General features: G+C 70.0%; 53 protein-coding genes (1 of these 53 running past the window's edge). 25 read left to right on the forward strand and 28 right to left on the reverse strand.

Going from position 1 to position 56448, the window contains the following annotated elements:
* From AW274_RS22645 to sppA, 4 genes are all read left to right on the forward strand, one after another.
* Nucleotides 1-256, forward strand: the 3' portion of a protein-coding gene (locus AW274_RS22645) for a maltokinase N-terminal cap-like domain-containing protein (RefSeq protein ID WP_062435970.1). 1094 nt of this gene lie to the left of the window's left edge; the window shows 256 of its 1350 coding nt (coding positions 1095-1350); its start codon lies beyond the left edge, outside the window; the stop codon is at nt 254-256.
* 12 nt (nt 257-268) lie between these two features.
* Nucleotides 269-2413, forward strand: coding sequence for a 1,4-alpha-glucan branching protein GlgB (gene glgB, locus AW274_RS22650; protein ID WP_062435972.1), 2145 nt, complete (start codon nt 269-271; stop codon nt 2411-2413).
* Between the two features lie 147 nt (nt 2414-2560).
* A complete protein-coding gene (locus tag AW274_RS22655) occupies nt 2561-4165 on the forward strand; it encodes a glycosyl hydrolase family 18 protein (RefSeq protein WP_232320244.1) in 1605 nt (534 codons plus the stop codon).
* 68 nt (nt 4166-4233) lie between these two features.
* The gene (gene sppA / locus AW274_RS22660) at nt 4234-5922 is read left to right on the forward strand and encodes a signal peptide peptidase SppA (RefSeq protein WP_062435974.1); all 1689 of its coding nucleotides are present in this window, start codon (nt 4234-4236) and stop codon (nt 5920-5922) included.
* Here sppA and AW274_RS22665 read toward each other — a convergent pair.
* The 5 genes from AW274_RS22665 to AW274_RS22685 are packed head-to-tail and all read right to left on the reverse strand — an operon-like array spanning nt 5919 to nt 9640.
* Nucleotides 5919-6419, reverse strand: a complete 501-nt coding sequence (locus AW274_RS22665) for a flavin reductase family protein (protein WP_062435976.1) — start codon at nt 6417-6419, stop codon at nt 5919-5921. The genes sppA and AW274_RS22665 overlap by 4 nt on opposite strands.
* Nucleotides 6419-7333, reverse strand: coding sequence for an ABC transporter substrate-binding protein (locus AW274_RS22670; RefSeq protein WP_083974710.1), 915 nt, complete (start codon nt 7331-7333; stop codon nt 6419-6421). Before AW274_RS22670 ends, AW274_RS22665 begins: the two co-directional genes overlap by 1 nt.
* Nucleotides 7334-7369: 36 nt before the next feature.
* On the reverse strand, nt 7370-8032 hold the full coding sequence (locus AW274_RS22675) for an ABC transporter permease (RefSeq protein WP_083974711.1): 663 nt from the start codon (nt 8030-8032) through the stop codon (nt 7370-7372).
* Complete coding sequence (locus AW274_RS22680) at nt 8029-8694, reverse strand: ABC transporter permease (RefSeq protein ID WP_062435982.1); 666 nt, start codon at nt 8692-8694, stop codon at nt 8029-8031. Before AW274_RS22680 ends, AW274_RS22675 begins: the two co-directional genes overlap by 4 nt.
* Nucleotides 8687-9640, reverse strand: a complete 954-nt coding sequence (locus AW274_RS22685; protein WP_062435984.1) for an ABC transporter ATP-binding protein — start codon at nt 9638-9640, stop codon at nt 8687-8689. The genes AW274_RS22680 and AW274_RS22685 overlap by 8 nt, the downstream gene beginning before the upstream one ends.
* A gap of 189 nt (nt 9641-9829) precedes the next feature.
* Here AW274_RS22685 and AW274_RS22690 point away from each other — a divergent pair, with 189 nt between their 5' ends.
* Entirely contained in the window at nt 9830-11224 is a 1395-nt protein-coding gene (locus AW274_RS22690; protein WP_062435986.1) for an RNA polymerase sigma factor, read from the forward strand.
* A 4-nt stretch (nt 11225-11228) separates the two neighbouring features.
* Here AW274_RS22690 and AW274_RS22695 read toward each other — a convergent pair whose 3' ends face one another.
* The 3 genes from AW274_RS22695 to AW274_RS22705 form a co-directional block, all read right to left on the reverse strand.
* Nucleotides 11229-11564, reverse strand: a complete 336-nt coding sequence (locus tag AW274_RS22695; RefSeq protein ID WP_062435989.1) for a hotdog family protein — start codon at nt 11562-11564, stop codon at nt 11229-11231.
* A 401-nt stretch (nt 11565-11965) separates the two neighbouring features.
* Nucleotides 11966-13120: an acyl-CoA dehydrogenase family protein gene (locus tag AW274_RS22700; RefSeq protein ID WP_062435991.1), complete on the reverse strand. Its 1155-nt coding sequence runs from the start codon at nt 13118-13120 to the stop codon at nt 11966-11968.
* Complete coding sequence (locus AW274_RS22705; protein WP_062435993.1) at nt 13105-14124, reverse strand: acyl-CoA dehydrogenase family protein; 1020 nt, start codon at nt 14122-14124, stop codon at nt 13105-13107. The genes AW274_RS22700 and AW274_RS22705 overlap by 16 nt, the downstream gene beginning before the upstream one ends.
* Nucleotides 14125-14220: 96 nt before the next feature.
* Between AW274_RS22705 and AW274_RS22710 the strand changes: the two genes are divergently transcribed.
* From AW274_RS22710 to AW274_RS22725, 4 genes are all read left to right on the forward strand, one after another.
* Nucleotides 14221-14838 (forward strand): TetR family transcriptional regulator, encoded by a 618-nt coding sequence (locus tag AW274_RS22710; protein ID WP_062435995.1) that lies wholly within the window; start codon nt 14221-14223, stop codon nt 14836-14838.
* Between the two features lie 20 nt (nt 14839-14858).
* Nucleotides 14859-15974: a steroid 3-ketoacyl-CoA thiolase gene (locus AW274_RS22715; protein ID WP_062435997.1), complete on the forward strand. Its 1116-nt coding sequence runs from the start codon at nt 14859-14861 to the stop codon at nt 15972-15974.
* Between the two features lie 677 nt (nt 15975-16651).
* The gene (locus AW274_RS22720; RefSeq protein ID WP_062435999.1) at nt 16652-17683 is read left to right on the forward strand and encodes an MBL fold metallo-hydrolase; all 1032 of its coding nucleotides are present in this window, start codon (nt 16652-16654) and stop codon (nt 17681-17683) included.
* A gap of 30 nt (nt 17684-17713) precedes the next feature.
* On the forward strand, nt 17714-18385 hold the full coding sequence (locus tag AW274_RS22725) for a FadR/GntR family transcriptional regulator (RefSeq protein WP_030456514.1): 672 nt from the start codon (nt 17714-17716) through the stop codon (nt 18383-18385).
* Nucleotides 18386-18678: 293 nt separating this feature from the next.
* Here the strand turns inward: AW274_RS22725 and AW274_RS40490 are convergent, their stop codons facing one another.
* The 6 genes from AW274_RS40490 to AW274_RS22755 all read right to left on the reverse strand — a co-directional run bounded on the left by AW274_RS40490 (nt 18679) and on the right by AW274_RS22755 (nt 24990).
* The gene (locus AW274_RS40490) at nt 18679-19911 is read right to left on the reverse strand and encodes a C40 family peptidase (protein ID WP_157520664.1); all 1233 of its coding nucleotides are present in this window, start codon (nt 19909-19911) and stop codon (nt 18679-18681) included.
* A 94-nt stretch (nt 19912-20005) separates the two neighbouring features.
* The gene (locus AW274_RS22735; protein ID WP_062436003.1) at nt 20006-20839 is read right to left on the reverse strand and encodes an amidohydrolase family protein; all 834 of its coding nucleotides are present in this window, start codon (nt 20837-20839) and stop codon (nt 20006-20008) included.
* Nucleotides 20840-20841: 2 nt separating this feature from the next.
* Nucleotides 20842-22098 (reverse strand): aldo/keto reductase, encoded by a 1257-nt coding sequence (locus AW274_RS39410; RefSeq protein WP_232320246.1) that lies wholly within the window; start codon nt 22096-22098, stop codon nt 20842-20844.
* 2 nt (nt 22099-22100) lie between these two features.
* Nucleotides 22101-22847, reverse strand: coding sequence for an SDR family NAD(P)-dependent oxidoreductase (locus tag AW274_RS22745; protein ID WP_062436005.1), 747 nt, complete (start codon nt 22845-22847; stop codon nt 22101-22103).
* Nucleotides 22844-24139 carry an L-fuconate dehydratase gene (locus AW274_RS22750; protein ID WP_232320248.1) on the reverse strand — a complete coding sequence of 432 codons (1296 nt, stop codon included), beginning with the start codon at nt 24137-24139 and terminating at the stop codon, nt 22844-22846. The genes AW274_RS22745 and AW274_RS22750 overlap by 4 nt, the downstream gene beginning before the upstream one ends.
* Complete coding sequence (locus AW274_RS22755; RefSeq protein ID WP_062436007.1) at nt 24136-24990, reverse strand: fumarylacetoacetate hydrolase family protein; 855 nt, start codon at nt 24988-24990, stop codon at nt 24136-24138. Before AW274_RS22755 ends, AW274_RS22750 begins: the two co-directional genes overlap by 4 nt.
* 176 nt (nt 24991-25166) lie before the next feature.
* Between AW274_RS22755 and AW274_RS22760 the strand changes: the two genes are divergently transcribed.
* Nucleotides 25167-26369 carry a cytochrome P450 gene (locus tag AW274_RS22760; RefSeq protein ID WP_062436009.1) on the forward strand — a complete coding sequence of 401 codons (1203 nt, stop codon included), beginning with the start codon at nt 25167-25169 and terminating at the stop codon, nt 26367-26369.
* A 48-nt stretch (nt 26370-26417) separates the two neighbouring features.
* Here AW274_RS22760 and AW274_RS22765 read toward each other — a convergent pair whose 3' ends face one another.
* Nucleotides 26418-26870 carry a hypothetical protein gene (locus tag AW274_RS22765; RefSeq protein ID WP_062436011.1) on the reverse strand — a complete coding sequence of 151 codons (453 nt, stop codon included), beginning with the start codon at nt 26868-26870 and terminating at the stop codon, nt 26418-26420.
* A gap of 258 nt (nt 26871-27128) precedes the next feature.
* Nucleotides 27129-28121, reverse strand: a complete 993-nt coding sequence (locus AW274_RS22770) for a GDP-mannose 4,6-dehydratase (protein WP_062436013.1) — start codon at nt 28119-28121, stop codon at nt 27129-27131.
* Nucleotides 28122-28286: 165 nt separating this feature from the next.
* Here AW274_RS22770 and AW274_RS22775 point away from each other — a divergent pair, with 165 nt between their 5' ends.
* The 3 genes from AW274_RS22775 to AW274_RS22785 are packed head-to-tail and all read left to right on the forward strand — an operon-like array spanning nt 28287 to nt 31287.
* Nucleotides 28287-29504, forward strand: coding sequence for a glycosyltransferase family 4 protein (locus AW274_RS22775; protein ID WP_062436225.1), 1218 nt, complete (start codon nt 28287-28289; stop codon nt 29502-29504).
* Between the two features lie 20 nt (nt 29505-29524).
* The gene (locus AW274_RS22780; RefSeq protein WP_062436015.1) at nt 29525-30238 is read left to right on the forward strand and encodes a class I SAM-dependent methyltransferase; all 714 of its coding nucleotides are present in this window, start codon (nt 29525-29527) and stop codon (nt 30236-30238) included.
* Entirely contained in the window at nt 30235-31287 is a 1053-nt protein-coding gene (locus AW274_RS22785) for a glucosidase family protein (protein ID WP_062436017.1), read from the forward strand. The genes AW274_RS22780 and AW274_RS22785 overlap by 4 nt, the downstream gene beginning before the upstream one ends.
* Before the next feature lie 10 nt (nt 31288-31297).
* Here AW274_RS22785 and AW274_RS22790 read toward each other — a convergent pair whose 3' ends face one another.
* A complete protein-coding gene (locus AW274_RS22790; RefSeq protein WP_062436018.1) occupies nt 31298-31912 on the reverse strand; it encodes a class I SAM-dependent methyltransferase in 615 nt (204 codons plus the stop codon).
* A 67-nt stretch (nt 31913-31979) separates the two neighbouring features.
* Here AW274_RS22790 and AW274_RS22795 point away from each other — a divergent pair, with 67 nt between their 5' ends.
* From AW274_RS22795 to AW274_RS22805, 3 genes are read left to right on the forward strand one after another with little or no spacing between them, the layout of a single operon-like run.
* Nucleotides 31980-32432: a pyridoxamine 5'-phosphate oxidase family protein gene (locus tag AW274_RS22795; protein ID WP_062436020.1), complete on the forward strand. Its 453-nt coding sequence runs from the start codon at nt 31980-31982 to the stop codon at nt 32430-32432.
* Nucleotides 32432-32629: a ferredoxin gene (locus AW274_RS22800; protein ID WP_061297138.1), complete on the forward strand. Its 198-nt coding sequence runs from the start codon at nt 32432-32434 to the stop codon at nt 32627-32629. Before AW274_RS22795 ends, AW274_RS22800 begins: the two co-directional genes overlap by 1 nt.
* 18 nt (nt 32630-32647) lie before the next feature.
* Entirely contained in the window at nt 32648-33730 is a 1083-nt protein-coding gene (locus tag AW274_RS22805) for a Zn-dependent alcohol dehydrogenase (RefSeq protein WP_062436022.1), read from the forward strand.
* A gap of 42 nt (nt 33731-33772) precedes the next feature.
* Here AW274_RS22805 and AW274_RS22810 read toward each other — a convergent pair whose 3' ends face one another.
* Nucleotides 33773-34042 carry a hypothetical protein gene (locus AW274_RS22810; protein ID WP_157520665.1) on the reverse strand — a complete coding sequence of 90 codons (270 nt, stop codon included), beginning with the start codon at nt 34040-34042 and terminating at the stop codon, nt 33773-33775.
* Between the two features lie 45 nt (nt 34043-34087).
* On the opposite strand from AW274_RS22810, the gene AW274_RS22815 reads away from it, so the two are divergent.
* Both AW274_RS22815 and AW274_RS22820 read left to right on the forward strand, forming a co-directional pair.
* Complete coding sequence (locus AW274_RS22815) at nt 34088-34429, forward strand: ArsR/SmtB family transcription factor (RefSeq protein ID WP_062436027.1); 342 nt, start codon at nt 34088-34090, stop codon at nt 34427-34429.
* On the forward strand, nt 34426-35025 hold the full coding sequence (locus AW274_RS22820) for a cation efflux transmembrane domain-containing protein (protein ID WP_083974661.1): 600 nt from the start codon (nt 34426-34428) through the stop codon (nt 35023-35025). The genes AW274_RS22815 and AW274_RS22820 overlap by 4 nt, the downstream gene beginning before the upstream one ends.
* On the opposite strand, the gene AW274_RS22825 is transcribed toward AW274_RS22820, so the two are convergent.
* Nucleotides 35022-35480 (reverse strand): GNAT family N-acetyltransferase, encoded by a 459-nt coding sequence (locus AW274_RS22825; protein ID WP_232320250.1) that lies wholly within the window; start codon nt 35478-35480, stop codon nt 35022-35024. The genes AW274_RS22820 and AW274_RS22825 overlap by 4 nt on opposite strands.
* Nucleotides 35481-35594: 114 nt before the next feature.
* On the opposite strand from AW274_RS22825, the gene AW274_RS22830 reads away from it, so the two are divergent.
* Both AW274_RS22830 and AW274_RS22835 read left to right on the forward strand, forming a co-directional pair.
* Nucleotides 35595-35999: a hypothetical protein gene (locus AW274_RS22830; RefSeq protein WP_198169357.1), complete on the forward strand. Its 405-nt coding sequence runs from the start codon at nt 35595-35597 to the stop codon at nt 35997-35999.
* Nucleotides 36000-36057: 58 nt separating this feature from the next.
* Entirely contained in the window at nt 36058-36444 is a 387-nt protein-coding gene (locus tag AW274_RS22835; protein ID WP_062436033.1) for a nuclear transport factor 2 family protein, read from the forward strand.
* Here AW274_RS22835 and AW274_RS22840 read toward each other — a convergent pair.
* The 6 genes from AW274_RS22840 to AW274_RS22865 all read right to left on the reverse strand — a co-directional run bounded on the left by AW274_RS22840 (nt 36441) and on the right by AW274_RS22865 (nt 43625).
* Nucleotides 36441-37268 (reverse strand): aldo/keto reductase, encoded by an 828-nt coding sequence (locus AW274_RS22840; protein ID WP_062436035.1) that lies wholly within the window; start codon nt 37266-37268, stop codon nt 36441-36443. The two genes, AW274_RS22835 and AW274_RS22840, sit on opposite strands and share 4 nt — an antisense overlap.
* 231 nt (nt 37269-37499) lie before the next feature.
* A complete protein-coding gene (locus AW274_RS22845) occupies nt 37500-38504 on the reverse strand; it encodes a sugar phosphate isomerase/epimerase family protein (RefSeq protein WP_062436038.1) in 1005 nt (334 codons plus the stop codon).
* 176 nt (nt 38505-38680) lie between these two features.
* A complete protein-coding gene (locus AW274_RS22850) occupies nt 38681-39820 on the reverse strand; it encodes a Gfo/Idh/MocA family protein (protein WP_062436041.1) in 1140 nt (379 codons plus the stop codon).
* 20 nt (nt 39821-39840) lie between these two features.
* Nucleotides 39841-40908, reverse strand: coding sequence for a substrate-binding domain-containing protein (locus AW274_RS22855; protein ID WP_062436042.1), 1068 nt, complete (start codon nt 40906-40908; stop codon nt 39841-39843).
* Between the two features lie 91 nt (nt 40909-40999).
* Entirely contained in the window at nt 41000-42055 is a 1056-nt protein-coding gene (locus AW274_RS22860) for an ABC transporter permease (RefSeq protein WP_083974663.1), read from the reverse strand.
* Nucleotides 42056-42074: 19 nt separating this feature from the next.
* Entirely contained in the window at nt 42075-43625 is a 1551-nt protein-coding gene (locus tag AW274_RS22865) for a sugar ABC transporter ATP-binding protein (RefSeq protein WP_062436044.1), read from the reverse strand.
* Between the two features lie 102 nt (nt 43626-43727).
* On the opposite strand from AW274_RS22865, the gene AW274_RS22870 reads away from it, so the two are divergent.
* Nucleotides 43728-44912 carry an ROK family protein gene (locus tag AW274_RS22870; RefSeq protein WP_083974665.1) on the forward strand — a complete coding sequence of 395 codons (1185 nt, stop codon included), beginning with the start codon at nt 43728-43730 and terminating at the stop codon, nt 44910-44912.
* Between the two features lie 182 nt (nt 44913-45094).
* Nucleotides 45095-48970, forward strand: coding sequence for a ThuA domain-containing protein (locus AW274_RS22875; RefSeq protein WP_083974666.1), 3876 nt, complete (start codon nt 45095-45097; stop codon nt 48968-48970).
* Between the two features lie 65 nt (nt 48971-49035).
* Here AW274_RS22875 and AW274_RS22880 read toward each other — a convergent pair whose 3' ends face one another.
* The gene (locus AW274_RS22880; protein ID WP_062436048.1) at nt 49036-49947 is read right to left on the reverse strand and encodes an SDR family oxidoreductase; all 912 of its coding nucleotides are present in this window, start codon (nt 49945-49947) and stop codon (nt 49036-49038) included.
* 139 nt (nt 49948-50086) lie between these two features.
* Here AW274_RS22880 and AW274_RS22885 point away from each other — a divergent pair, with 139 nt between their 5' ends.
* Nucleotides 50087-51136: an NAD(P)H-dependent amine dehydrogenase family protein gene (locus tag AW274_RS22885; RefSeq protein WP_062436050.1), complete on the forward strand. Its 1050-nt coding sequence runs from the start codon at nt 50087-50089 to the stop codon at nt 51134-51136.
* Here AW274_RS22885 and AW274_RS22890 read toward each other — a convergent pair.
* Nucleotides 51133-51624: an NADPH-dependent FMN reductase gene (locus AW274_RS22890; RefSeq protein WP_062436052.1), complete on the reverse strand. Its 492-nt coding sequence runs from the start codon at nt 51622-51624 to the stop codon at nt 51133-51135. The genes AW274_RS22885 and AW274_RS22890 overlap by 4 nt on opposite strands.
* 104 nt (nt 51625-51728) lie before the next feature.
* Nucleotides 51729-52760 carry an MBL fold metallo-hydrolase gene (locus AW274_RS22895; protein WP_062436228.1) on the reverse strand — a complete coding sequence of 344 codons (1032 nt, stop codon included), beginning with the start codon at nt 52758-52760 and terminating at the stop codon, nt 51729-51731.
* A gap of 184 nt (nt 52761-52944) precedes the next feature.
* On the opposite strand from AW274_RS22895, the gene AW274_RS22900 reads away from it, so the two are divergent.
* Both AW274_RS22900 and AW274_RS22905 read left to right on the forward strand, forming a co-directional pair.
* The gene (locus tag AW274_RS22900; RefSeq protein WP_232320254.1) at nt 52945-55482 is read left to right on the forward strand and encodes a glycoside hydrolase family 9 protein; all 2538 of its coding nucleotides are present in this window, start codon (nt 52945-52947) and stop codon (nt 55480-55482) included.
* Nucleotides 55483-55599: 117 nt separating this feature from the next.
* Entirely contained in the window at nt 55600-56241 is a 642-nt protein-coding gene (locus AW274_RS22905) for a B3/B4 domain-containing protein (protein WP_062436056.1), read from the forward strand.
* Nucleotides 56242-56448: the final 207 nt, after the last annotated feature.

The raw sequence follows: 56448 nt of genomic DNA on the forward strand, positions 1-56448 counted from the left end.
GTACGCCGCCCGCCACCTGCTGGCCGACCACCCCGACGCCGAGACGCTGGAAGACCGGGCCGAGGAGTGGGCGGTGCGCAACCGGGCCGCCTTCCTGTCCGGCTACACGAAGTCGGGCGGCGACCTGCGCCCCTCCGACGTCGTGATGATGCGCGCGCTGGAACTCGCCAAGGCCGTCTACGAAGTGGTCTACGAGGCGCGCAACCGGCCGTCCTGGCTGCCGATCCCCCTGGCGGCGTTCACCACGAAACACTGAGAGTTGGCATAGATGAGGAACGACTTGGACCGTCTCGCCGGCGGCGCCCACCACGACCCCCACTCGATCCTGGGCGCCCATCTGACGGGCGAGGGCGTGGTCATCCGGGTGCTGCGGCCGTTCGCCGAGACGGTCGAGGCGCTGGTCGACGGGGAGGCCCACGCCCTGTCGCACGTCGAGTTCGGCGTCTTCGAAGTCCTCCTGCCGGGCCTGGACAAGATCCCCGCCTACCGGCTGCGGGTGAAGTACGAGGGCGGCGAGGCGACCGAGGCCGGCGACCCCTACCGCCACTGGCCGACGCTCGGCGAGGTCGACCTGCACCTGATCGGCGAGGGCCGCCACGAGCGCCTGTGGGAGGTGCTCGGCGCGCGGGTGCTGACCCATGAAGACGAGCCGGGCACCGCCTTCGCGGTGTGGGCGCCGAACGCGCTGGGCGTACGGGTGATCGGCGACTTCAACCACTGGAACGGCGGCGGCCACCCGATGCGGTCGCTGGGCTCGGCCGGGGTGTGGGAGCTGTTCATCCCGGGCGTGGGGGCCGGCACCCGCTACAAGTTCGAGATCCTCGGCGTCGACGGGGTGTGGCGGGGCAAGGCCGACCCGATGGCGCGGCGCACCGAGGTGCCGCCGCTGACCGCCTCGGTCGTCGACGAGTCCTCCTACGCCTGGAACGACGAGGAGTGGATGGCCGCCCGCGCCACCCGCGACGCCCTCAAGGAGCCGATGTCGACCTACGAGGTGCACCTGGGCTCCTGGCGTCCGGGGCTCTCCTACCTCGAACTGGCCGAGCAGCTGACCGCGTACGTGACCGAGATGGGGTTCACCCACGTCGAGTTCATGCCGGTCGCCGAGCACCCGTTCGGCGGGTCGTGGGGTTACCAGGTCACCTCCTACTACGCGCCGACCTCCCGGTTCGGCTCGCCCGACGAGTTCCGCGCCCTGGTCGACGCCCTCCACCGGGCCGGGATCGGGGTCATCGTCGACTGGGTGCCCGCCCACTTCCCGATGGACGAGTGGGCGCTGGCCCGCTTCGACGGCACTCCCCTGTACGAGCACGCCGACCCCCACCGCGGCGAGCACCCCGACTGGGGCACCTACGTGTTCGACTTCGGCCGCCGCGAGGTGAAGAACTTCCTGGTCGCCAACGCGGTCTACTGGCTGCGCGAGTTCCACGTCGACGGCCTGCGGGTCGACGCCGTGGCCTCGATGCTCTACCTCGACTACTCCCGCCGCGACGGCGAGTGGACCCCCAACCAGTTCGGCGGGCGCGAGAACCTCGACGCGATCGAGTTCCTCAAGGAGATGAACGCCGTCGCCTACCGCGAGGCCCCCGGCATCGTCACGATCGCCGAGGAGTCGACCGCCTGGCCCGGCGTCTCGCGGCCGGTCCACCTGGGCGGCCTGGGCTTCGGCTTCAAGTGGAACATGGGCTGGATGCACGACACGCTGGCCTACCTGGCCCACGAGCCGATCTTCCGCCAGTACCACCACCACCAGCTCACGTTCTCGCTGATGTACGCCTACACCGAGAACTTCGTGCTGCCGCTGTCCCACGACGAGGTCGTGCACCTGAAGGGCTCGCTGCTGGGCAAGATGCCCGGCGACGAGTGGCAGCGCTTCGCCAACCTGCGCGCCCTCTACGCCTTCATGTGGGCCCACCCGGGCAAGCAGCTGGTGTTCATGGGCGGGGAGTTCGGCCAGGGCGGCGAGTGGTCGGAGTCCAAGGGCCTCGACTGGTGGGTGCTCGACTTCGACTTCCACCAGGGCGTGCAGAAGCTGGTCCGCGACCTGAACGGCGTCTACAAGGACACCCCGGCGCTCTACACCCAGGACGACAGCCCCGACGGGTTCCGCTGGATCGACGCCGACGACTTCGCCGGCAACGTGTTCTCGTTCGTGCGCTACGGCACCGACGGCTCGGCGCTGGCGTGCGTGACGAACTTCTCCGGCGGCCCCCACGAGGACTACCGGCTGGGCCTGCCCGAGGGCGGCACCTGGACCGAGGTGCTCAACACCGACGCCTACGAGTACGCCGGCAGCGGGGTCGGCAACCTGGGCGGGGTGGTGGCGACCGAGACCGAGCACCACGGGCTGCCCTACTCGGTCAGGCTGCGGGTGCCTCCCCTCGGCACGATCTGGTTGCGCAGGGAAGCTTGACAGGGGCCCCTTCGGGGGCCCTTTCTTATGGGAACCTTAAGCGCAGATTAACCCCCTTACCGATGAGTTGACCGGCGTCAGATCATGGTCCTAATCTCGGGCTATTAATAGGAAACTTTCCTAAGAGTTACCCCCCGGGAGCGTTCCTTGCGACGTATCACCATCGGCTCGCTGATCGCCGCGGCGGCGCTGCTCGTGCCGTTCGGCTTCGGCCAGGCCGCCGCCGCCACTCCGGCCACCGCCACGTACGCCGTCGACCAGGACTGGGGCAGCGGCTTCCAGGGCAAGGTCACCGTGAAGGCGGGCGACACGGCCCTGTCCACCTGGACGGTCGAGTTCGACCTGCCGAGCACCACCACCATCAGCTCGGCCTGGGACGCCGACATGGTGAAGTCGGGCAACCACTACACCTTCACCAAGAAGAGCTGGGCGGGCCCGCTCGCCGCCGGGACCTCGTTCAGCTTCGGCTTCATCGGCGCCCCGGGCGGCCTGTCGGCGGTCCAGAACTGCAAGCTCAACGGCGCCCCCTGCACCGGCGGCCCGGTGAACCCGACGCCGACGCCGACCCCCACGGTCACCCCGACGCCGACCCCCACCCCGACGCCCACGCCGACCCCCACCGTCACCCCGCAGCCGGGCGGTAAGAAGGTCATCGGCTACTTCACCAACTGGGGCGTCTACGGCCGTCAGTTCTACGTGAAGAACCTGCACACCAGCGGCTCCGCCGCCAAGCTGACCCACATCCTGTACGCCTTCGGCAACGTCCAGAACGGCCAGTGCACGATCTCCGACAGCTACGCCGACTACGAGATGGCCTACACCACGGCCAACTCCGTCGACGGCGTCGCCGACACCTGGGACCAGCCGCTGCGCGGCAACTTCAACCAGCTGCGCAAGCTCAAGGCGATGTACCCGGGCCTGAAGGTGATCTTCAGCATCGGCGGCTGGACCTACTCCGGCGGCTTCACCCAGGCCGCCGCGAACCCGACCGCGTTCGCCAACTCCTGCTACAACATGGTCGAGGACCCGCGCTGGGCCGACGTCTTCGACGGCATCGACATCGACTGGGAGTACCCGAACGCCTGCGGCCTCAGCTGTGACGCCAGCGGCTTCGCCTCGTTCAGGAACGTGATGCAGGCCCTCCGTTCCAAGTTCGGCCCCAACGCCCTGGTCACCGCCGCCATCACCGCCGACGGCACCAACGGCGGCAAGATCGACGCCGCCGACTACGGAGGCGCGGCCCAGTACGTCGACTTCTACATGCCGATGACCTACGACTACTTCGGCGCGTTCGCCGCGCAGGGCCCGACCGCCCCGCACTCGCCGCTGACCAGCTACACCGGCATCCCGACCGCCGGCTTCTACAGCGACCTGGCGATCCAGAAGCTCAAGTCGAAGGGCATCCCCGCCTCCAAGCTGCTGCTCGGCATCGGCTTCTACGGCCGCGGCTGGACCGGCGTCAGCCAGTCGGCCCCGGGCGGCTCGGCCAGCGGCGCGGCGCCGGGCACGTACGAGGCGGGCATCGAGGACTACAAGGTCCTGAAGACCCGCTGCCCGGCCACCGGCACGGTCGGCGGCACCGCCTACGCCCACTGCGGCAACCAGTGGTGGAGCTACGACACCCCCGCCACCATCGCCGGGAAGATGACCTACGCCAAGAACCAGGGCCTGGCCGGCGCGTTCTTCTGGGAGACCAGCGGCGACACCGCCAACGGCGAGCTGATCTCCGCGATGAGCAACGGCCTCAAGTAGCACCCGTCCTCTGACGGCTGAACGGCTCCGCGCCCTGTGCGCGGGGCCGTTTCGCTTAGTGTGGCTTCATGGACGCGACCAAGACGATCATCGAGGCCGTCGGCAAGATGCGGCAGCGCCGGACCTCCCCGCTGATGCTGGAGCTCGACCTGACCGAGGGTCTGACCGACGCTCCGCCCGCCGACCCCGTGTCGGCCTTGTTGTCGATGCGCCGGGCCCGGCTGAGCGACGTCATCGGCGGCCTGCGGCGGGCCCGCCGCGACCCCCGGGTGAAGGGCCTGATCGTCAAGATCGGCGGCCATCCGCTCGGGCTGGCCATGGTGCAGGAGATCCGCAACGCGGTCGTGCACTTCCGGGCCGCCGGGAAGCTCACCGTGGCCTGGGCCGACAGCTACGGCGAGGTCGCCAACGGCACCGTCCCCTACTACCTGGCCAGCGCCTTCGAGAAGGTCTACCTCCAGCCGTCGGGCGACGTCGGGCTGACCGGCGTGGCGATCGAGCAGCGGTTCCTCAAGGGCGCGCTCGGCAAGCTCGACATCGACTACCAGGTGGGCCAGCGGCACCAGTACAAGACCGCCGCGAACATGTTCACCCAAGACCACATGACCGACGCCCACAAGGAGATGACCGGGCGGCTGGCCGAGTCGCTGACCGAGCAGCTCGTGGCCGGCATCGCCGAGGGCCGCGGCCTCGAACCCAAGCGGGTGCGCGAACTCATCGACCAGGGCCCCTTCTACGGCCAGGAGGCCGTCGCGGCCGGTCTGGTCGACGGCCTGAAGTACCGCGACGAGGTCTACGCCGACCACGTGCCCGAAGAGACCGTCCTCCTGTACGTCGCCCGCTACGCGAAGACCGCCCTGCCCAAGATGCCCCACCCGGGCGAGCAGGTCGTCGCGCTGGTCCACGGCCACGGCGCGATCAGGCTGGGCCGCAGCGGGCGTTCGCCCCTGGGCGGCGGCAGCGCGATGGGCTCCGACACGATCAGCGCGGCGATCCGCGCGGCCCGCCGCGACGACAAGGTGCGGGCGATCGTCTTCCGGGTCGACAGCCCCGGCGGCTCCTACACCGCCTCCGACTCGATCTGGCGCGAGGTGATCCTGGCCAAGCGGGCCGGCAAGCCGGTCATCGTGTCGATGGGCGACGTCGCCGCCTCGGGCGGCTACTTCGTCTCGATGGCCGCCGACGTCATCTACGCCCAGCCCGGCACCCTCACCGGCTCGATCGGCGTGTTCGGCGGCAAGGCGGTGCTCGGCGGGCTGCTCGACCGGCTCGGCATCGCCACCGAGATCGTCGCCGAGGGCGCCAACGCGGGCATGTTCTCCGCCACCCGGCCGTTCTCCGACTCGCAGTGGGCCCGCATCAACACCTGGCTCGACCGCGTCTACGACGACTTCGTCGACAAGGTCGCCGAGGGCCGCGGCATGGAACGCGACCGGGCCGAGTCGCTGGCCAGGGGCCGGGTCTGGACCGGCTCCGACGCGCGCGACAACGGGCTGGTCGACGAGCTCGGCGGGGTCGAAGACGCGCTGGCCGAGGCGCGTAAGCGGGCCGGGCTGGCGGCCGACGCGCCGGTGCGGTCGTACCCGAAGATCAATCCGCTGGAGCGGCTGATCCCGCCGGAGTCGTCTGAGGACAAGACGGCCGCGATGGCGCGGGTGCGCCTGGAGGCGTGGGGGCCGCTGGCGGCGTTCGCCGCCGAGCTGGGCCTGCCGGCCGCCGGGCCGCTGGTGCTGCCCGGCCAGTGGGTGATCCGCTAGCTGCCGACCGGCCGGTAGCGGCCGCGCAGCCGGGTGAGCGGCGGCTTGGCCGCGTCGACGTAGTCGACCGCCGTCACCTGGGCGATGAAGAGCATGTGGTCGCCGGCCGGCACGACCGTCATGGTCTCGGCCTCGACGGCGGCCACCCCGCCCTCGACGATCAGGGCCTCGGAGTGGGGGCCGCGGTGGTGGGCCACCGAGGCGAGCAGCAGGCGGGCACCGGGGCGGCCCGGGGTGGCGAAACGTGAGGCGATGGCCTGCTGGCCGTCGGCGAGCAGGGTCGCCGCCCACCGATCGCGCCGCAGCAGCAGCTCGGTCAGGTAGGCGCCGTTCGCGAGGCTGATCAGCACGGTCGGCGGCGTGGCCGAGACCGACAGCAGGCTGGTCACGGTGTTGCCGACGTCGTCGCGGTCGTCTTTCACCGTGACGACGGCGACCCCGGCGGCGAGCTGGGCCATCGCCTCGACGAACAGCGCGCCCGCCGCCGGGGTCGTCATCAGAGCAGCCCGTTCTTGGTCAGCCAGTCTTTGGCGACCACCGGGGGGTCGGCCTTGTCGACCGCGACCTGCTTCATCAGTTCGAGCAGGCCCTCGGTGGTGAGCTTGGCCGAGACGGCGTCGAGGGTCGACTTCACCGTGTCGTCGGCGCCGGCCTTGAAGACCAGCGGGGCGATGTTGTCGGCGGCGAAGGCGTTCTTGTTGTCCTGGAGCGAGACCAGGTCGTTGAGCAGGATCTTCGGGTCGGTGGTGAACACGTTGCCGACCTGGATGGTGCCGCTCTTGATGGCGTCGGCCGTGGTCTCGGCCGTGGGCTCCCACGACTTGAACTCCAGGCCGTAGGTGGTCTTGAAGTTCTCCTCCTGGCGCTCCTTGAACTCCGGCGGACCGCCGACCACGAGGTCCTTGGAGATCTTCGCCAGGTCTTCGATCGTGGTCAGGCTCTTCTCGGCCGCGAACGCCTTGGTGACCGTGAGCGAGTTGCCGTCCTGGGCGGCGGCCGGGGTGAGGACCTCGACCTCCGGCGGCAGCTTGGTCTTCAGCGCGGCGACCACGTCGTCGGTCGACTTGGCCGTGGCGGCCGGGTCGACGAAGGCCAGCAGCGAGCCGACGTACTCGGGGAGCACGGTCAGGCCGCCGCTCTTGACCTGGTCGAAGACGACCTCACGGGAGCCGATGTTGGGCTTCTCCTCGACGGTGACGCCCTTGGCCTGGAGGGCCTGCGCGTAGATCGAGCCCAGCAGCACGCTCTCGGGGAAGTTGAAGGAGCCGACGACGACCGTCGAGGCCGCGGCGGAGCCCCCCGAGGCGGCGGGGGCGGACGGGGTGGCCTGCGCCAACGGGTCGCCGCCACCTCCTCCGCAGGCGGATAGGGCGAACACCGCGGCGAGCGCGGTGACGAGTGCTCGTTTCACGTACATTCCCTTCAAAATCGGGGGGATAGGTAGAGATTAGCGGACCTGTCGCACCCCCGGCGAGACGATTACCCGGCTGAGCAGTGTGAACAAGGTCTGCACCGCGAGCGCGAGGAGCACGACCAGCACCGCTCCCCCGAACACCTCGGCGTAGTTCTTCGTCGCCAGCCCGTCGATGATGTATCTCCCCAGCCCCCCAAGCCCGACATACGCCGCCACCGTCGCCGTCGCCACCACGGTGATGGCCGACAGGCGCAGACCCAGCAGGATCAACGGCAGCGCAACAGGCAGCAACGCCCGGAACAGCACCTGACTTCCCCGCAGGCCCATGCCGTATGCGGCGTCGCGCAGATCGGGGTCGGCGCCCCGGATGCCCTCATAGGTGTTGACCAGGATCGGCGGGATCGCCAGGGCGATCAGCGGGATCAGCACCGGCCAGAGCGTGCCGACCCCGATCAGCAGCACGACCAGCACGAGCAGGCCCAGCGTGGGCAGCGCGCGGGCGGCGTTGGCCGACACCACGACGATGACCGCGCCCCGGCCGGTGTGCCCGATGAGCAGGCCGAGCGGGATCGCGACGAGCGCGGCGATGGCGAAGGCCAGGAAGGAGTATTCGAGGTGCTGGAGCAGCCGGAGCGGGATCGCGTCGTCGCCCGTCCAGTATTCGGCGCTGCCGAAGAACTCGATGAGCCAGTTCACGCGCGCCTCCTCGACCACGGCGTCAGCAGGCGCTGGGCCACGATGATGACCAGGTCGGCGACCAGGGCCAGCGCGACCACGAGCACGATCCCGACCACGATCGGGGTGTAGAACTGCCGCTGCCAGCCGTCGATGAACAGGTAGCCGAGACCGCCCTGCCCGATGAGCGCGCCCACGCTGACCAGCGAGATGCTCGACACGGCCGCGACCCGCAGCCCGGCCAGCACGACCGGGACCGCGATGGGCAGCTCGACCCGGGTGAGCCGGCGCATCGGCTGGAAGCCCATCGCCACCGCCGACTGGCGCACGTGGTCGGGCACCGACTGCATGCCGTCGACCACGGCCGGGATCAGCACGGCCAGCGAGAACAGGGTGAGCGGGATGATGACGGTCGTCTGGGTCAGGCCGGTGACCGACAGCAGGATCGAGAACAGCGCCAGCGACGGCAGCGAGTAGACGACGTTCATGATCCCGACCGTCGGCTGGTAGAGCCACCGGTAGCGGGCGCAGGCGAGGCCGAGCGGGATCGCGATCAGCAGCCCGGCGATCACCGGCACGAACGCCATCACGATGTGGTTCTCCAGCAGCACCTTCACCGAGGTCGGCCCGCCGTTGTCCCAGTTGCGGGCGATCCAGTCCCAGCGGACGAGGGGCTCATCCACGGGCCGCCCCCACGAGCGCGGCCTCGCCGACCACGCCGAGCACCCGCCCGTCGTCGTCGACGGCCACCGCCAGCCCATCGGGCGACAGCAGCGCGGCGTCGAGCGCGGCCCGCAGGGAGTCGCGCGCCGGGTTGAAGGTCCCGTGGCCCTCGGGGGTCACGCCCTCGGGCGCCGGGTCGAGCGCCAGGTTCTTCGCCGGGACGAAGCCGAGCCGCCGGATGCCCCGGTCGCGGCCGAGGAACTCGCGCACGAAGTCGTCGGCCGGGTCGCTCAGCAGGTCGGCGGGCGCGGCGACCTGGGCCAGCTTCCCGCCCACCCGCAGCACCGCGACGGTGTCGCCGAGCTTGACCGCCTCGTCGATGTCGTGGGTGACGAACACGATCGTCTTGTGCAGCTCCGACTGCAGCCGCAGCAGCTCCTCCTGGAGCGAGGTGCGCACGATCGGGTCGACGGCGCTGAAGGGTTCGTCCATGAGCAGCACCGGCGGGTCGGCGGCCAGCGCGCGGGCCACGCCGACGCGCTGCTGCTGGCCGCCCGACAGCTGGTAGGGGTAGCGGCGGGCCATCTTGGGGTCGAGGCCGACGCGTTCGAGCAGTTCCATCGCGCGGGCGCGGGCCTTCTTCTTGTCCCATCCGAGCAGGAACGGCACGGTCGCGATGTTGTCGACGATGCGGCGGTGGGGGAACAGACCGGCCTGCTGGATGACGTAGCCGATGCCCCTGCGCAGGGTGGCCGGGTCGACGGCGGTGACGTCCTTCCCGTCGAGGAGGATGCGGCCCCCGGTGGGGTCGATCATCCGGTTGATCATGCGCAGGGAGGTGGTCTTCCCGCAGCCCGAAGGGCCGACGAAGACCGTGATGGCGCCGTCGGGCACCTCCAGGGAGAGGTCGTCCACCGCGACCGTCCCGTCGGCGTAGCGTTTCGTGACGCCGTCAAAAGTGATCACTGGCGACCTCTGTCCACAGGGTGTCGATCTCCGCGGGCCAGCCTACGAGGGCTTTGTTACATTCCGAAATGATCAATGGTCACTGCCCAGAAGAATATGAATCAAAAGCCCACTAATTAGTGCGCTCCAGCCTTGGTGGCGGCATGATTGACGTACGATCCCTCCACTTCAACACCAGGGGTACCGGCCGTGACAACACCGCTCACGGGTCAGCGTTCCAGGAGCGACCTGATCGCCGAGCTCTACGAGCGTCACGCCGCCGGGCTGTTCGCCTACTGCCACGACCAGCTGGGTGAGACGGCCTCGGCCGCCGACGCCCTGGTCGCCGTGCTCACGGGCGTCCTTCCGACGGATCCGCCTCGCGCGGCGCTCTTCTCCCTCGCCCGGCGCGAGATCTACCGCCGCGACGTCAGCTACGCGATGCCCGCCGTCGACTCGATCGCCGACCCGGCGACCGCCCTCATCGAGCGCGTCTTCCGTGACATCCGGCCCCACCAGCGCGAGGTGCTGCTGCTGTCGGCCCACTGCGGGCTCACCACCGCCGAGCTCGCCTTAGTCCTCGAGGTCGCCGCCGACACGGCGGAAGAGCTGGCCACCAGCGCCCGCCACCGGTTCGGCCAGACCCTCGCGACCGCCGTCGCCGCCGCCCGCACCGCGCCGTTCATCGCGCGCGACGTCGAAGAGGTGTACGACGCCATCGGGGTCGCCCCCCTCGAAGACGTGCTGGCCCGGCTCCCCTGGCGCGAGCCGCCCCACGACGTGCTGCGCCGCCTCCACCAGTCGGCCCTCCCTTTTGACCAGGCCCCGCCGGTCCGCCGCAAGTCCTCGCTGCCGGTCCGCCGGCTCTGGCCCACCGCGCCCTCGTGGCCGCTGCCGCTGGCGACCGACACCGACCCGGCGACCAACACGACGGTCGTCCCGCTCGACGACCTGACCAACCCGACGAAGATCGCCGAGCGGCGCCGCCGCCACGAGGCGCTGACCGAGCCGCTGCCCCGCCTGCGCGGCTCGATCCTGAAGAACATCGGCAACGGCCCGCCCAAGCGCCGCCTGAGCATGCCCGCCGCGCCCGCTCCGGAGGCGGCGCCCGCGCCGGCCGAAACGGTGGAAGCGGTCGAGGCGGTCGTCGAAGACCAGCTGGCGGCGTTCTCGAAGATGCCGTCGTTCGACGGCTTCGCGCCCGAGACCGAGCTCCCCGAACCCGCCGAGGCCGCCGAGCCGGAAGAGGCGGTCCTCGCGCCCGCCGAGCCGGAGTCGCCGGGCGAGACCACGATGCCCGACCTGCTGCCGTCCGACCGGCTGGTGTTCGCCCGGCCGATCGCCGACGACGACCTGCCGCAGGGGTCGACCACGATCGACCAGCCCGAGAGCGCGCTGGTCAGGGCGGTGCAGACGGGGGCGCAGCCCGAGGCCCCGGCCGAGCCGCAGCCGCTGCTGCCGGCCCGTGCCCACGCGGGGCGGCGGGCGCCGAAGGCGAAGGTGAAGGCCGAGCGGCATCACGACTGGGCGTGGGAGCTGATCGGCTTCCTGATCTGCCTGGCGATCGCCCTGGTGGTCTTCTTCTCGATGCCGCTGCTGGTCTGAGGCCCTACCAGGAGAGGCGGACCGTCCCGGTCGCGTGCACACCCGCGTTCGACCGGGCGCAGACCTCGACCGTGAGCATCTCGGCGGTGGCCCCGGCCACGACGCCGGTGAAGGTCAGGGTGTCGCCCGTGTGGGCGGGCAGCCCGAGCTTGACGTTCATGCCGCGCAGGAACGCGTCGGGCCCGGCCCACTCGGTCACGTAGTTCTCGACCAGGTCCATCGTCGTGAGCATGGTGAGCTCGACGTCGGCGGCCACCGCCGCCCCCCGCCGGGCCGTCAGGGCGGCCGACACGATCAGGCGGGGCAACTGGGTGCCGGTCGGGATCTCCGGGGTTCGCATCGGGCCGCTCCACGGGGCGGGGCGGCAGGGGGCCGCGAACGGTGTGCCGCGCCTGGACGTGTTCAGGGTTCGCATCTCACGGCTCCCGGGCTCTCGTCGACAGGACGGGCCGCCCTACGCCGGTCGCCGGCGTGGTTCCGTCGGAGGAGGACGGCACGCCGGGCAGACCGGGTCTGGGCGGAATGTCGCAGGCTTCCGGGCCCGCCGCACCGCTGGGCCCGGAAGCTCTCCGCAGGTGAACCCTTCCAGACGCACCGGGTGTCCGTGTTAGCCGGTTGATCCACCGGTTGGGGTCGGGATTCACCGGGTTGAGGTTTTTCCACTCGCGGACGCAACTTCGGCATCCCCCCAGGCAGAGGGAGGTGCGGTATGTCTTTTTTGCGCCTGGAGACGCTCCCGCGTCACCGGGGCGGCCGGGGCAGGTTGAGGCCCAGCATGGCGATCAGTTCGCGCTGCACCTCGTTCACGCCGCCGCCGAACGTCAGCACCAGCCCGCCCTTGACGCCCCGGTCGACCCGCTCCATCAGGTCGCGGGTCTCCTCGTCGGCCGGGTCGCCGAAGCGGGCCAGGGTCTCGCCGACGATGCGGCCGACGTCCTGCATGCGCTCGGAGCCGTAGATCTTGGTGGCCGAGGCGTCGGGGGCGCCGAGCCAGCCGAGGTCCATGTTGGCGGCCACCTGCCAGTTGAGCAGCTCGTTGGTCCGGAAGGCGGCGTACACGGAACCCAGCGCCCTTCTGACCGCCGGCTCCTCGATCGCGCCCGAGCGCCGCGCCCACGCCTTGAAGCGGTCGTAGGTGTGCGCGATGTTGCCGGCCGGGCCGAGGGTCACGCGTTCGTGGTTGAGCTGGTTGACGATCAGGTCCCAGCCCTTGCCGACCTCGCCGACGACCATGTCGGCCGGGACGCGGACGTCGCTGTAGTAGGTGCTGTTGGTGTGGTGGCGGCCGTCCATGGTGATGATCGGGGTCCACGAGTAGCCGGGGTCGGCGGTCGAGACGATCATCATGGTGATGCCGCGGTGCTTCTTGGCGCTCGGGTCGGTGCGGGCGGCCAGCCAGATGTAGTCGGCGAAGTGCGCGCCCGAGGTGAAGATCTTCTGGCCGTTGACGACGTAGTGGTCGCCGTCGCGCACGGCGGTCGTGGTCAGCGAGGCCAGGTCGGTGCCCGCGCCCGGTTCGCTGTAGCCGATGGCGAAGTGGCACTCGCCCGCCAGGATGCGCGGGAGGAAGAACGCCTTCTGCTCGGGGGTGCCGTACTGCATCAGGGTGGGGCCGACCGTCTGCAGCGTGATGATCGGGTAGGGCACCTCGGCGCGGGCGATCTCGTTGGCGAAGATCTGCTGCTCCAGGGGGCCGTAGCCGCGCCCGCCGAACTCCGCCGGCCAGCCCATGCCGAGCATGCCGTCGCGGCCCAGCCTGCGGCAGTGCTCCATGTACGCGGCGCCGAACGGGTCGGCGGCGATGTCGGCGCGCTGTCCGGCGGTCAGGCAGCCGGCGAAGTAACCCCGCAGTTCGTCGCGCAGGTCGCGCTGGGCGCCGGTCAGTTCGACGAACATTCGAGGTCCCCGATCAGGTCGAGCTGCGCCTCGGCCCCGCCGAGGGCGTGCGCGGCGTGCTTGCCCCAGGCGAAGTAGCGGTGCAGCGGGTAGGTGACGTCGAGGCCGAGACCGCCGTGCAGGTGCTGGCAGGTGTAGAGGGCCCGCAGCGCCGAGTCGGCGGTGTGCAGCGCGGCGACGGCCAGGTCGCGGTCGGCGTCGAGCCCGGCCGCCAGCCGGAACACCCCCGACCAGACGGCGACGTCGAGCGCCCTGGCGGCGATGTAGACGTCGGCGACCTGCATGGTGACGGCCTGGAACTCGGCCAGCGCGCGGTCGAACTGGCGGCGGGTCCTGACGTGGTCGGTGGTGATCTTCAGCGCCTGAGCCAGCACCCCGGAGGCGGTGGCGGCGAGCGCGGCGCGTACCAGCAGACCCAGCTCGTGGGCCGCCCCGGCGATCAGCTCTCCCGGGGCGTCGTCGAGGGTCACCACGCCGGCCGGTTCCCCGGTCGCGGTCGGGGTCTTCTGTACGCCCATCGCCTCCGGATAGACCACGTACACGTCGTCGTCCACCGCGACCAGGACGCCCGCGGCCTGGGCGGCGTAGGGGACACCGGTCACCCGCCCGGTGAGCCGCCCGTTCACGACGGCGACCCGCCCGCCGACGCCGTAGGTGTGCGGCACGCCGCCCTCGGCGACGGGAGCCAGCCGGCCCTTCTGCGCCGCCGAGCCGTGGCGGGCCACGGTCAGCCCCGTGACCAGCGCGGGCAGCATCGGCACGGGCGCGACGTGCGCGCCGACCTCGCGCAGCAGCACCGCCATCTCGACCGGCCCGAGCCCCGCGCCGCCCGACTCCTCGGGCAGGCAGGCCCCGGTCAGCCCCGCGCGGGCCATGGTGGCCCACAGGCGCGCGTCGTAGGGTTCGCCGGTCTTCTCATGGGCCTCCGGGTCGGTCTCCTTGTCGAGGAGCCCGGCCGCGAGGGTGCGCAGTTCCCGTTGCGGCTCGTCGAGATCGAAATCCACCAACCGAAGTTAGAACGGATTCTACTAAGTGTCCACAACCCCGTGACTGGCGAGTAACCATCCGGCACGGGACCTGGTCAGATAACGTGTTCTGCTATGGAAGCGGTCCAGGACCTCCCGCCCGGCACGGCTCCGGGCCTGCGCACCAAGAGCCAGCTCCAGCGGCGCAGGCGCATCCTCCAGGCGGCGGCCGCCCTGGCCTCCCGAGGCGGGGTCGAGGCCATGCAGATGCGCACGGTCGCCGAACGCGCCGGCGTCGCCCTGGGCACCCTCTACCGCTACTTCCCCTCGAAGATGGACCTCGTGGTCGCCGTGGTCGGCGAGGAACTCGACATGCTGGAGTCGAGCATCGCCCGCCGTCCGCCCGCCGCCGCCACCCCCGACGGCCGCGCCGTCGACGTGCTGATGCGCGCCACCCGCGGCCTGATGCGCGAGCCCGAACTCGCCGACGCGCTGATCAGGGCGCTGATCCTGGCCGACGTGGAGCTGCCCTTCGGCGACCGCATGGCCGGCCTGCTGGTCCGCGTCGCGGGCCTGTCCGACGGGCGGGCGACCGAGGAGCAGGGCGTGCTGGCGGCCTCGCTCGGCGCGGTGTGGGTGCAGGAACTCCTGGAGATGCTGCGCGGTCGGCGGACGTACGAGGACATCCAGCGCCGCATCGAGATCGCCGCCTCCCGCCTGCTGGCCGAGTTCCCGACTTCACGGGTGGAGTAGAACGCGTTACAGTTTTCGGCATGGGAACGCCGGTCGTCGTCGAGGCCGTCCGGACGCCGATCGGAAAACGCGGCGGCTGGCTGGCCGAGGTCAAACCCCAGGCCCTGCTCGCCGCAGCTTTGGGAGGCCTGATCGAGAAGTCGGGCGTCGACCCCCAGGCCGTCGAACAGGTCTTCGCCGGCTGCGTCACCCAAGCGGGTGAACAGGGCGGCCACGTCGGCCGCCACGCGTGGCTCTACGCCGGCCTCCCCTACCAGACGGGCGTCACCACCGTCGACGCGCAGTGCGGCTCGTCGCAGCAGGCCGTTCACTTGGTGGCGGCCCTGATCCAGGCCGGCGTGATCGACGTCGGCGTCGCCTGCGGCGTCGAGTCGATGAGCCGCCAGCCCCTGGGCTCGAACGTGCTCCCCGCCAACCCCCGCCCCGACGACTGGACGATCGACCTCCCCGACCAGTTCACCGCCGCCGAACGCATCGCCACCCGCCGCGGCCTCACCCGCGCCGACCTCGACGCCCTCGGCGCCCGATCCCAGCAGCACGCGGCCGAAGCGTGGGCCGAGGGACGCTTCGACCGCGAGATCGTCCCGGTCGCCGGGGTGACCCTCGACCAGGGCCTGCGCCCGACGACCGCCGAGGGCCTGTCCCGCCTGAAGCCGGTGATGGGCGAGGGCGGCCTGCACACGGCCGGGACGTCGTCGCAGATCTCCGACGGCGCTGCCGCGGTGCTGCTGATGAGCGAGTCGGCCGCTGCACGGCACGGGCTGCGTCCCCGGGCGCGGATCCTGGCACAGGCGCTGGTGGGGTCGGAGCCGTACTACCACCTGGACGGGCCTGTGGAGGCGACCACGCGGGTTCTGGACCGGGCCGGGATGTCGATGTCGGATCTTGACCTTTATGAGGTCAACGAGGCTTTCGCGGCCATTGTTCTTTCGTGGGCGTCTGTCCACAAACCTGACGTCACCCGGCTGAACCGCAACGGCGGGGCCATCGCGCTGGGGCACCCGGTGGGGGCGACGGGCAGCCGGCTCATCACGACGGCCTTGCACGAACTGGAACGGGCGGACGCGTCCACGGCACTGGTGACGATGTGCGCAGGCGGGGCCCTGGCCACGGCGACCATCCTCGAACGCGCGTGATTCACCTCAGCGCTCACTTGCCACTGCGGTTGGGAAGCGGTGTCGACCTGCATGAGCGCACACTCGACCTCAGCGTTCTGCGGCCGATTCGACACCGTAGCCGAACGCGCATGAGCCACATCGGCGCTCACTTGCCCCTGCGGTTCCGAGCCCGTTCCTGTCTTCGAAGGCACGCGATGCACTTCAGCGTTCTGCGACTGCCCCGGCCACGAAGCCACATCCACCTTCGAACGTGTGACATGCACGGCGGCGCTCTACGGCAGTCACCTGGCCATAGTCGTTCTCAGAGGCGCGCAGTTCACGCCGACCTTCTGCCGTCGCCCGCGATCCGAGGCCACGTTTCAACGCGAGTGAGTCACATCAGGGCCCGAAATCCGCTCCGCGTCCGAAGCCGAGCCCACCTCCAGGAGCGCGCGATTCATCGCCGGGTTCTGTCGCCCCGAGACGGTGTCCGTCTTCGAACGTGCGTGAATTCGCTCGGTGTTCTCCCGTTGTCCCGAAGTCGTGATGCCAAGTGTGTGATCCGGCGGTGTGGGGTCAGCACTCTTTCCATGACTCGGCGCGGTTCCCCCAAGGTGTGGTGACGTGGGGCGATGCCGTGGAAGGGGAGGGCGAAATGTGGTGGTCATGTGGGTTTGGGAACATGGTCCAGGTAACAAGCGCTTGATGGGGGCCGGATGAGTGAGCGGGATGTTCGGACGCGGCGTGCCTACTCGGCCCAGAAGGTCACCGATCTCGGTGACGGGGTGTGGAGTGTGCCGGTGCCGATACCGGGCAATCCGCTCGGGTACACGCTCGTCTACGCCGTCGAGTCGCCCACCGGGCCAGTCCTGATCGACGCCGGGTGGAACCACCCCGAGGCGTTCCAGGCGCTCGAGAGCGGGCTCGGGCAGGCGGGGATCGCGCTCGCCGACGTGCGCGGCGTCGTCGTGACGCACTACCACCCCGACCACGCCGGGCTCGCCGGGCAGGTCAGGGAGGCGTCCGGCGGGTGGATCGCGATGCACGAGGCCGACGCCGAGATGGTGCGCATGTTCCACGACATGGCCGCCGCCGACGACCGTCCACGGGTGCAGACCGACATGCTGCGCCGGGCGGGCGCCTCGCCCGAGGAGGTGCCGGCCGCCATCATGGACGCCCCCACGCCCCCCGCGATCCCGGACGTCCACCTCGCCGACGGCACGCTCGTCGACCTGCCGGGGCGGCGGCTGCGGACCGTCTGGACCCCCGGCCACTCCCCCGGCCACATCTGCCTCCACCTCGAAGACGGTGATCGGGTCTTCACCGGCGACCACGTGCTGCCGGGCATCACTCCCCATATCGGCATGTATCCCTACGATCGCACCGACATCGACCCACTCAGTGAGTTCCTGACCTCCCTGGAGAAGATCGCGACGTTCGGTCCGCTCGAGGCCCTTCCCGCCCATGAGTGGACGTTCGCCGACGTCGCCGCCCGCGCCGGGGAGATCGCCGAACACCACGAGGAGAAGCTGACGAAGCTGCTGGCCTCGATGGTCGAGGCCGACCGGCCGCTGACGATCTGGACCGCCGCGTCCCTCATGACCTGGAACCGGCGCTGGCAGGACCTGGCCCCCATCCTGCGCGGAATGGCCGCCGGGGAGGCCGCGGCCCACCTGCGGACACTGGAGGTGCGCGGATTGGTCAGGCGCACGGGAGGTGATCCGGTCACGTTCGTCGTACACTCCTAGACATCGGATGTCTGAGGGTGGGTGCGAGGCGTGGCGGTAACCGATACGGCGATAGACCGGATCAAGGACATGATCCTCAACGGAGAGCTGGCGCCGGGAGCCCGGCTCCCCAAAGAGGCCGACCTCGCCGAACGGCTCGGGCTCTCCCGGAACTCCCTGCGTGAGGCGGTCCGCGCGCTCGCGCTGATCAACGTCCTGGACGTGCGCCAGGGCGACGGCACCTACGTCACCAGCCTCGAACCCCGCCTCCTCCTCGACGCCCTCTCGTTCGTGGTCGACTTCCACCGCGACGACACCGTGCTGCAGTTCTTCGAGGTCCGCCGCATCCTCGAACCCGCCGCCACCTCCAAGGCCGCCGTCAACATGACCGACGCCGGCATCGAGGAACTCCGCAAGATCCTCGACTCCCTCCCCGAGAACCCCACGGTCGAACAACTGGTCGCCAACGACCTCGAGTTCCACCAGCGCATCGCCGAAGGCTCCGGCAACGCGGTCCTGTGCTCCCTGATCGAGAGCCTGTCGGGCCCGACGACCCGAGCCCGCATCTGGCGCGGCCTGACCCAGTCGAACGCCCCGAGCAAGACCCTCGACCAGCACTACGCCATCTACGGCGCGATAGCGGCCCGCCAGCCCGAGGTGGCCCACTCGTGGGCGACGGTCCACATCGCCGACGTGGAGTCATGGTTGCGCCAGGCGCTCTGACGCTCAGCGGATTTAACGAAGCGCGCCTGTCCAAGCACCACGGCGCGCTTCTGTCTCGTACGTCCTCCCTGGGGTCGCGCCCGTCGCGTAAGAGCAGGTGCGCCTTCGTTGAATCGCGCCCATCCCTTTGAACGGGCGCGCTTCTGTCTTGTACGCCCTCTTTGAAATCGCACCCATCCCTTACGAGCAGGTGCGCCTTCGCTGAATTACGCCCATCCCTATGAACGGGCGCGCTCATCTCTGCCACGCATCTGCCCGAGGTCGGAGACTGCGCGACAACCCGCCACCGGGGCTCATGCCTTCGATGATGGACGTTGGGGGCGGACCGCGCCCTGGAAGCGTTTCATCCAGACCGGGGCCGCCAGGACCTCGACGCGCTTGACGACGTCTCCCGTCTTGGGCGCGTGGATCATGTCGCCATCACCCGCGTAGAGGCCGACGTGGGACGGGTCGGTCTTCGTCGCGCCGAAGAACAGCAGGTCGCCGGGGAGCAGGTCCTTGGTCTGCACTGATTTGCCCTGTTTGATCTGGGTGCCCGTGTAGTGCCCCAGGGTCACGCCGGCCTTGGCCCAGGCCGCGAGGGTCAGACCGGAACAGTCGAAGCCGACCCGGCCCGCCCCCTTGCCGACGCCCCGGCTCGGCCCGTTGGCGTTGCCGCCGCCCCACACGTAGGGAATGCCGAGCCACTTGGTCGCGGCCCGCAACGCGATCGCCCCGGGGGTGGCGTCGCGGGGTGCGGTGTTCTCGTCGTCCTTACGGGGCTCGCGATCGTCCCGCTTCTTCCGGGGTTCGACGTCGACGCCGGGAGGCTCCTCCGACTTGCCCCGGGGACCGCGATCGTCAGACCTCGGTTTCCCGCCCTCAGGCTGCGAGCCGGTCCCCTCCTGCGGAGAACGCACCTCCGGGTCCAGGGTGACGACGCCGTCCTGCCCGGGACGCGCGATCCCGTCGAGGATGGCCCCACGATCCTGACTCGGCCGCGCACCCTCGTCCACAAGGGCGCCACCGCCCTGGAGCGGGCGCGCACTCCCGTCCACAAGAGCGCCACCGTTCTGAAGCGGACGCGTGCCTCCGTCCACCAGAGCACCGCCGTCCTGGAGCGGGCGTGCACCCGAAGCGGACCCGTGTTCCTGGAGTGTGTCCTGGCCCGGCCGGACGCGGCCGTCGAGGATCGGCCAGCCGTCCTGTAGTGGGCGTCCTCCCCACGGTGAGCCGTCCACGATCGGACGGGGGCCTCCCGCTGGCCAGCGGTCGGACGGGCCGAAGACGCCTCCCAAGGGCTCGGCGAAGTCGTCCCACGCCTCGGCCCATGGCCCGTCGGCGGCCCACGGGTCGAAGCCGTCCCACTCCGGCGGGGGCCACGTGTGGCCCCAGCGTTCGGCTAGTTCGGCCAGGTCGATCAGTTCGTCTAGTTCGTCCGGCTCGTCCAGGTGGACGTACCGGAAGGAGGCCGGTGCCGGGCAGGGCAGCGGCTCCGCGCCCGGGTGGGGGGTGCAGAGGATGGCGGTGAGGAGCGTTGTGAGCATCCGGAACTCCTGGGTCGGGAAAGACAGGGCGACCCAAGAGTCCGGGGGGTAACGCTGAGCGCGCGTCCTTGAACGCCGTTCTGTGGATAACCGCTTATGGCTTCAGGCGATACACCTTCTGTGCCGTCGATTCGTAGATGTACGACTGTTCGTCTCCGCTCAGCCCACTGGTGAAGTCCTTAGTTGTCTCCACTACCTCGCCATACGTCGCGGCAAGGAGGCAGACGGGCCAGTCTGAGCCGAACATGACCCTTTCCGCGCCGAAATATTCAAGGACGTGCTCCACGTAGGGCTGGAGCTGACCGGGGGTCCAGTCGGTCCAGCTGGCCTCCGTCACCAGGCCGGAGATCTTGCACGTCACGTTGTCGAGTTCGGCCAGGCCCTCGATCTCGGTCGCCCACGGTTCCATCAGGCCGCTCGCGACGGGCGGCTTGGCGGCGTGGTCGAGCACGAACCGGGCGTCGGGCAGGTCGGCCACGACCTGGCGGGCCGTTTTCAGTTGGTGGACGAGTACCAGCAGGTCGTACGCCAGCCCCGCCGCCGCGACGGCGCGCAGGCCGCGGACGACGTCGGGGCGGGCCAGCCACTCGTCGTCGGGTTCGTCCTGGACCTGGTGGCGGATGCCGACCAGCAGGTGGCCTCCGGGGCCCTCCCGCAGGTCGGCCAGGACGTCGGCGACGTCGGGGGCGGTCAGGTCGACCCAGCCGACCACGCCCCTGATCAGGCCGTCGGACTCCGAAGCCGTTCGCAGGAACTCGCGGGTCTCCTCGACCGAGGAGACGGTCTGCACGAGCACGGTGCCGGTGGCGCCGGTGGCCCGCAGCTCCGGCAGGCCGAAGGGGCGCCTGATCGGGGCGAGGGCCGTGCCGGACATCCACGGGTAGTCGCGGCGGGACGGGTCCCAGAGGTGGTGATGCGCGTCGATCATGGTCAGAACCCCAGCTCCTCCCACAGAGCCTCGGGAACGGGCCGGGCGGCCAGTTCCATGTTCCCCCGAACCTCCTGCACGGATCTCATGCCCATGACGACCGTCGTCACCGCCGGGTGACGGTGCGGGAACGCCATGGCGGCCTGCGGCAGGGTGACGCCGTGCTTCTCGCACAGGGCGGCGATCTCCCGGGCGCGGGCGAGGACGTCGTCGGGGGCGGGCGCGTAGTTGAACGTGCCTCCGACGAGGTCGTGGCGGGCCAGCAGGCCGCTGTTGAAGACGCCTCCGGCGACCACCGACACGCCGCGCCGCACGCACAGCGGGAGCAGTTCGGCGGCGGCCGACTGGTCGAGCAGCGTGTAGCGGCCGGCCAGCAGGATCGTGTCGACGTCGGTCTCGCGGACGAAGTCGGCCAGCATCGGCCACTGGTTCATGCCGACGCCGACGGCCTTCACGACGCCCTGGTCGCGCAGTTCCGCCAGGGCGGGGAACGCCTCGCCGACGGCCTGCGCCCAGTGGTGGTCGGGGTCGTGCATGAGGGCGACGTCGATCGAGTCGAGGCCGAGCCGTTCGAGCGACTCCTCCAGGGAGCGCCGCACGCCGTCGCGGGAGAAGTCCCACGCCCGCGTGTGGGTCTTCGGCACGTCGAAGCCGTCGTCGTCGCGGCCCACGCCGTCGGCCGGGACGAGCAGCCGGCCGACCTTCGTGGAGAGCACGAACTCGCCGCGCGGCTTGCCGGCCAGCACGTTGCCGAGCCGGCGCTCCGACAGGCCGAGCCCGTAGTGGGGCGCGGTGTCGAAGTAGCGGATGCCCGCGTCCCACGCGGCCTCGACCGTCGCCGACGCGTCGTCGTCGGTGAGGGCGGTGAAGAGGTTGCCTATCGGGGCGGCACCGAAGCCGTAGGTCGTCGTCACGCCGAAAACCGTAGAGAACGGAGCCCTCGGACGTACAGCCCCCGACATCTCCCACACTTTGCGCAGAGGCCCGGCGGAGGGGTCGAAGTCGCCGTCGAGGTGGCGGTTCATCTGTTTCTGCCAAGCTTGGTTGATCGGGTTGCCGGCCAGCCGCGCCTGGAAGCCGGCGTAGTCGACGACCTCGACGTAGTGGAACAGGTCGAGGCCGTCGCGCCAGATGCGCCACACCCGCGCGCCGGCCTCGCGCATCGCCCGGTCGAGGCCCGGCAGCAGCCGCGCGTGCTCGGCGTCGTAGGCGGCCTCGCTGCCGGGCTTGAGGCGGGTGCGCAGGGCGATGCGCTGCACGGTCAGCTCCTCGGCCGCAGGCGCAGGCCCTGCATGCCGCCGTCGACCGCCAGCGAGGTGCCGGTGGTGGCGGAGGCGAGCGGGCCGGCCAGGTAGGCCACCGCGTGGGCGACCTCCTCGGCGGAGACCAGGCGGCCCATCGGCTGGCGGGCGTTCAGCGCGGCCCGCTCGGCGGCCGGGTCGGTCGCGGCGTCGAGCAGCCGGCCGACCCACGGGGTGTCGGCGGTGCCCGGGTTGACGCAGTTGACCCGAATTCCGTCTTGTACGTGGTCAGCAGCCATCGCCAGCGTCAGCGAGTAGACGGCGCCCTTCGTCGCGCTGTAGAGCGCCCGCTGCGGGATCCCGGCCGTGGCCGCGATCGAGCACGTGTTGACGATCGCGGCGTGCGAGGAGGCGCGCAGGTGCGGCAGCGCGGCCCGGGTGACCCGGACCATGCCGACGACGTTGACGTCGTACACCCGCAGCCATTCGGCGTCGTCGTTGTCGGCGACCGTGCCGGCCGCGCCGATCCCGGCGTTGTTGACGACGATGTCGAGCCCGCCGAGCTGCTCGGCGGCCGACTCGACGGCCGCGCGCACCGACGCGTCGTCGGACACGTCGGCCTTGACGCCCACGAAGGGGTCGCCGGGCGGGTTGAGGTCGAGGCAGGCGACCCGGGCGCCGCGCTCGGCCAGCAGCGTGGCGATGGCCAGGCCGATGCCCTGGCCGCCGCCGGTGACCAGGGCCTTGAGGCCCTCGAACTCGGTCATGCGTCCCTCCAGACCGGCCCGTCGGGGAACAGGTGGGCCGCGATCGACTCGGGTCGCATCTCGGCGCTGAACCCGGGTGCGAGCGGGGCCCGGTAGACGCCGTTCTCAACGACGACCGGATCGGTGAAGTGCTCGTGCAGGTGGTCGACGTACTCGATGACGCGATTCTCCATGGTTCCGGTCACCGACACATAGTCGAACATCGACAGGTGCTGCACCAGCTCGCACAGGCCGACGCCGCCGGCGTGCGGGCAGACCGGCACGCCGAACTTGGCGGCCAGCAGCAGGATCGCGATGTTCTCGTTCACCCCCGCGACGCGGGCGGCGTCCAGCTGGAGGTAGGAGAGCGCGCGCTTCTGGAGCAGCTGCTTGAAGATGACCCGGTTCTGGACGTGCTCGCCGGTCGCGACCGGGATCGGCGCGATGGCGCGCGCGATGGTGGCGTGGCCGAGCACGTCGTCGGGGCTGGTCGGCTCCTCGACCCAGTGGGGCGAGTAGGGGCTGAGCTCCTTGATCCAGTGGATCGCCGCGCCGACGTCCCAGCGCTGGTTGGCGTCGATGGCGATCGGGAAGCCCTCGCCGCAGACCTCGCGGGCGATGCGCATGCGGCGCACGTCGTCTTCGAGGTCGGCGCCGACCTTCAGCTTGATCTGCTTGAAGCCGTCGTCGAGCGCCTCCTTGCAGAGGCGGCGCAACTTCTCGTCGTCGTAGCCGAGCCAGCCGGGCGAGGTCGTGTACGCCGGGTAGCCCGTCTCCAGCAGCTTCTCGATGCGCTCGGCGCGGCCGGGCTCGGCGCGGCGCAGGATCTCCAGCGCCTCTTCCGGGGTGAGCTCGTCGCCGATGTAGCGGAAGTCGACCAGGCCGACGAGCTCCTCGGGCGACATCTCGGCGAGCAGCCGCCACAGGGGCTTGCCCTCGCGTTTCGCCTTCAGGTCCCACAGGGCGTTGACCACGGCGCTGATCGCCATGTGCATGACGCCCTTCTCGGGGCCCAGCCAGCGGAGCTGGCTGTCGTACACCATCTCCTTGTAGAGGGCGCCGAGGTCGCTGACGTCGCGGCCGAGCACGTAGGGCTCGAGCGCGCGGATGGCGGCGGTCTGGATGTCGTTGCCGCGGCCGATCGTGAACGCGAAGCCGTGGCCCTCGCACTCGCCGTCGGAGAGCACGACGTAGGCGGCCGAGTAGTCGGGGTCGGGGTTCATCGCGTCGGAGCCGTCGAGCTCCAGCGACGTCGGGAACCGGATGTCGAAGGTCTGGAACGACTGGATGGGCGGGTGGGTCGACGAGGTCACGCCTGCCCCACCGTCTGCCGCTGCCGGCCGAGACCGTCGATCTCGAGCTCCATGACGTCGCCTTCCTTCAGGTAGGGATGCAGGCCGCTCAGGGCGACCCCGGCGGGTGTGCCGGTGTTGATCACGTCCCCGGGTTCGAGGACCATGAACTGGCTGAGGTAACGCACGATCTCGGCCACGCCGAAGATCATGTTCTTGGTGCCGCCGTTCTGCTTCAGGTCGCCGTTCACCCAGAGGCGCAGCCCGAGCGCCTGGGGGTCGGCGACCTCGTCGGCGGTGACGAGCCACGGGCCGAGCGGCTGGAAGGTCTCGCAGGACTTGCCCTTGTCCCACTGACCGCCGCGCTCCAGCTGGAACTCCCGCTCCGACACGTCGTTGGAGACCGTGTAGCCGGCGACGGCCGCCAGCGCCTCCTCGTGCGAGGCGAGGTAGCGGCAGGTCGCGCCGATCACGATGGCGAGTTCGACTTCCCAGTCGGTCTTCACGCTGGCGCGGGGCACCAGGACTTCGTCAAAAGGTCCGACGACTGTGTTGGGGGCCTTCATGAAGACCACCGGCTCGGTCGGAACGGCGGCGCCGGACTCCTCCGCGTGGTCGCGGTAGTTCAGTCCAATGCATACGATCTTTCCGGGCCGCGCGATGGGCGGACCGATGCGGAGACCGTCCTGGTCGAGCTCCGGAAGGGGGTCGCCGGCCAGTGCCGCACGGATCCGGTCGAGGCCGCCGGAGGCGAAGAAGTCCGGGGTGAAATCGGCTCCGTTGAGGAATTCGCCCAGGTCGAGCAGCCGCCCGTCGTCTGTGAGCACGGCCGGGCGTTCCGCGCCTTTTCCACCTACTCGAAGCAGCCTCACGACTCCCCCTATACATCCGATGTTTGCATGAGGAAGCCTGATGCCACGCCTGCCTCCCTGTCAAGCTCAGACATCGGATGACCTGTTCGGCCCCGAAACATGCTTGGCTAGAACACGTTCCACGTCTCTTCTTTGAGGCGGATTCGTAGCGGCCCCAACGATGATCGGGTGATCAGATGCACATCGACCTCGTCGACATGGATCGGTACGCGGCCTCCGGCGCGCCCCACGACCAGTTCGCCTGGTTGCGGGCCAACGCCCCGGTGTTCCGCCACGAGGGCGGTCAGAGAGAGGGCTGGCCGCCTTTCTGGGCGCTGACCAAACACTCCGACGTGGTGCACGTGTCGCGGCGCAGCGACCTGTTCTCCTCCCACCAGCGGCTGGCGCTCTTCCCCGAGCCGGGCGAGGCGGAGATCGAACTCCAGCGCCTGATGATGCTGAACCAGGACCCGCCGGAGCACACCCGCCGCCGCTCGCTGGTCAACCGCGGCTTCACCCCGCGCGCCATCTCCAAGCTGGAAGACCACATCCGCGACATCTGCCACGAGCTCATCGACGAGGCCCAGGCGAAGCCGAACGTCGACTTCGTCCGCGACATCGCCGCGCCGCTGCCCCTGTACGTCATCTGCGAGCTCCTCGGCGCGCCCGTCGAAGACCGGGGCAAACTCTTCGAGTGGTCCAACCGCATGATCGGCATGGACGACCCCGACTACTCGGTCAGCCCCGAACAGGGCCAGATGGCGGCGATGGAGGTCTACGCGTACGCCAACCAGCTGGCCGAAGCCCGCCGCGACGACCCCCGCGACGACCTGGTGACCAAGTTGCTCCAGCCTGGCGACGACGGTGAGGAGCTGAGCGTCGAGGAGTTCGACCTGTTCGTGCTGCTCCTCGTGGTGGCCGGCAACGAGACCACCCGCAACGCCGCCTCCGGCGGCATGCTGGCCCTCTTCGAGCACCCCGACGAGTGGGCCAAACTCGTCGCCGACCAGTCGGTGGCCAAGACCGCCGCCGACGAGATCGTCCGGTGGGTGGCCCCCGTCAACCTGTTCAAGCGCACCGCCACCCAGGACATGGAGCTGCGCGGCCAGCAGATCAAGGAAGGCGACAAGGTCGTCATCTTCTACGCGGGCGCCAACCGCGACGAGGAGGTCTTCGCCGACCCGGAGGTCTTCGACGTCACCCGCGACCCCAACCCCCAGCTCGGCTTCGGCGGCGGCGGCGCCCACTTCTGCCTCGGCAACCACCTGGCCAAGATGGAACTCCGGGTGCTCTTCGAGGTCCTGTCGGAACGCGTCCCGAAAATCCAGCAGTCAGGCGAAGCCCGCCGTCTCAGGTCCTACTTCATCAACGGCATCAAAGACCTGCCGGTCTCCCTCTGACCCCGCCACCGGTGCGGGGCCGGCCGACCGGCCCCGCACCGTCTCCCGTCAGCAGGCGGTCCGGGCGACGCGAGTGCCGGGGAGCGCCACGGCGGCCAGAGTCGGGAAGGTGTACGTGGCCTCGGTGACGGCGAAGGTGTAGACGCCCGGCCCGTCGCAGCGGAAGGTGAAGATCTGGTCCAGGGTGGCCTGGCCGTTCAGATCACTGGTCGTGTGGAAGGGCCCAGAGGCGACGAGGGCGTCATCCTTGCGGATCTCGAACCGTCCCCTGACCGAGCAGGGGGTCAACGTCCAGAAGGGCAGAGAGGTCCGGCAGTGTGACGTGAGGCTGCCGTGCGGCCAGTCGCCGTCCTCCAGGCAGAGCCGCCAGAGCACACTCGACCCGGTCTTCCGGGTGTCGATCTCCGCTCCGCAGCCGGAAGTCTGAGCCTGGGCCGGCGACGCCGGCAGCGCCAAGAGCGCCGAACCGAGCACGACCAGCCACAGAGTGTATTTTCTCATGCGCAAAAAGTAGCGATCCCGGCTACCCGTTTCCCGAGAAGTCGTTTCCGGCACGCCCAAGAACCTGAGTCATATGGGGGACTTGCTCGCCCGCGCCCGTGCCTGGACTGAGGAGCGCAGGAGAGCGAAGCGAACCGGAGCGACGAGGGAAGGCACGGGCAAGAAGCGGGCGAGCCGCCGCGCCGAAGGCGCGGCCATCAAACACCTCGGGCGAGCCGCCGCGCTGAAGGCGCGGCCATCAAACACCTGCGGCCGCTCCTACGGCCAGCTGGACTCCTGCGGGTCGCCGCCCTCGCTCAGTAGGCGCAGGTCCGACTCCACCATCATCGCGATCAGTTCTTCGAACGGTACCGTCGGCTCCCAGCCGAGCTGGGTTCTGGCCTTCTTCGGGTCGGCGCAGAGCAGGTCGACCTCCGCCGGGCGGTGGAGTGCCTGGTCGGCGATGACGTAGCGCTCCCAGTCGAGGCCGGCCGCGGAGAAGGCGGCCTCGACGAGTTCGCGGACCGACTGGGTGCGGCCGGTGCCGATGACGTAGTCCTCCGGGTTGGCGGCCTGGAGCATCAGGTGCATGGCCCGGACGTAGTCGCCCGCGAAGCCCCAGTCACGCCGGGCCTCCAGGTTGCCGAGGCGGAGTTCGGTCGCCAGGCCCAGTTTGATGCGGGCCGCGCCGAGCGACACCTTGCGGGTGACGAACTCGGCTCCCCGGCGGGGGGACTCGTGGTTGAACAGGATGCCGGAGACGGCGTACATGCCGTAGGACTCGCGGTAGTTCTGGGTCAGGAAGTGGCCGTAGGCCTTGGCCACGCCGTAGGGCGAGCGCGGGTGGAACGGGGTGACCTCGGTCTGCGGGGTCTCGCGGACCTGGCCGAACATCTCCGACGACGACGCCTGGTAGAAGCGGATCTCGCCGCCGCGCGAGGAGCAGACGCGGATCGCCTCCAGCATGCGGAGCACGCCCATGCCGGTGACCTCGGCGGTCAGTTCGGCCTGCTCCCACGACATGGGCACGAACGAGATGGCGCCCAGGTTGTAGACCTCGTCGGGGCGGACCTTCTCGACGGCCGAGATGAGCGACCCCTGGTCGAGCAGGTCGCCGCGGACGAGGTGGATGTCCTTGGGCAGCCGGGCGACGCGCGGGTTCGACTGGCCGCGGACCAGCCCCCACACCTCGTAGCCTTCGGCGAGCAGGTGTTCGGCGAGATAGGAGCCGTCCTGACCGGTGATGCCCGTGATCAACGCGCGTCTGGCCAACACGTCCTCCTCCGTACGCGAACTTTGTAGGCGAATGTACCCCGAAGGCCCTGACCGGGCCGCATTCGTAGAACACGTTCCACCGAACGGCATTCCACCCGCCTAGGCTAAGGTCATCTCAGGTGCCCCTACAGGGGCGGAAAGGGGTGCATCGGGGTGGAGAGGCTGCGCGTCGCACTGCTGTCCTATCGCAGCAAACCCACCTGCGGCGGTCAGGGGGTGTATCTCCGCCACATCACCCGCGAGCTCGTGGCGATGGGCCACCACGTCGAGGTGTTCTCCGGTCAGCCCTATCCCGAGCTCGACGAGGGCGTGATCCTCAACAAGATCCCGAGCCTCGACCTCTACCGGGACGAAGACCCTTTTCGCACCCCCAAGCTGGGCGAATACCGCGACTGGATCGACCTTCTCGAAGTCGGCACGATGTGGACGGCCGGCTTCCCCGAGCCGCTGACCTTCAGCCTCCGGGCCTACCGTGAGCTCAAGGCGCGCATCGGCGACTTCGACGTCGTACAGGACAACCAGACGCTCGGATACGGCGTGCTGGGCATCCAGAAGCACTTCCCGGTGGTGGGCACGATCCACCACCCCATCAGCGTCGACCGGCGGATCGAGCTGGAGGCCGCCGAAGGCTGGGCCAGGCTCTCCAAGCGGCGCTGGTACGGCTTCGTCCGCATGCAGGCCTACGTCGCCGCGCGGCTCAAGCCGATCCTGACCGTCAGCGAGTCGTCGGTGGCCGACATCCACCGCGACTTCCGCGTGCCGCAGTCGAACCTGCGCCTGATCCCGCTCGGCGTGGACACCCGGTTCTTCCATCCCCGCCCCGAGCTGCCCAGGCGCAAGGGCTCGATCGTGGCGGTGGCCAGCGCCGACTCCCCGATGAAGGGGGTCGCGACGCTGCTGCGCGCGGTCGCCAAGCTGTCCACCGAACGCGACGTGAACCTGACCGTCGTCAGCAAGCCGACCCCCGGCGGCCCGACCGAGCAGCTCGTGGCCGAGCTCTCGCTGCACGACCGGGTGCGGTTCGTCCACGGCATCACCGACGACGAGCTCGGCGAGCTGATCGCCACCTCCGAGGTCTCCGTCGTGCCGTCCCTGTACGAGGGCTTCTCGCTCCCCGCCGTGGAGCACATGGCGTGCGGGACCCCGCTGATCGCGTCCCGGACCGGTGCCCTGCCCGAAGTGGTGGGCGACGCCGCGGTCCAGGTCGCGCCGGGCGACCCCGAGGAGCTGGCCGCCACGTTGCGCCGCCTGATCGACTCCCCCGACCTGCGGGAGGAGTACGGCAAACGCGGCTTCGACCGCGTCATGGAGCGTTACGCGTGGCCCGTCGTGGCGCGCAAGACCGTTGAGGCCTACCGCGAGGCCATCGCCGCGCGCTGACCCGAAGGGTTCCCCGAGAGATGCTGACCGTCGATTTCGCCCGGCTGCCCGTCGGGCCCGGAGACCGTGTGCTCGACCTGGGCGCCGGTGGCGGCAGGCACGCCTTCGAGGTGCTGCGCCGGGGCGCCGACGTGGTCGCCTTCGACCTCGACCCGGCCGAGATGGAGTCGGTGGGGGCGATGTTCGCGGCCATGGACAAGGAGGGCGAGGTCCCCTACGGGGCGACCGGCGAGACCGTGGTCGGCACCGCGCTCGACATGCCGTTCCCCGACGCGTCGTTCGACCGGGTGATCGCCTCGGAGGTGCTGGAGCACATCCCCGAGGACATGGCGGCGATGAAGGAGATCGTCCGGGTGCTGAAGCCCGGCGGGCTGCTGGCCGTGACGGTGCCGGCCTTCCTGCCCGAACGGGTCTGCTGGGCGCTCTCGGAGGCCTACCACACGGCTCCCGGCGGGCACATCCGGATCTACACGCTGGCGGAGCTGTCGGCGAAGCTGAAGTCGTCGGGCCTGGAGATCGGCGACCACCACCACGCCCACGGGCTGCACACGCCCTACTGGTGGATCAAGTGCGCGGTCGGGGTCGACAACGACGACCACCCGATCGCCAAGGCCTATCACGAGCTGCTCGTGTGGGACATCATGAAGCGCCCCGCCGTCACCCGGATCGCCGAGCAGATCCTCAACCCGGTGATCGGCAAGAGCGTGGTCCTCTACGCCCGGAAGCCCGCATGATCCCGGCGGTGCCCGGGGTCGTGACCGGCGACGAGATCGCCGCCACCGCCGCCAGCATCGCCGCCGTCCAGCTCCCCGACGGGGGTGTGCCGTGGCCCGAGGGCCACGTCGACGCGTGGAACCACGTCGAGTGCCTGATGGCCATGACCGCCGCCGGCCTGCGCGAGGCGTCGGCGCGCGGCTGGGAGTGGATCAGGCGGCACCAGCGGCCCGACGGCTCGTGGCCGATGAAGGTGCTCGACGGTGAGCCGCTCGAAGACCGGGGCGAGTCGAACCACGCCGCTTACGTGGCCGTCGGGGTCTGGCACGACCTGCTGGTCACCGGCGACGAGGCGTTCGCGCGGGAGATGTGGCCGGCGGTCGGCCGGGCCCTCGACTTCGTGACGGGCCTGCAGACCCGGCGCGGCGAGATCGTGTGGGAGGCGGCCGCCGGCTCCTACGCGCTGCTGACCGGCTGCTCCTCGGTCTACCAGGGCCTGCGCTGCGGGGTGCGGCTGGCCGAGCGCCTGGGCGACCCCCGGCCCGACTGGGAGCTGGCCGCCGACCGGTTGGGCCACGTGCTGCGCGAGCACCCCGAGGCGTTCGCCGACAAGAGCCGCTTCTCGATGGACTGGTACTACCCGGTGCTCGGCGGCGCCCTGCGCGGCGAGCGGGCGCTGCGCCGCCTCGACGACGACTGGGACCGCTTCGCGGTGGCCGGTCTCGGCATCCGCTGCGTCTCCGACCAGCCGTGGGTGACCGGCGCCGAGTCGTGCGAGCTGGTGCTGACCCTCGACGCGGTCGGCGACGACGACCGGGCCCTGAAGGTCTTCACCGAGATGCAGCACCTGCGGCACCCCGATGGGGGCTACTGGACGGGCTGGCAGTTCGTGAACGAGCGCCACTTCCCGAACGAGCGGTCGGCGTACACGGCGGCGGCGGTGATCCTGGCCGCCGACGCGTTGTCGCGCACGACCCCGGCCAACGGCGTCTTCCGCGACGCGGGCGGCTTCGCCGAAGACCGCGCCTCCGACGAATGCGGCTGCCAGCGGGCCGCCTCGCCCGCCTAGACCCGCTCCCCTAGACCCGTTCCAGGGCCCGAAGGGAGCCGGTCACCCGGACCTCCTTGAACCCCTCGTCGAGGGCCCTGCGATAGATCTTGTACGGCGCCTGCCCGCCGTCGGCCGGATCGGGGTAGACGTCATGGAAGATCAGCACCCCGCCCGGCACCACGTGGGGCGCCCAGCCCTCGTAGTCGCGCGTCACCGGGTCTTCGGAGTGGCCGCCGTCGACGAACAGCAGGCCCAGCGGGGTGTGCCAGTGGGCCGCCACGGTCGCCGACGCGCCGACGACCGCGACGACGACGTCTTCGAGGCCGGCCGTGGCGATGGTGGTGCGGAAGAAGGGCAGCGAGTCCATCTGGCCGAACCGGGGGTCGACCAGGGTGGGGTCGTGGTGGGCCCAGCCGGGCTGGATCTCCTCCGAGCCCCGGTGGTGGTCGACGGTGAACAGCACCGTGCCGGCCACGCGGGCGGCGGCGCCCAGGTAGACGGCCGACTTCCCGCAGTAGGAGCCGATCTCGGCCATGGGGCCGCGGGAGCCGTACAGGAGACCGAGCTCGTAGAGGGCCTGGCCCTCGTCGGGGGGCATGAATCCTTTGGCCCGCTCGGCGGTGTGTCGCAAAAGCGCCGGCATCGGAGGGTGTGTCACCCGCCCGAGACTACCCTTGTCCCCGCAGGTGGAACGTGTTCTACTTCTGGTCGTGAACCAGCGCGCGCGGATCGTGATGACCGGCGAAGAGGTGGCCACCCTGCTGAAAGAGGGCCGCAAACTCCAGCTCGCCACGATCAACTCCGACGGCACGCCCCACCTGGTGACCATGTTCTACGGGTTGTCCGACGACGGCCGGTTGATCTTCTGGACCTACGGCAAGGCGCAGAAGTCCCGCAACATCGCCCGCGACCCCCGGGTGACCTGCCTGGTCGAGGTGGGCGACGACTACGGCGACCTGCGCGGCGCGACGATCTACGGCACCGCGCTCCCCTACGACGACGTGATGGACGCCGGCATGCGCATCACGGCCCGGATGACGGGCCAGGACCCCGAACCGATGCGCCCATACGTGGAGATGACGGGACGCAAGCGCGTCGCCTACATCGTCGAGCCGGGGCGCGTAGTCTCCTGGGATCACCGCAAACTGCACGGGAGCTCCTGATGCCGAAGGTCATTGTCGACTACCTCGTCTGTGAGGCCAACGGGGTCTGCGTGGGTCTGGCCCCTCAGGTCTTCGACCTCGACGACGACGACAACCTGCACGTTCTGCTGGAAGAACCCCCCGCCGAGATGCTCGACCGGGTCAGGCACGCGGTCCGGTCATGCCCGAAGGCGGCACTTTCGCTCGAAGAAGAGTAAAAACCACCGGAGGTTCCCATGCGCGGCGCTCTGCTGCACACCATCGGCGCGGACAAGCTCGACATCCGCGACGACCTGACCGTCATCCCGGTCGGCCCGTCGGACGTCCGGGTCCGGATCAGGGCGACCGGCGTCTGCCATTCCGACCTGTCGGCCATCTCGGGGGTGCTCCCCCAGCCCGCGCCCCTGGTGCCGGGCCACGAGGGGGCCGGCGAGGTCGTCGAGGTCGGCGACCACGTGACGAGCGTCGCGCCCGGTGACCACGTGATCATCAACTGGACCCCCGCGTGCGGGTCGTGCCCGAGCTGCTCCCACGGCCAGCCGCACCTGTGCATGACCTCGGTCGTGCGCGGCTTCACCGAGCCCGGCTTCACGTTCGACGGCGGCAAGCCCGCCTTCGGCATGGCCGGCTGCGGCACCTGGGCCGAGGAGATCGTGGTGCCCGCCGGCGGCGCGATCAAGGTCGACGCCGACGTCCCGTTCGAGATGGCGGCCCTGATCGGCTGCGGCATCACCACAGGCGTGGGAGCCGCGCTGAACACCGCCAAGGTCCGCCCCGGCACGACGGTGGCCGTGGTCGGCTGCGGCGGCGTGGGCCTGTCGGTGATCCAGGGCGCCCGCATCTCCGGCGCGACCACGATCCTGGCGATCGACCCCCTGGAGTCGAAGCACGAGCTGGCCAAGAAGGTCGGCGCCACCCACGCCTGCACCCCCGACCAGCTCATGGACGCCATCACCACGCTGACCGGCGGCCAGGGCTTCGACTACGGCTTCGAGGTCGTCGGCAAGTCCCAGGCCATCATGACCGCCTGGCAGGCCACCCGCCGAGGCGGCGACGTGATCGTGGTGGGCGCCGGCGCGATGGACGACATGGTCCCCCTCAACGCCTTCAGCCTCCTGTTCGACGGCAAGAACCTCCTCAGTTCCCTGTACGGGGGAAGCGACGTCCGCCGCGACTTCCCGTTCTTCGCGGGGCTCTACAAGGCGGGCAAACTCGACCTGGAGAGCATGATCAGCTCCCGCATCCAGCTCACCGACCTGAACGACGCGGTGACGGCGTTAAAGGGTGGCGAGGTCCTCCGCCAGATCGTCCTGCTGTAACCGGCCATCCCGACGGCGGCGCCGCGTGCTCGGCGCCGCCCGTCAGAGACCCCGCAACACGTCGGCCAGGTCGTCGCCGTAAGAGGCCCAGCAGGAGATGACGCCCGAGCCGTCCATCTCGCCGACGAGATATTCGCCGTCGCGCACCACGTACCGGCCGCCGACCATGATGATCAGCGACGGACGGACCGGGGCGCCGTCCAGGAGAACCGGCGTGTCGAGCGGCAGCAGGACGGCGTCTTCGGCAACGGCGACCTCGGCGACGCGTGCCAGAGTCCAGCCCTCGGGGAGGCTGGGGTCGGGGGAAGCCATCGCGTCCTCCATTGATCGATCGACGATTCTGGATATCATCGCACTATGGCGATTGATAGTCGTTGTGTCAGTGCCGACATCGCGTCCGGCGTCGCCCCCGCCGCCGCGCTCTTCCACTCGCTCGCCGACGAGACGCGACTGCGGATCGTCCGGCGGCTCGCGGACGGTGAGGCGCGGGTGGTCGACCTCACCGGCGAGCTGGGGCTGGCGCAGTCCACGGTGTCCAAGCATCTGGCCTGTCTCCGGGGCTGCGGGCTGGTCGACTTCCGGACCGAGGGGCGGCAGTCGTTCTACGCGCTCACCCGCCCCGAACTGATGGACCTGCTCGCGTCGGCCGAGCTGCTGCTCCAGGCCGCCGGCCACGAGATCGTGTTGCGGCCCGCATGACGGCCGTCGCGGTCCGCCGGATCAGGTGGCTGGTCGGGGCCACCATCACGTACAACGTCGTCGAGGCCGCGGTGGCCCTCACGGCCGGGACCGTCGCCTCGTCGGCGGCGCTCGTCGGCTTCGGGCTCGACTCGGTCGTGGAGGTCGCCTCGGCCACCGCCGTGGCCTGGCAGTTCTCCTCGGCCGACCACGAACGGCGCGAGAAGACCGCGTTACGGGTCATCGCGGTGTCGTTCTTCGCCCTGGCCGCCTACGTCGCCTTCGACGCCGTCCGGGCGCTGCTGGGTGCGGGCGAGGCCGACCACTCCACCGTGGGGCTGGTGCTGGCGGGGGTGTCTCTGGTGGTCATGCCGGTGTTGTCGTTCGCGCAGCGCCGGGCGGCCAGGGAGATCGGCTCGGCCAGCGCGCTGGCCGACTCCAAGCAGACCCTGCTGTGCACCTACCTGTCGGCCGTGCTGCTCGTGGGCCTGGCGCTCAACAGCCTCTTCGGCTGGACGTGGGCCGACCCGATCGCCGCCCTGGTCATCGCCGCCGTGGCGGTGAAGGAGGGCCGCGACGCCTGGCGCGGCGACGCCTGCGGCTGCTGCGCGAGCTAGACGGCGAACGAGATCCAGGTGTCGGGCGGCCGCCGTTCCTCCGTCCAGCCGGGCCCGGCGACCGTCGTGGCGACGTGCCGCCAGAAGTGCACGGCCGGCAGGTTGGCGTCCTGGAAGGCGACGTCCCAGGAACCCGGATGACGGGCGAGGACGTCCTGAACGGCCCGCAACCCCACACCCGAACGGCGGACCGCGCGCACGACGAAGAAGCTGTTCAGCACCCGCGTGGGCGCGTCCAGGGCCCGGACGAAGGCGAAGCCGAGCGGGGCCCGATCCCGTTCGATCAGGTAGGCCGCCCAGTGGGGGTCGCCGAAGGCGGCGTCGACGCGTTCACTGCGGAAGGTGCCGTCGGGACGGGGCACGACACCGGCGAACTCGGACATGTCATGGCGGAACATGAGCCACAGGCGCTCGACCGTGGGCCGGTCGGCGGCGGTGGCGGGACGGACGTGCACGCAGGCTCCTGAGGGCATGAAAAAAGCCTCCCCGGCGCACCGGAGAGGCGAATAATGGTCAAAGTATATCGCCCCAGCACATACATGCATGTGTTCACTGGAGGAGCGATGACCATGTCCACCCGGCCCGCCGACGACGGCGGCCTGGAGATCACCATCCGGCTGACCGCCGCCGAAACCGAGGCCATGGCGACCGAGACGCGGCTGATGGCCGAGGCGTTCGACAGTCACCTGTGGGTCCTGGGCATGCTCCGGACCGGCACCAACTCGCGCGATCCCGGCTCTCCCCCGCCCGTCCAGGGAGACTGGGCGACCGCGCTCTGGGCCGCCCACCGCCTGCCCCCGCGCCTGGACGCCATCAGGACCGCCGCCATCCGCGCCTTCATGGCCTCGGGCGGCAACGCCGAACGGCTGGCGAACCTGCTGCGAACCGACCCCGCCGCCGCCAGAGCCCTCTGGACCGAGGTGAAGGGGCAACCCCCCGGCGACTGGGAACGGTGGGCCGCCGGGGGATCGTAAAACCCACCTTCGCCCCGTATCGTCCCCCTCAGTGCTGTCGATCAAGGGAGGATCGGTTATGTCCGCCGACGAGGCGCGCCGCGTCTTCGACGTCGTCGACGCGTTCGACCCCGACGAGTTCGTCAAGCTCCTGGCCGAAGACGCCACCATGCGCTTCGGCAACGCCGCCCCCGGCCAGGGCCGCGAGGCCATCGCCGCCGCCCTGCGCGGCTTCTTCTCCACCATCGCGGGCCTGCGGCACCGCATCGTCCGCACCTGGACGACCGGAGCCGACACCGTCGCCGAAACCGAGGTGACCTACACCCGGCTCGACGACAGCGAGGTCGACGTGGTCGCGGTCTCGATCTGGACCAGAGGCGACGACGGCCTCATCACCGACTACCGCGTCTTCGTCGACCTGGCCCCCCTCTACTCCCCGCAGACCTCGGTGGTGACGACGATCTAGAACTCCTCGTGCGTGTCCGGGTCGAGGCGCACGGGCTTCCCGGTGTCGAGCGCCGTGACGGCCGCGACGTCGGCGGCGTCGAGGTGGAACCCGAAGAGGTCGATGTTCTCCCGCTGCCGCAGCGGATCCCCCGACTTCGGCACCACGCTGATCCCCCGCTCGACCAACCACCGCAACACCACCTGCGAAGGCGTGCGCCCCACCCGCCGGGCGATCTCGACGATGACCGGATGCGCCAGGATCCCGGTGTTCCGCTCCAGCGGACTCCAGGCCTGCAGCACCGTCGGATCGCCCTGCGTGGCTTCAATATGCGCCGCCTGGGCGTGGGTAGGCGAAACCTGCCGCTGGTTCACGGCGGGATGCACCCCGGTCTCCTTGACCACGGCGTCGAGATGCTCAGGCGTGAAGTTCGACACCCCCACCGACCTGATGAGCCCCTCCCGCGCCAGTTCGAGCAGCGCGGCATAGGTCTCGACGTACAGCCCCAGCCGAGGCAGCGGCCAGTGGATGAGATAGAGATCGACGTAGTCGAGCCCCAGCCGCTCCAACGACCCTTCAAGGGCGGCCCGAGCCTTGGCAGCCCCGTGGTCCGACCCGCGAAGCTTGGTCGTGACGAAGAACTCCTGCCGGGGCAACCCCGACTCGCGCATGCCGTCGCCGACGGCGGCCTCGTTCCCATAACTGGCGGCGGTGTCGAGCAGCCGATACCCGGCGTCGACCGCGGTCAGCACCGCATCGATGGCCGAACGGCCGTGCAGGGGGTAGGTACCAAGCCCGACGAGGGGCATCGGGTGCCCGGTGTTGAGAGTCACGTGACTAGACATGACTCCATGGTCGTACGGGGGACGTGCGAGGCCGCGTCCGGGCCTGGACTGAGGAGCGCAGGAGAGCGAAGCGAACCGAAGCGACGAGGGAAGGCCCGGACATGAAGGCGGCCGAGCCGCCGAGCCGGAGGCGCGGCCATCAGACACAGGAGCCCGTCGTGCCGGAGGCACGACATAAAGACAGGCCTGCGCCCCTGACCTCGGAAACGCAGACCTGCCTCGTTCAGATGATCACTCCGAGCTGAAAGCGGCGTCGAAGGCAGCCGCCGGCGGGGTGATCGCGTTGAGCTTGGAGATGTACGCCAGGGCCTCGGGCGCGCCCATGAGGCGGTCCATGCCGGCGTCCTCCCACTCGATGGAGATGGGGCCGTCGTAGCCGATGTGGTTGAGGGCGCGGAAGCAGTCCTCCCACGGCACGTCGCCGCGGCCGGTGGAGACGAAGTCCCAGCCGCGCTTGGGGTCGGCCCACGCGAGGTGCGAGGACAGGATGCCGCGGCGGCCGTCGCCGATGCGGACCTTGGCGTCCTTGCAGTCGACGTGGTAGATCCGGTCGGCGAAGTCGAGGATGAAGCCGGCCGGGTCGAGCTGCTGCCACACCATGTGCGACGGGTCCCAGTTGAGGCCGAAGGACGCCCGGTGGCCGATGGCCTCCAGGGTCTTGACCGTCGTGTGGTAGTCGTACGCGATCTCGCTGGGGTGGACCTCGTGGGCGAAGCGCACGCCCTCCTGCTCGAACACGTCGAGGATGGGGTTGAAGCGCTCGGCGAAGTCCTCGTAGCCGCGGTCGATCATGGCCTGGCTGGCCGGCGGGAACATGGCCACGGTGTGCCAGATCGAGGAGCCGGTGAAGCCGACCACCGTGTTGGCGCCCAGGAGGGCGGCGACGCGGGCGGTGTTCTTGGTCTCCTCGGCGGCGTTCTGCCGGACCTGCTCGGCGTCGTCAGACCACAGGCGCGAGGGCAGGATGCCCTTGTGCCGCTCGTCGATCGGGTGATCGCAGATGGCCTGGCTGATCAGGTGGTTGGAGATCGTCCAGACCTTGAGGTTGTACTTCTCCAGGGTCTCGAGCTTGCGCTTGACGTACCCGGGGTCGGCCAGGGCCTTGTCGATCTCGAGGTGGTCGCCCCACGTGGCGATCTCGAGGCCTTCGTAGCCCCATTCGGAGGCGAGGCGGCAGACCTCCTCGAAGGGCAGGTCGGCCCACTGGCCGGTGAAGAGGGTGATCGGTCGCGTCATGATCGTCTGTCTCCGTCAGTCTCCTGGGATGGGGTCTGCCCCTTCCGCCCGGAACGCGAAACGGCTCGGGTGGCACTCACGTGTACGTCGCCTCGGCGCGACGGCGTACACGCGACCGTGCCGGTCGCGTTCCGGGCGGCCGGGAACCCCGGTCCCCCCGAAAGGTGTGCGTGGTCTTAGACAGTCGTCCAGCGGCTGTCGTCGCCGGCGCTGCGCTCGACCGCGTCGAGCACCTTCTGCACTTGGAGTCCGTCGTCGAACGTGGGCGTGGGGTCCGCCCCGGCCGCGATGGCCTCCAGGAAGTCCTTCACCTCGTGGGTGAACGTGTTCTCGTAGCCGAGTCCGTGGCCCGGGGGCCACCACGCGCCCGCGTAGGGGTGACCGGCCTCGGTGACGAGCACCCGCCGGAAGCCACCTTCCTCCGCGGCCAGCGTGTGGTCGTGGAACCACAACTCGTTGAGCGACTCGAAGTCGAACGAGATGCTGCCGAGCGACCCGTTGACCTCGATGCGCAGCGCGTTCTTGCGGCCGGTGGCGAAGCGAGTGGCCTCGAAGGAGGCGATCGCGCCGCCGCCGAAGCGGCCGGTGAAGATCGCGGCGTCGTCGACGGTGACCTGGCCCATCTCGGCGCCGCCCTGGGCGGAGAGCCCGGCGGAGGCGTCGGCGAGGGGCCGCTCCTTGATGAACGTCTCGGTGATGGCCGAGACGCCCGTCAGGTGTTCACCGAGGATGAACTGCGCGGTGTCGATGATGTGCGCGCCGATGTCACCGAGCGCACCCGATCCGGCCTTGTCCTTCTGCAGACGCCAGACGAGCGGGAAATCGGGGTCGACGATCCAGTCCTGGAGGTACTGGGCGCGGACGTGACGGATGGTCCCGAGACGGCCCTCGGCGACGAGCTGGCGGGCCAGCGCGACGGCGGGGACGCGCCGGTAGTTGAAGGCGACCATGCTGCGCACACCCCGGGCCGCGGCCGCGCGGGCGGCGGTGGCCATGGCCTCCGCCTCCTCGACGGTGTTGGCCAGGGGCTTCTCGCACAGCACGTGCTTGCCCGCCTCGAGCGCGGCGATGGCGATCTCGGCGTGCGAGTCACCGGGCGTGCAGATGTCGACCAAGTGCACGTCGTCGCGCTTGACGAGTTCCTTCCAGTCCGTCTCGACGGACGCCCAGCCCATGGACTCGGCGGCCGCCTCGGTGTTCGCCCGCGACCGGCCGGACAGGACCGCCATGGACGGTTTGACCGGCAGGTCGAAGAACGCACCGACACTGCGCCAGGCCTGGGAGTGCACGCGTCCCATGAACGCGTACCCAACCATGCCAACCCCGATGACCGGCTTCACGACTCGAAGCCCAGCGGCAGGTACTCGGCGGCGTTCTCCTTCGTGATGGTCTCGGAGGCCAGGGTGATGGACTGCGGGACCTGGTGCTCCAGAAGGTCGCTCATGCCCTTGCCCTGCGCGATCAGGCGGGCGAGCTTGATCGCGGAGGCGGCCATGGTGGGCGAGTAGGTGACCGTCGCCTTGAGGACGCCCGAGTCGGCCTGGATGTCACGCATGGCGTTGGCCGAACCGGCGCCGCCGACCATGAAGAACTCGGAGCGGTTGGCCTCCTTGATGGCGGCCAGCACGCCGATGCCCTGGTCGTCGTCGTGGTTCCAGATGGCGTCGATCTTGGGGTGCGCCTGGAGCAGGTTGGCGGCGACCTCGGTGCCCGACTCGACGGTGAACTGCGCGTCCTGCTTGGCGGTCACCGAGAAGCCGTAGCTCTTGAGAGCGTCCTCGAAGCCCTTGCTGCGGTCCTGGGTCAGCGGCAGCGTGGCGATGCCCTGGATCTCCAGGATGACCGGGTTGGCGGTGCCCGCGTCCTTGAGCTTCTTGCCGATGAAGTGGCCGGCGGCCACGCCCATGCCGTAGTTGTCGCCGCCGATCCAGGTCCGGTACGACAGCTTGTCCGGGAACACGCGGTCCAGGTTGACGACCGGGATGCCGGCGTCGGTGGCGGTGCGGGCGATCTGGTTCAGCTGCGCGCCGTCGTTCGGCAGCATGACGATCACGTTGACCTTGGCCGCGATGAGCGACTCGACGGCCGAGATCTGCTGGTTGATGTCGTTGGTCGGCTCGACGGCCTTGAACTCGACATCGGAGTACTGCTTGGCGGCGTCGGCGGCGTTCTTCGCGATGGCCGCGATCCAGCCGTGGTCGGCGGCGGGGGCCGAGAAGCCGATGACGACCTTGTCGCCAGGGGCGTCGTTCCCACCGGCCGGGGCCGGAGCGGGGGCTGCGGCCGCCGTGCTGGCGTTCGCGGCCGGGGCGGGCTCGTTGCTGGTGCAGGCCGAAACGAGCGCACCGGCGCCGATGACGGCACCGCCGAGGAGGAATCCGCGGCGACCCGGGGTCTGGGTCATGTTTGTTCTCCTTGGAGAGTTATTTCCGGCAGTGAGGTACCAGAGCCGCGGCGGGTACGGATGCCGCGGCCCAGCGGGGGGTGAGAACTTGCTATGTACTTGCGTTGAGGCTGCGCCGCTGCAGGAGAACGGCGGCCACGATGATCAATCCCTTGGCGATGAGCTGGTCACTGGTGTTCAGCCCATTCAGGATGAAGAGGTTGGTGATCACGGTGAAGATCAGCAGACCGAGGATGGCGCCCACGATCGTGCCCCGCCCACCGGTCAGAAGCGTGCCGCCGATGATGACCGCGGCGATCGCGTCCAGTTCGTACAGGTCGCCGTGGGTGGACGACCCGGTCGTCGTGCGCGCCATGATCAGGATCGCGGCGATGCCGCAGCAGAATCCCGACAGGGCGTAGAGCATCATCGTGTGGCGTCGCACGTTGATGCCGGCCAGGCGGGCGGCCTCGGGGTTGCCGCCGACGGCGTAGGTGCGGCGGCCGAAGGTGGTGCGGTTGAGGATCAGCCAGCCGATGATGACGACCACGGCGAAGATGTAGACGAGCAGCGGCAGGCCGAGCACCCGGGTCGTCGAGAGGTCGACGATCAGCTGGTTGTCGGGGCCGACCAGCTGGGTCTTGCGGTTGGACATGCGCTGGGCCAGACCACGGGCGGCCACCAGCATCGCCAGCGTGGCGATGAAGGGCACCATCCGCCCGTACGAGATCAGGAAGCCGTTGAGCAGTCCGGCGCCGGTCCCGACGAGGATGGCGCAGATCATCATGACCCACGGGCCGTATTCCTGGGTCGCCAGCGTGGTGGCCCACACGGAGGCCAGGGCCATCACGGCGCCGACCGACAGGTCGATGCCGCCGCCGATGATGACGAAGGTCGCGCCGACGGTGATGACGCCGATGGTCGCGGCGAGCGCGAGGATCGACACCATGTTCGACGCCGTGCCGAACGAGTCGGGCACGGTCACGAGGCCGACCGCGGCCAGGATGACCAGGGCCAGCACGAGGCCGATGTGGGGGATGTCGCCGATCGCGCCGAGGCTGAATCGGGGTCCGCCGCCGGGGGGCGTGGCGACGGCCGCGTGGGCCTTCGCCTTGCCGGTTTCGTCCGCCTTGGGTGTGGACACCTGTTGCGGATTCACCTCTGTCATGGAACGAGCTCCTGCTAGATCAGTCGTGGGAGGGGGCGGACGTCACGGGGTGGGCGTCCATGACGAGGTCCAGCACGGTGTGCTCGTCGAGCTCCCCGGCGCCGGCTTCACGGACGATGCGGCCTTCGCGGATCACCAGCACGCGGTCGGCGAGGCCGAGGACCTCGGGCACCTCGCTGGAGACCAGCAGCACACCGACACCCTCGTCGGCCAGTTTGCGGACCAGGGCGTAGATCTCGGCGCGGGCGCCGACGTCGACACCGCGAGTCGGCTCGTCGAGCAGCAGTAGCTTGCGCCCCTCGCCGACCAGCCAGCGGCCGATGACCGCCTTCTGCTGGTTGCCGCCGGAGAGGGTCTTGATGACCCGGTTGGGGTCGGGCGGACGGATGTCGAGCGCCTTCACCAGGTGCGCGGCCTCCTCCGCCTCCTTCTTGCGGTTGATCCACCCGAGGGTGGAGTACCGCTCCATGCTCGCCAGGGTGATGTTCCGGGCGACGGTCTGGCCGAGGAGGAGGCCCTGGGCCTTGCGCTCCTCGGGGGCCAGGCCCATGCCGAGGCCGACGCTGCGGGTGGTGTTCCCGGGCTTGACGACCTCGCCGTTGATCGTGATCTTCCCGGAGAACTTCCGGGCGCCGTACACGGCTTCGATGATCTCCGAGCGGCCGGAGCCGACCAGGCCCGCGAGGCCGACGATCTCGCCGGCGCGGACCGAGAACGACACGTCGCGGACCATGCCGGCGACCGAGCAGTTCTGGATGGTGAGGAGTTCGTCCCCGAAGCCGCCGTCAGGGCGCGGCGGGAACACGTATTCGACGTTGCGGCCGGTCATCAGCGACACGACCTTGTTGGTCGGGGTGTCCTTCGCGGGCAGTCCGACCGCGACGGTGCGGCCGTCCTTGAGCACGGTGACCCGGTCGCCGATCTCCCGGATCTCCTCCAGGCGGTGGGAGATGTAGATGACGGCGACGCCCTGGGCGGTGACCTCCCGGATGATCCGGAAGAGGTTGCTCACCTCGTCGTGGGCCAGCGCGGCGGAGGGCTCGTCCATGACGATGATCCGCGCGTCGTGCGACAGCGCCCGCGCCATGGAGACGACCTGCTTGCCGGCCGGGGAGAGGCGGCCAACTTCGGTCGTCGGGCGGATCTCGCCGTGCCCGAGTCGTTCCAGGATCTTCCTGGTGGCGGCGTTGGTCGTGCCCCGGCGGGTGAATCCCATCGTGGCGTGCTCGTGCCCGAGGAACACGTTCTCGGCGACGCTGAGGCCGTCGACGAGGTCGAGCTCCTGATAGATCGTCGCGACGCCCAGCTTCATAGCGGCCGTCGGAGTCGTCAGTTTCACCGGTTCGCCGTTCATCAGCACCTCGCCGGAGTCCGGCTGGTGGGCGCCCGCGAGCACCTTGATGAGGGTCGACTTACCGGCCCCGTTCTGTCCCAATAGACAGTGGACCTCGCCGGCGCGGACGTCGAGGTCCACCCCGTCGAGTGCACGCACGCCGGGGAACTGCTTGACGATGTCCCGCATTGCAAGCAACGGCGGGGTTTCCGACTGCTCCCGGCTTATGTCCTCCATGTTTCCGGATGCTAAGGACGACTTATGCTGACGGTCAAGCAAAAGTGGATGTCCTGATGTCATAATGAGATCTGGAATCATCGGATGCGGTGAAGGGAGGCGATGTTGACTCAGGGGATGCTGAGCGAGTCCAGCGGCTCGGTCACCGGAGCGGGAGCACTGCTCTCGATCCTTCGTGACGGCCAGGCCCGCACTCGGGCCGAGCTCGTGCAGCTCACGGGTCTCGCCAGGTCCACAGTTTCGCAGCGGCTCGACGCGCTGCTCTCGCATCAATGGATCGTGCCCGCCGACGACGCGATCTCCTCAGGAGGGCGGCCCGCGACCGCCTTCACCTTCAACCGGGGCGCCCGGGTCGTCGCGGCGGCCGATCTCGGGGCGACCCACGCACGAGTGGCGGTGACCGACCTCGCCTCGACCGTCCTGGCCGAACGCAGGGTCGACCTGCCGATCGACCGAGGTCCTGAAGAGGTCCTCGGCTGGCTGGTGGTAACGCTAAAAGAGCTTCTCGTCGAGACCGGCGGAGAGCTCTGCGGCGTGGGTGTCGGCCTTCCCGGGCCGGTCTCCCATTCCAGCGGCCGTCCGGTCAACCCGCCGATAATGCCCGGATGGGATGGGTTCCCAGTGCCTGACTGGCTGGGATCTCGCCTAGGGGCACCGGTGCTCGTGGACAACGACGTCAACATCATGGCGCTCGGCGAACACTGGGCGGCCAGGCGTGACGTCGAGCACCTGGTGTTCGTCAAGATCGGCACCGGCATCGGGTGCGGCATCATCTCCGAGCGGCGGCTGCATCGCGGCGCTCAGGGTGCGGCCGGCGACATCGGGCACATCAGGGTGACCGCCAACGACGAGGTTGTCTGCCGGTGTGGCAACAGCGGATGTCTCGAAGCGGTCGCCAGCGGCGCTGCCATCGCCAACCAGCTCGACGCGGCCGGGGTCGAGGCCCACGGCAGCCGCGACGTGGTCAACCTGGTGCGGCAGGGCAACACGATGGCCGTGCAGTTCGCACGGCAGGCCGGACGCGAGATCGGCGACGTCCTGGCGTCGATCGTCAACTTCTTCAATCCGTCGGTGATAGTGATCGGCGGCGACATGGCCGAGGCCGGGGAGCACATCCTGGCCGGGGTACGAGAGGTGATCTACAGCCGCTCGCTTCCGCTGGCGACGCAACACCTGAGCATACGGGCCACCGAGCTCGGCGATCGGGCGGGCATCATCGGCGCGGCGGTCATGGTCATCGAGCACGTCCTGTCCCCGGAAGCGGTGGATCTGGTGGTCTCGTCCTGAGAGCGCTCTCTTGACGGAGTCGTGACAAGGCAGCAACATTACGGGCGGGTCCCACTCGATCCGGTCAGCGGTGGCACGCTGACCAACCGGTGAGAGCGCTTCCCCTCTGACGCGTTCGGCGCACGCGTTCCGGCACCCCCTCCGAAAGGAACGCCCCTGTGCGCCCCTTCATCCGTGCTGTCTTGAGCGCCTTACTCGTGCTGGCGGGCGTGGTGGTCACCACCCCTCCGGCGCACGCGGCGGACTTCAGCGTCCTGGTCTTCTCCAAGACCGCCGGCTTCCGGCACGGCTCCATCGGCCCCGGCATCACCGCCATCCAGCAACTCGGCGCCGCCAACAACTTCACGGTCGAGGCGACCGAGGACGCGGCCCAGTTCACCGACGCCAACCTGGCCCGCTTCCAGGCGGTCATCTGGCTCTCCACCACCGGTGACGTGCTCAACGCCACCCAGCAGGCCGCCTTCGAGCGCTACATCGCGGCGGGCGGCGGCTACGCCGGCGTCCACGCCGCCTCCGACACCGAGTACGACTGGGCCTGGTACGGCAACCTCGTCGGCGCCTACTTCCAGCAGCACCCCGCAGAGCAGACCGCGACCGTGCGGGTCTCCGACCGGGTGCACCCCTCCACCGCGCACCTGCCGCACCGCTGGAGCCGGTACGACGAGTGGTACAGCTACCGCGCCAACCCGCGCGGCAAGGTCCACGTGCTGGCCACCCTCGACGAGACCACCTACTCCGGTGGCGGCATGGGCATCGACCACCCGATCTCCTGGTGCCAGGACTACGCGGGCGGCCGCTCCTGGTACACCGGCATGGGGCACACCGACGCCTCCTACAGCGACGCCAACTTCCGCAACCACCTGCTCGGCGGCATCCGCACCGCGGCCGGCTTCGCGGCGGCCGACTGCGGCGCCACGGTGACCGGCAACTTCCAGCAGATCGAGCTGGCCAAGGGCGTTGCCGAGGTCGGCGAGCCGATGAGCCTGTCGGTCACCCCCGACGGTGGCGTCTTCCACACCGCCCGCACCGGCGCGGTCCGCTACACCGACGCGGCCGGCAACACCAAGGTCGCCGCCACCATCCCCGTCTACACCCATGACGAGGAGGGCCTGCAGGGCGTCGCGGTCGACCCCGGCTACGCCACCAACCGGTGGATCTACCTGTTCTACGCGCCGCCGCTGTCGACCCCCGGAGGCGACGCCCCGGCCAGCGGCACCGCCGCGGAGCTCGCCCCGTTCAACGGGGTGAACCGCCTGTCCCGGTTCACGGTGAACGCCGACAACACGCTCAACCTCGCCTCCGAGCGCACCGTCCTCGACGTGCCGACCAGCCGCGGCATGTGCTGCCACGTGGGCGGCGACATGGACTTCGACGCGGCCGGCAACCTCTACCTGTCGACGGGTGACGACACCAACCCGTTCGACTCGGCCGGGTTCTCCCCCATCGACGAGCGGTCGGGCCGCAACCCGGCCTTCGACGCCCAGCGCACCAGCGCCAACAGCAACGACCTGCGCGGCAAGGTGCTGCGCATCAAGCCGACGGCCTCGGGCTCGCCGGCGTACACGATCCCGTCGGGCAACATGTTCGCCCCCGGCACCGCGAACACCAAGCCCGAGATCTACGCCATGGGCTTCCGCAACCCGTTCCGGATGAGCGTCGACAAGGCGACCGGCATCGTCTACCTGGGCGACTACGGACCCGACGCGGGCACCGCCGACGCCAACCGCGGCCCGGCCGGCCAGGTCTCCTTCGACCGCATCACCGCCCCCGGCTTCTACGGCTGGCCCTACTGCTCGGCGTTCAACGACGCGTACAACGAGTACACCTTCCCGTCGGGCCCGTCGGGCGCGAAGTACAACTGCGCGGGCGGCCCGACCAACAACTCGCCCAACAACACCGGCATCCAGACGCTGCCGCCGTCGCAGCGCGGCTGGATCCCCTACACCGGCTCGACCCCGGCGGAGTTCACCGGCGGCGGCCTGTCGCCGATGGGCGGCCCGGTCTACCGCTACGACGCGGCCTCGACCTCCGCGGTGAAGTTCCCCCGCTACTACGACGGGACCTTCTTCGCCGGTGAGTTCGGCCGCCGCTGGATCAAGAACATCGTGCCCGACTCGACCGGTCAGTGGCTGACGATCAACCCGTTCCCGTGGACGGGCACCCAGGTCATGGACATGGAGTTCGGCAAGAACGGCGCGCTCTACGTCCTCGACTACGGCACCGGCTGGTTCAACGGCGACGGCAACTCGGCCCTCTACCGGATCGAGTACGCCGCCGACGGCCACGCCCCCAAGGCCGTGATCACCCCCAGCCGGACGAGCGGCCCCGCGCCGCTGACGGTCGCCTTCTCCTCGGCCGGCACCGTCGACCCCGACGGCGACCCGATCACGCTGGCCTGGGACTTCGACGGCAACGGCACGACCGACTCGACGGCGGCGAACCCGTCGTACACGTACACGGCGAACGGCACCTACAACCCGACGTTGACCGTGCGCGACAGCACGAACAAGGTCTCCTCCGCGAGCACGGTGATCACCGTGGGCAACACCGCGCCGACGGTGGTGGTGAACACCCCGGTCAACGGCGGCCTGTTCTCCTTCGGCGACGCGATCCCGTTCACGGTGACCGTCACCGATCCGGAGGACGGCACGATCGCCTGCTCGCGGGTGAAGGTCAGCTTCATCCTCGGCCACGACTCCCACGGCCACCCGATGACCAGCGCGAACGGCTGCTCGGGTGTGCTGCAGACGACGACCGACGGTGAGCACGACTCTGCCGCGAACATCTACGGCGTCATCGACGCCGAGTACACCGACAACGGCGGCCTGACCACGCACACCCAGGCCCAGTTGCAGCCGAGGTTGCGCCAGGCCGAGCACTTCTCGTCGCAGAGCGGCGTGCAGGCGGTCGCCGGCGCGGCCCCGCACGGCGGCGCGGCGGTCGGCTACATCGACAACAACGACTGGATCGCGTTCACCCCGTACAACCTGAGCGGGGCGACCTCGTTCACGGCGCGGGTCGGCGCGGTCGCCGGCGGCAACACGCTGGAGGTGCGGACCGGCTCGCCGACGGGCACGCTCGTGGCCACGGTCACGGTCCCGGCCACCGGCGGGTACGCCACCTTCCAGGACGTCACCGTCCCGATCAGCAACCCGCCGACCACCACGGGCCAGCTCTACCTGGTGTTCAAGGGCGCGACCGGCGGCGGGCTGTTCGACGTCGACGACTTCACCTTCGGCACCGGCAGCGGCCCGCAGCAGCCCACGGGCAACCTGGCGCTGAACAAGCCGGTCGTGGTGACGAGCACCGAGGCGGCCGTCTACCCGGGTTCGGCCGCGGTCGACGGCAGCGGCACCACCCGGTGGGCCAGCGCCTTCTCCGACCCGCAGTCGATCACGGTCGACCTCGGGGCCTCCTACAACGTCAACCGGGTCAGGCTGAGCTGGGAGGCGGCCTACGGGTCGGCGTACACGATCGCGACCTCGACCAACAACAGCACGTGGACGACGGTCAAGACGGTGACCGGCGAGAACGGCGGCGTCGACGACCACACGGGCCTGAGCGCCACCGGCCGGTACGTCCGCATCACCGGAACGACCCGCGCCACGGCGTGGGGCTACTCGCTCTGGGAGTTCGAGGTGTACGGCAGCAGCGGCCCGACCAACCCGACGCCGACCAACGTCGCGCAGGGCAAGACGGCCACCGCCTCCAGCCAGGAGGCGGCCTACACCCCGGCCATGGCCGTCGACGGCTCCGGCACCACCCGCTGGTCGAGCGCGTTCTCCGACCCGCAGTGGATCCAGGTCGACCTCGGCCAGACCTACGCCATCAGCAGGGTGCGGCTGAGCTGGGAGGCCGCCTACGGCAGCGGCTACCAGATCCAGACCTCGCCCAACGGCTCGACCTGGACGACGATCAAGACGGTGACCGGTGAGAACGGCGGCGTCGACGACCACACGGGCCTGAGCAACAGCGCCCGCTACGTCCGCATCAACGGCACGGCACGCGGAACGGCCTGGGGCTACTCGCTCTGGGAGTTCGAGGTGTACGGCAGCTAGGAACCACCCTCGGAAACACCGCGGGGCCCGGCGTGTTCCCCCCCACGCCGGGCCCTGCCGGGTTCCTACGGCTGGAGCATCGCCTGGAGCGAGGCGGTCGCCTGCTTGCCGATCTCGGTCGGCTGGAGGTAGGGCTGCTCGGCCAGGACCGACTCCCAGTTGGCCGCGATCCCCTCGACGGTGAGGCCGCCGTCGGCGTGCCAGCCGGGCCCTTCGGCGACGAACACCCGGGCCACCCGCCCCGCGCCGACCGAGAACACCTCGCCGCTCGTGGCGCAGCTCTCGTGGACCAGGTAGGCCACCAGCGGGCTGACGTTCTCGGGCCCGAATCTGGCCTCGAACTCGGCCGGCAGCAGCGACTCGGTCATGCGCGTCCAGGCGATGGGGGCGATGGCGTTGGCGGTGATGCCCGAGCGGGCGCCCTCGATCGCGGTCGACTTGGTCAGCCCGACGAGCCCCATCTTGGCTGTGGAGTAGTTGGCCTGCCCGAAGTTGCCGAACAGCCCGGCGGGCGAGGAGGTGTTGACGATCCGGCCGTAGCCGCGCTCCTTCATGTGCGGGTAGGCGGCCCGGGTGACGAGGAAGGAGCCGCGCACGTGGACGGCCAGGACGGCGTCGAAGTCCTCGACGCTGATCTTCCCGAGCGACCGGTCGCGCAGGATCCCGGCGTTGTTGACCACGATGTCGAGCTGCCCGAAGGTCTCGACGGCCTGCCGCACGATCGCCTCGGCCCCCTCGGGCGTGGCCACGTTGTCACCGTTGGCGACGGCCTCGCCGCCGTTCTTGACGATCAGCTCCGCCACCTCGGCGGCCGGGCCGGTGGAGGCCCCGGTGCCGTCGAGCGCCCCGCCGAGGTCGTTGACGACGACCTTGGCCCCGCGCTCGGCGAGCAGCAGCGCGTGCGACCGGCCGAGACCGTGCCCGGCGCCGGTGACGACGGCCACCCGGCCGTCGTACCTGAGGAGATCATCCGGCATTCTCGCCCACACCCTTCCAAGGAGAACAAAATTCTGGACTAGCGCACCATACCAAACGGGACGTAGCGGACAGTGATCGGACGAGTGAGTTTCTGATATGGTTTCGCCGCCGTCGCACCCCTGGCTGGAGGCCGTGTCAATGCGCACTCTCCGCGTGGTTCAGTGGGCCACCGGCGCCGTGGGGGGATACGCGCTTCGCGGTGTTGTCGAGCGTCCCGAGTTCGAGCTCGCCGGAGTCCTGGTCTACGACCCCGACAAGATCGGCATCGATGCCGGTCCGCTGGTCGGTCTCCCCGAAACGGGAGTCGTCTGCACCGACGACGTCGACGCCATCATGGCGCTCGACGCCGACTGCGTGCTGCACATGCCCCTGCCGGCCACCTTCTTCGGCGGCGACCACAGTCACGACGTCGACACGATCTGCCGGCTGCTCGCCTCGGGCAAGAACGTCATCACGACCACCGGCTTCGTCTATCCCCTGGCCTACGGCACCGGGGTCGTCGACCGCATCGAGAAGGCCTGCCAGGAGGGCGGCACCACGCTCCACGGCACCGGCATCAACCCCGGTTTCGTGAGCGACGTGCTCCCCCTCACGCTGACCGGCCTGTCGTCGCGGCTCGACCACATCTACGTGCGCGAGACCTCCGACTACCGGGGCCACCCGTCTCACCACATCGTCACCGACCTGATCGGCTTCGCCCGTTCGCCGAAAGACTACGTGACCGCGGTCCGGCCGTTCCGCGCCTTCCAGCGGGCCCTGTTCACCGAGAGCGTGCAGCTGGTGTCGGCGGCGCTCGGCGTCGAGCTCGACGAGATCGAGGAGATGGACGAGTTCGAGCTGGCCGCCGACGACTTCGAGATCGCCTCGGGCCTGGTCCGCCAGGGCACCGTGGCCGCCTCGCGCTGGGTCTTCTCCGGCCTCGTGCGGGGGCGGCCGTTCATGACCGTCGAGTGCGTCTACAAGGCCGACGCCGACAGGGTGCCGCGCTGGGCCGATCCGGGCTTCTCGATCCACATCGAGGGGAAGCCGACGATCGTGGTGAACCTCAACGAGGTCAACCACGGGCTCGCGGGGGCCGCCGCCCACGCGGTCAACACCATCAGCGCGGTGGTGCGGGCCGAGCCCGGCATCCGCACCATCCTCGACCTGCCGATGGTGACGGGCCGGGGCACGGCCCGGCTGGCCTAGATCCCGGCCGGAAGCTGGCCCTGCACCTGCGCGGCCCACGGCTTGAGCACCGAGTCCAGGTCGGCGAGCCGGCTCTCCAGCACCGCCAGCCCCGGCGTGGGCACGATCGCGCCCAGCTCCACCAGCAGCGGCCGCAGGTGCACCTCCACCGCCAGGGCGTGCTGGGCGCCGCCCATCACCAGGATCGGCAGCGCGTGCCGGCCGGCCAGCGCCTGGGGCGGCAGGCGGTCGAGGAACGCCTTGAGGAGCCCGGTGTAGGTCCCCTTGTACGTCGGGCTCGCCACCACCAGCACGCCGGCGTCCTTGACGAGGTCGAGCGCGACCTCGACGGCGGCGACCGGTTGGGGCGCGAACAGGTGGGGGGCCAGCCCGGCGAGGTCGACGACGTCGCCGGCCGAGCCGAGGGCCGCCTCGGCGGCCCGCACGGCCACGTCCGCCGTGCGCGATCCGCTTCGAGGGTTGCCGACCAGGGTCACGATGCTGCCCATCAGACGTCCTCCTCGTACTCTTCGGCCTCGTCGTCGGGGAGGTCGTACCAGAAGACGTCGCCGGGATACTCCAGGCTCATGGCGACGAATGTAGCACTTATTCCCTATCTGTAATATAGGTAATTCTCTTCGCGCAACCGGCCTTCCCCCTTGAGGTGGATCAGGTGGGCGAGCGTCTCGTTGTTGGCCGCCCGGAGCTGGAAGCCCCCGATCGACTCCCACGGCCGCGACCAGGTCAGCCGGGTCGCGATCTGCCAGCACGTGAGGCCCGGCTCGGCGGCCACGACCCGCTCGATCTCGGCCAGCCGCTCGTGGTGGTGGGAGATCACGTACTCGACGCGGCCGAGCAGGTCGGGGAAACGGTACTCGTGGGCGGGCAGCACCTCCTCGACGTCGAGGCGGCCGACCGCGCGCAGGGCGTCGAGGTAGTCGGCGAGCGGGTTCGGGGCCGACTGCGGGTGGAAGGCCACCATCGGGGTGATCTTGGCGAGCACGTGGTCGCCGGAGAACAGCAGCCCGTCGCCGGCGAAGCACAGGTGGCCGGGCGAGTGGCCGGGCGTCCAGATCGCGGTCAGGTCCCAGCCGGGCAGGTCGAGCTTGGTCCCGTGCTCGATGAGCCGGTCGGGGGCGCCGGCCGAGACCAGCTTCCTGATCGCCATGGACGAGCCCGCCAGCTCGCGGGCGGTCTCCTCCGGCACGCCGCTGCGGAGCAGCAGCGCGAGCTCCCGCCGTGACAGGTCTTCGGGATCGTCGTAGCGGCCGCGCAGCAGCCGGGCGTCGGCGGGGTGCAGGCCGATCCAGGCGCCGGAGTCCTCCCTGACCCGGCCGGCCAGGCCGTAGTGGTCGGGGTGCATGTGGGTGACCACGACCGCCCGCACGTCGGCGATCTCGTAGCCCGCCGTCTTCAGTCCCGCCGTCAGGGCCGTGTACGCCTCCTCGGTGTCCCACCCCGCGTCGATCAGCGCCACGCCGCCGGGGAGTTCGAGGGCGTAGACGAGCACGTAGCGCAGCGGCGTGTTGGGCAGCGGGACGGGGATCGACCAGAGGCCGGGGCGCACGCGCTCGACCTCGGGGAGGCGGCCGGCCAGCCAGGCGGCGTGCTGGGCGGGGGCGGCCGGTTCGGTGGGTCTTCTCACGGGGTCGATTGTGTCCGACGTACCGAACAAGATTCTAGTGGCTGAAAATTTCATCGGACAATCCGGACGCGCGGCAGGTCGTTCACCCGTGCCGACCTGCGATTCTTGACCCTTGGCGAAACCCGTTGGAAACATCAGGTCCACCTGAGCCATGGGAGCGCTCCCATACCTGACGAGGTGCATTTTGACGCGACCCTCCCGCCTCACCGCCGTGTTCGCCGCGGCGGCCCTGTTCCTGTTACCGGTCACCACCGCGTACGCCGACGAGGGTCCCGAGCAGATCCCGAACGGGACGTTCGAGACCTCCACCGCGCCCTGGTGGAACACCGGCAACGTCACCGTCGAGATCGAGGACGGCCGCCTGTGCGCCGACATCCCCGGCTCGACCACCAACCCGTGGGACGCGATCATCGGCCTCGACGGCATCCCGCTGGTCGCCGGTGAGACCTACGCCTACCGCTTCTTCGCCTCGGCCACGCCCTCGCGCGTGGGCCGCGCGCTGATCCAGCTCCCGGTCGACCCGTGGACGACGTTCTTCGCGGCCAACCCCGAGATGAGCGTGTCGGGCAACGACTACGAGTTCACCTTCACCCCGGCCACCAGCCTGCCGAACGCGCAGGTCGCCTTCCAGCTCGGCGGCAGCGCGACCCCGTGGCGCTTCTGCCTCGACGACGTGTCGCTGCGCGGCGGCGCCGAGCCCGAGGTCTACGAGCCCGACACCGGCCCCCGGGTCCGCGTCAACCAGGTGGCCTACCTGCCCCAGGGCCCCAAGAACGCCACCGTCGTGACCGACGCGACCGAGGCCGTCGCCTGGCAGCTCAAGAACGCGGGCGGCACGGTCGTCGCGAACGGCTCGACCAGCCCGCGCGGCGTCGACTCCAGCTCGGGCCAGAACGTCCACAGCGTCGACTTCGGGTCGTACACGACCGCCGGCGAGGGCTACACGCTGACCGCCGACGGCGAGACCAGCCGGCCGTTCGACATCTCGCCGAGCGCCTACGCCCAGCTCAAGCTGGACGCGCTGAAGTTCTACTACACCCAGCGCAGCGGCATCGCGATCGACGACGCGCTGCGCCCCGGCTACGGTCGCCCGGCCGGGCACGTCGGCGTGGCGCCCAACCAGGGTGACACCAGCGTCCCGTGCCAGCCCGGCGTGTGCGACTACTCCCTCGACGTCTCCGGCGGCTGGTACGACGCCGGCGACCACGGCAAGTACGTCGTCAACGGCGGCATCTCCGCCTGGCAGCTGATGAGCGAGTTCGAGCGCACCAAGAACGCCGCCACCGCCAAGACCATCGGCTCGCTGGCGATCCCGGAGAGCGGCGACGCCGTCCCCGACATCCTCGACGAGGCCCGCTGGGAGCAGGACTTCCTGCTCAAGATGCAGCGCCCCGACGGCATGGCCCACCACAAGATCCACGACGCGGCGTGGACCGGCCTGCCGCTGATGCCGCACCTCGACCCGCAGCCCCGTGAGCTGCACCCGGTCTCCACGGCCGCCACGCTGAACCTCGCGGCCACCGCCGCCCAGGCCGCCCGCCTGTTCGCGCCCTACGACGCGGCGTTCGCGGCCAAGAACCTGGCCGCCGCCCGCAAGGCCTGGACGGCCGCCAAGGCCAACCCGGCGATCTACGCCTCCGCCAACGACGGCGTGGGCGGCGGCGCCTACAACGACGACAACGTGACCGACGAGTTCTACTGGGCCGCGGCCGAGCTCTACATCACCACCGGCGAGGCGGCCTTCCGCGACGCCGTGCTGAACTCGCCGCTGCACACCTCGGACGTGTGGCGCGAGCGCGGCTTCGACTGGGCCTCGACCGCCCAGCTCGGCCGCCTCGACCTGGCCACGGTGCCCAACAACCTGCCCGGCCGCGCGGAGGTCCGCGCGTCGGTCCTGGAAGGCGCCGACAAGTACCTCGCCACGCTGGACGCCCACCCGTACGGCCTGCCGTACAACCCGCCCGACTTCGACTGGGGTTCCAACAACCTCGTGCTGAACAACATGGTCGTGATGGCGGCGGCGTACGACATCTCCGGCCAGAAGAAGTACCTGGACGGCGTGCTGGAGGGCATCGACTACATCCTCGGCCGCAACGCCCTGAACATCTCGTACGTGACGGGCTACGGCGAGGTCAACTCGGAGAACCAGCACTCCCGCTGGTACGCCAACCAGCTCAACCCCGACCTGCCCAACCCGCCCAAGGGCACCCTGTCGGGCGGCCCGAACTCGGCCATCCAGGACCCGATCGCGCAGACCAACCTGCAGGGCTGCAAGCCCCAGTTCTGCTACATCGACCACATCGAGTCGTGGTCGACCAACGAGCTGACGATCAACTGGAACGCCCCGCTGTCGTGGATCTCGGCCTTCATCGCCGACCAGGGCGACGGCTCGGTCACCGCTCCCGGCTCGTGTGACGTGACCTACCAGATCCACGGGACCTGGGCGACCGGGTTCACCACCCAGGTCACGATCAAGAACACCGGGACGACGGCCATCGACGGCTGGAACCTCAAGTGGTCGTTCCTGGGCGGCCAGAAGCTCGACCACGGCTGGAACGGCGACTTCACGCAGTCGGGCGCGACCATGACCGCGAAGAACCTGTCCCACAACAAGAAGATCCACCCCGGCTCGTCGATCACCCTCGGCTTCAACGGCGTCGGCGCCCCGGGCGCCAACCCGGTGCCGGACCTGTTCCTCCTGAACGGCAAGGCCTGCGCCTAGCCGATGAGGGGCCCGTGGCTCTTCCGGGGGAGCCGCGGGCCCTGTCTTTCAGGCAGGTGCAAAACGCGAGACACGCCCGGCCTCCGGCCGTTCGTGTCTCGCTCTACTCTTTGTCCCGTGCTGAACGACATCCACGTCGACGAGGCGGTCCGCGCGCTGCGGCCCGACTTCGCCGTGCTCCTGGTCGAGGCCGTCGGCTTCGTCAACGGCCCCTCCGACGACCGGTCCCGCACGTGGCTGGCCGAGGCGTCGGCCCAGGCCGCGCCGCTCGACCACGAGAAGATCGAGGCGTGGCGCGAGGCCTACCGCGCCTTCGGCGCCAAGCCCCAGCGCACCCGCCCGTCGGTCGACGCCCTGATCCGCCGCATGCCGCTGCCCGAGATCAACCTGGTCGTCGACGCCTACAACTCCATCTCGGTACGCCACACGCTGCCCATCGGCGGCGAGGACCTGCGCCGCTACGAGGGCCCCGCGCGGCTGGTCCGGGCGACGGGCGACGAGAAGGCCGACGAGGTGCTGGGCGAGCCCGCCCCGGGTGAGGTCGTGTGGCGCGACGACGCCGGGGTGACGTGCCGCCGCTGGAACTGGCGGCAGGGCGTGCGCACCCGGATCACCGAAGACACGGTCGACGCCATCTTCATCCTCGAACGCCTGGCCCCGATGACCATGGAGGAACTGGTCACGGCCGGTGCCGAACTGGTCACGTTGCTCCAGGTGATCAGCCCCGAGGTCCGAACTTCAACCCGCACAATCGGCTAGAATTACGACCAATATGACGAAAAGGGGACCTCGTCCTGACCAGCCGGTGAGGGTGCCTCTACCATCCTGGGGGGCTACCCGTGCGTGACCAGTTCGGACAGTCCTGGGAGCATAAGCGGGAGCCACGCGCCGGACGGCTCTCGTCACCTGGCTGGACGAGTAGCCTTGGACAGGTTCCTTTACATCAACGCCGATCTGCGGAAGAGG

Source organism: Herbidospora daliensis (genome assembly GCF_001570585.1).
GTDB classification, from domain to species: Bacteria; Actinomycetota; Actinomycetes; order Streptosporangiales; family Streptosporangiaceae; genus Herbidospora; species Herbidospora daliensis.

What these genes read in the sequence shown, in the direction of transcription:
- AW274_RS22810 (WP_157520665.1), bottom strand. Translation starts at nt 34,042, where the DNA reads ATGGCTTCCCCCGACCCCAGCCTCCCCGAGGGCTGGACTCTGGCACGC.
- AW274_RS22885 (WP_062436050.1), top strand. Translation starts at nt 50,087, where the DNA reads ATGCGCACTCTCCGCGTGGTTCAGTGGGCCACCGGCGCCGTGGGGGGA.
- AW274_RS22715 (WP_062435997.1), top strand. Translation starts at nt 14,859, where the DNA reads ATGGGAACGCCGGTCGTCGTCGAGGCCGTCCGGACGCCGATCGGAAAA.
- AW274_RS22820 (WP_083974661.1), top strand. Translation starts at nt 34,426, where the DNA reads ATGACGGCCGTCGCGGTCCGCCGGATCAGGTGGCTGGTCGGGGCCACC.
- AW274_RS22665 (WP_062435976.1), bottom strand. Translation starts at nt 6,419, where the DNA reads ATGACGACCCCGGCGGCGGGCGCGCTGTTCGTCGAGGCGATGGCCCAG.
- AW274_RS22840 (WP_062436035.1), bottom strand. Translation starts at nt 37,268, where the DNA reads ATGTCTAGTCACGTGACTCTCAACACCGGGCACCCGATGCCCCTCGTC.
- AW274_RS22835 (WP_062436033.1), top strand. Translation starts at nt 36,058, where the DNA reads ATGTCCGCCGACGAGGCGCGCCGCGTCTTCGACGTCGTCGACGCGTTC.
- AW274_RS22695 (WP_062435989.1), bottom strand. Translation starts at nt 11,564, where the DNA reads ATGCGAACCCCGGAGATCCCGACCGGCACCCAGTTGCCCCGCCTGATC.
- AW274_RS22830 (WP_198169357.1), top strand. Translation starts at nt 35,595, where the DNA reads ATGTCCACCCGGCCCGCCGACGACGGCGGCCTGGAGATCACCATCCGG.
- AW274_RS22765 (WP_062436011.1), bottom strand. Translation starts at nt 26,870, where the DNA reads ATGAGAAAATACACTCTGTGGCTGGTCGTGCTCGGTTCGGCGCTCTTG.
- glgB (WP_062435972.1), top strand. Translation starts at nt 269, where the DNA reads ATGAGGAACGACTTGGACCGTCTCGCCGGCGGCGCCCACCACGACCCC.
- AW274_RS22870 (WP_083974665.1), top strand. Translation starts at nt 43,728, where the DNA reads ATGTTGACTCAGGGGATGCTGAGCGAGTCCAGCGGCTCGGTCACCGGA.
- AW274_RS22745 (WP_062436005.1), bottom strand. Translation starts at nt 22,847, where the DNA reads ATGACCGAGTTCGAGGGCCTCAAGGCCCTGGTCACCGGCGGCGGCCAG.
- AW274_RS22710 (WP_062435995.1), top strand. Translation starts at nt 14,221, where the DNA reads ATGGAAGCGGTCCAGGACCTCCCGCCCGGCACGGCTCCGGGCCTGCGC.
- sppA (WP_062435974.1), top strand. Translation starts at nt 4,234, where the DNA reads ATGGACGCGACCAAGACGATCATCGAGGCCGTCGGCAAGATGCGGCAG.
- AW274_RS22890 (WP_062436052.1), bottom strand. Translation starts at nt 51,624, where the DNA reads ATGGGCAGCATCGTGACCCTGGTCGGCAACCCTCGAAGCGGATCGCGC.
- AW274_RS22785 (WP_062436017.1), top strand. Translation starts at nt 30,235, where the DNA reads ATGATCCCGGCGGTGCCCGGGGTCGTGACCGGCGACGAGATCGCCGCC.
- AW274_RS22860 (WP_083974663.1), bottom strand. Translation starts at nt 42,055, where the DNA reads ATGACAGAGGTGAATCCGCAACAGGTGTCCACACCCAAGGCGGACGAA.
- AW274_RS22865 (WP_062436044.1), bottom strand. Translation starts at nt 43,625, where the DNA reads ATGGAGGACATAAGCCGGGAGCAGTCGGAAACCCCGCCGTTGCTTGCA.
- AW274_RS22850 (WP_062436041.1), bottom strand. Translation starts at nt 39,820, where the DNA reads ATGGTTGGGTACGCGTTCATGGGACGCGTGCACTCCCAGGCCTGGCGC.
- AW274_RS22735 (WP_062436003.1), bottom strand. Translation starts at nt 20,839, where the DNA reads ATGATCGACGCGCATCACCACCTCTGGGACCCGTCCCGCCGCGACTAC.
- AW274_RS22815 (WP_062436027.1), top strand. Translation starts at nt 34,088, where the DNA reads ATGGCGATTGATAGTCGTTGTGTCAGTGCCGACATCGCGTCCGGCGTC.
- AW274_RS22800 (WP_061297138.1), top strand. Translation starts at nt 32,432, where the DNA reads ATGCCGAAGGTCATTGTCGACTACCTCGTCTGTGAGGCCAACGGGGTC.
- AW274_RS22780 (WP_062436015.1), top strand. Translation starts at nt 29,525, where the DNA reads ATGCTGACCGTCGATTTCGCCCGGCTGCCCGTCGGGCCCGGAGACCGT.
- AW274_RS40490 (WP_157520664.1), bottom strand. Translation starts at nt 19,911, where the DNA reads ATGCTCACAACGCTCCTCACCGCCATCCTCTGCACCCCCCACCCGGGC.
- AW274_RS22700 (WP_062435991.1), bottom strand. Translation starts at nt 13,120, where the DNA reads ATGTTCGTCGAACTGACCGGCGCCCAGCGCGACCTGCGCGACGAACTG.
- AW274_RS22720 (WP_062435999.1), top strand. Translation starts at nt 16,652, where the DNA reads ATGAGTGAGCGGGATGTTCGGACGCGGCGTGCCTACTCGGCCCAGAAG.
- AW274_RS22880 (WP_062436048.1), bottom strand. Translation starts at nt 49,947, where the DNA reads ATGCCGGATGATCTCCTCAGGTACGACGGCCGGGTGGCCGTCGTCACC.
- AW274_RS22760 (WP_062436009.1), top strand. Translation starts at nt 25,167, where the DNA reads ATGCACATCGACCTCGTCGACATGGATCGGTACGCGGCCTCCGGCGCG.
- AW274_RS22790 (WP_062436018.1), bottom strand. Translation starts at nt 31,912, where the DNA reads ATGCCGGCGCTTTTGCGACACACCGCCGAGCGGGCCAAAGGATTCATG.
- AW274_RS22805 (WP_062436022.1), top strand. Translation starts at nt 32,648, where the DNA reads ATGCGCGGCGCTCTGCTGCACACCATCGGCGCGGACAAGCTCGACATC.
- AW274_RS22855 (WP_062436042.1), bottom strand. Translation starts at nt 40,908, where the DNA reads ATGACCCAGACCCCGGGTCGCCGCGGATTCCTCCTCGGCGGTGCCGTC.
- AW274_RS22845 (WP_062436038.1), bottom strand. Translation starts at nt 38,504, where the DNA reads ATGACGCGACCGATCACCCTCTTCACCGGCCAGTGGGCCGACCTGCCC.